The sequence below is a fragment of the Kaistia sp. UC242_56 genome (assembly GCF_044452255.1).
Taxonomy (GTDB): domain Bacteria; phylum Pseudomonadota; class Alphaproteobacteria; order Rhizobiales; family Kaistiaceae; genus Kaistia; species Kaistia defluvii_A.
This window is the reverse complement of sequence record NZ_JBIOAN010000002.1, coordinates 246325-302740: the sequence shown is the minus strand read 5'-3', so window position 1 is coordinate 302740 and position 56416 is coordinate 246325. Positions and strand designations below refer to the sequence as shown.

51 protein-coding genes and 1 pseudogene (2 of these 52 running past the window's edge) are annotated in these 56416 nt (G+C 67.5%); 23 read left to right on the top strand and 29 right to left on the bottom strand.

The genetic code is table 11. The features are described 5' to 3' along the window. The 7 genes from deoA to ACHMWQ_RS04140 form a co-directional block, all read right to left on the bottom strand. Positions 1–1143, bottom strand: the 5' portion of a protein-coding gene (deoA, locus tag ACHMWQ_RS04170) for a thymidine phosphorylase (RefSeq protein ID WP_396306493.1). Its footprint begins 168 nt before the window's first position; the window shows 1143 of its 1311 coding nt (coding positions 1–1143); it begins with the start codon at positions 1141–1143; its stop codon lies beyond the left edge, outside the window. A gap of 305 nt (positions 1144–1448) precedes the next feature. Next, positions 1449–2267, bottom strand: a complete 819-nt coding sequence (locus ACHMWQ_RS04165; RefSeq protein ID WP_396306492.1) for a purine-nucleoside phosphorylase — start codon at positions 2265–2267, stop codon at positions 1449–1451. Beyond that, positions 2267–2692: a cytidine deaminase gene (cdd, locus tag ACHMWQ_RS04160; RefSeq protein ID WP_396306491.1), complete on the bottom strand. Its 426-nt coding sequence runs from the start codon at positions 2690–2692 to the stop codon at positions 2267–2269. The genes ACHMWQ_RS04165 and cdd overlap by 1 nt, the downstream gene beginning before the upstream one ends. Before the next feature lies 1 nt (position 2693). Beyond that, positions 2694–3662 (bottom strand): ABC transporter permease, encoded by a 969-nt coding sequence (locus tag ACHMWQ_RS04155; RefSeq protein WP_396306490.1) that lies wholly within the window; start codon positions 3660–3662, stop codon positions 2694–2696. Between the two features lie 9 nt (positions 3663–3671). After that, a complete protein-coding gene (locus ACHMWQ_RS04150; protein WP_354553266.1) occupies positions 3672–4802 on the bottom strand; it encodes an ABC transporter permease in 1131 nt (376 codons plus the stop codon). Positions 4803–5058: 256 nt separating this feature from the next. Continuing rightward, the gene (locus ACHMWQ_RS04145) at positions 5059–6591 is read right to left on the bottom strand and encodes an ABC transporter ATP-binding protein (RefSeq protein WP_354553606.1); all 1533 of its coding nucleotides are present in this window, start codon (positions 6589–6591) and stop codon (positions 5059–5061) included. 220 nt (positions 6592–6811) lie between these two features. Next, positions 6812–7804, bottom strand: coding sequence for a BMP family ABC transporter substrate-binding protein (locus ACHMWQ_RS04140; RefSeq protein ID WP_354553264.1), 993 nt, complete (start codon positions 7802–7804; stop codon positions 6812–6814). A 346-nt stretch (positions 7805–8150) separates the two neighbouring features. Here ACHMWQ_RS04140 and ACHMWQ_RS04135 point away from each other — a divergent pair, with 346 nt between their 5' ends. Next, positions 8151–8561 (top strand): methylglyoxal synthase, encoded by a 411-nt coding sequence (locus ACHMWQ_RS04135; protein WP_354553262.1) that lies wholly within the window; start codon positions 8151–8153, stop codon positions 8559–8561. A gap of 53 nt (positions 8562–8614) precedes the next feature. Beyond that, positions 8615–9652, top strand: a complete 1038-nt coding sequence (gene glk, locus ACHMWQ_RS04130; RefSeq protein ID WP_396306489.1) for a glucokinase — start codon at positions 8615–8617, stop codon at positions 9650–9652. Positions 9653–10055: 403 nt separating this feature from the next. Here the strand turns inward: glk and ACHMWQ_RS04125 are convergent, their stop codons facing one another. From ACHMWQ_RS04125 to fabA, 5 genes are all read right to left on the bottom strand, one after another. Continuing rightward, positions 10056–10283 (bottom strand): DUF2442 domain-containing protein, encoded by a 228-nt coding sequence (locus ACHMWQ_RS04125; RefSeq protein WP_354553259.1) that lies wholly within the window; start codon positions 10281–10283, stop codon positions 10056–10058. Positions 10284–10368: 85 nt separating this feature from the next. Next, on the bottom strand, positions 10369–12822 hold the full coding sequence (gene hrpB / locus ACHMWQ_RS04120) for an ATP-dependent helicase HrpB (RefSeq protein WP_396306488.1): 2454 nt from the start codon (positions 12820–12822) through the stop codon (positions 10369–10371). A gap of 324 nt (positions 12823–13146) precedes the next feature. Next, positions 13147–13992, bottom strand: coding sequence for an enoyl-ACP reductase FabI (fabI, locus tag ACHMWQ_RS04115; protein WP_396306487.1), 846 nt, complete (start codon positions 13990–13992; stop codon positions 13147–13149). A gap of 26 nt (positions 13993–14018) precedes the next feature. Next, positions 14019–15242 (bottom strand): beta-ketoacyl-ACP synthase I, encoded by a 1224-nt coding sequence (gene fabB, locus ACHMWQ_RS04110; protein WP_396306486.1) that lies wholly within the window; start codon positions 15240–15242, stop codon positions 14019–14021. Between the two features lie 68 nt (positions 15243–15310). Beyond that, positions 15311–15838, bottom strand: coding sequence for a 3-hydroxyacyl-[acyl-carrier-protein] dehydratase FabA (gene fabA / locus ACHMWQ_RS04105; RefSeq protein ID WP_266334424.1), 528 nt, complete (start codon positions 15836–15838; stop codon positions 15311–15313). A 219-nt stretch (positions 15839–16057) separates the two neighbouring features. Here fabA and ACHMWQ_RS04100 point away from each other — a divergent pair, with 219 nt between their 5' ends. Next, positions 16058–16396, top strand: coding sequence for a hypothetical protein (locus ACHMWQ_RS04100; RefSeq protein ID WP_396306485.1), 339 nt, complete (start codon positions 16058–16060; stop codon positions 16394–16396). Positions 16397–16471: 75 nt separating this feature from the next. Here the strand turns inward: ACHMWQ_RS04100 and ACHMWQ_RS04095 are convergent, their stop codons facing one another. Together ACHMWQ_RS04095 and ACHMWQ_RS04090 are read right to left on the bottom strand one after the other, a co-directional pair. Further along, complete coding sequence (locus ACHMWQ_RS04095; protein WP_354553248.1) at positions 16472–17029, bottom strand: ActR/PrrA/RegA family redox response regulator transcription factor; 558 nt, start codon at positions 17027–17029, stop codon at positions 16472–16474. Positions 17030–17163: 134 nt separating this feature from the next. Next, positions 17164–18531, bottom strand: a complete 1368-nt coding sequence (locus ACHMWQ_RS04090) for an ActS/PrrB/RegB family redox-sensitive histidine kinase (RefSeq protein ID WP_396306484.1) — start codon at positions 18529–18531, stop codon at positions 17164–17166. Between the two features lie 221 nt (positions 18532–18752). Here ACHMWQ_RS04090 and phaZ point away from each other — a divergent pair, with 221 nt between their 5' ends. The 6 genes from phaZ to ACHMWQ_RS04060 all read left to right on the top strand — a co-directional run bounded on the left by phaZ (position 18753) and on the right by ACHMWQ_RS04060 (position 24736). Then, positions 18753–20447, top strand: coding sequence for a polyhydroxyalkanoate depolymerase (gene phaZ / locus ACHMWQ_RS04085; RefSeq protein ID WP_396309382.1), 1695 nt, complete (start codon positions 18753–18755; stop codon positions 20445–20447). A gap of 67 nt (positions 20448–20514) precedes the next feature. Beyond that, positions 20515–20988, top strand: a complete 474-nt coding sequence (locus ACHMWQ_RS04080; RefSeq protein WP_396306483.1) for a DUF2852 domain-containing protein — start codon at positions 20515–20517, stop codon at positions 20986–20988. Positions 20989–21140: 152 nt separating this feature from the next. Beyond that, positions 21141–21641 carry a DUF3597 domain-containing protein gene (locus tag ACHMWQ_RS04075; protein WP_396306482.1) on the top strand — a complete coding sequence of 167 codons (501 nt, stop codon included), beginning with the start codon at positions 21141–21143 and terminating at the stop codon, positions 21639–21641. A 118-nt stretch (positions 21642–21759) separates the two neighbouring features. Further along, positions 21760–22521, top strand: coding sequence for a M48 family metallopeptidase (locus tag ACHMWQ_RS04070; RefSeq protein ID WP_396306481.1), 762 nt, complete (start codon positions 21760–21762; stop codon positions 22519–22521). Between the two features lie 91 nt (positions 22522–22612). Beyond that, entirely contained in the window at positions 22613–23467 is an 855-nt protein-coding gene (locus ACHMWQ_RS04065) for a sugar phosphate isomerase/epimerase family protein (protein ID WP_396306480.1), read from the top strand. A 339-nt stretch (positions 23468–23806) separates the two neighbouring features. Further along, the gene (locus tag ACHMWQ_RS04060; RefSeq protein ID WP_396306466.1) at positions 23807–24736 is read left to right on the top strand and encodes an IS110 family transposase; all 930 of its coding nucleotides are present in this window, start codon (positions 23807–23809) and stop codon (positions 24734–24736) included. A 126-nt stretch (positions 24737–24862) separates the two neighbouring features. Here ACHMWQ_RS04060 and ACHMWQ_RS04055 read toward each other — a convergent pair whose 3' ends face one another. Beyond that, entirely contained in the window at positions 24863–25606 is a 744-nt protein-coding gene (locus ACHMWQ_RS04055; RefSeq protein WP_396306479.1) for a DnaJ domain-containing protein, read from the bottom strand. A 152-nt stretch (positions 25607–25758) separates the two neighbouring features. Further along, entirely contained in the window at positions 25759–28566 is a 2808-nt protein-coding gene (locus ACHMWQ_RS04050) for a PBP1A family penicillin-binding protein (RefSeq protein ID WP_396306478.1), read from the bottom strand. Between the two features lie 235 nt (positions 28567–28801). Between ACHMWQ_RS04050 and ACHMWQ_RS04045 the strand changes: the two genes are divergently transcribed. Together ACHMWQ_RS04045 and polA are read left to right on the top strand one after the other, a co-directional pair. After that, a complete protein-coding gene (locus tag ACHMWQ_RS04045; protein ID WP_396306477.1) occupies positions 28802–29338 on the top strand; it encodes a hypothetical protein in 537 nt (178 codons plus the stop codon). A gap of 93 nt (positions 29339–29431) precedes the next feature. Beyond that, positions 29432–32389, top strand: a complete 2958-nt coding sequence (gene polA, locus ACHMWQ_RS04040; protein ID WP_396306476.1) for a DNA polymerase I — start codon at positions 29432–29434, stop codon at positions 32387–32389. Positions 32390–32467: 78 nt separating this feature from the next. Here polA and ACHMWQ_RS04035 read toward each other — a convergent pair whose 3' ends face one another. Both ACHMWQ_RS04035 and ACHMWQ_RS04030 read right to left on the bottom strand, forming a co-directional pair. After that, positions 32468–32779, bottom strand: a complete 312-nt coding sequence (locus ACHMWQ_RS04035) for an antibiotic biosynthesis monooxygenase (RefSeq protein WP_354553230.1) — start codon at positions 32777–32779, stop codon at positions 32468–32470. A gap of 152 nt (positions 32780–32931) precedes the next feature. After that, positions 32932–35037, bottom strand: coding sequence for a TonB-dependent receptor domain-containing protein (locus ACHMWQ_RS04030; RefSeq protein WP_396306475.1), 2106 nt, complete (start codon positions 35035–35037; stop codon positions 32932–32934). A 281-nt stretch (positions 35038–35318) separates the two neighbouring features. Here ACHMWQ_RS04030 and hemP point away from each other — a divergent pair, with 281 nt between their 5' ends. From hemP to ACHMWQ_RS03975, 11 genes and pseudogenes are all read left to right on the top strand, one after another. After that, positions 35319–35495, top strand: coding sequence for a hemin uptake protein HemP (gene hemP, locus ACHMWQ_RS04025; RefSeq protein WP_354553226.1), 177 nt, complete (start codon positions 35319–35321; stop codon positions 35493–35495). A gap of 8 nt (positions 35496–35503) precedes the next feature. After that, positions 35504–36502 carry a hemin ABC transporter substrate-binding protein gene (locus ACHMWQ_RS04020; RefSeq protein ID WP_396306474.1) on the top strand — a complete coding sequence of 333 codons (999 nt, stop codon included), beginning with the start codon at positions 35504–35506 and terminating at the stop codon, positions 36500–36502. Next, positions 36484–37581 (top strand): FecCD family ABC transporter permease, encoded by a 1098-nt coding sequence (locus ACHMWQ_RS04015; RefSeq protein WP_396306473.1) that lies wholly within the window; start codon positions 36484–36486, stop codon positions 37579–37581. The genes ACHMWQ_RS04020 and ACHMWQ_RS04015 overlap by 19 nt, the downstream gene beginning before the upstream one ends. Before the next feature lie 83 nt (positions 37582–37664). Further along, positions 37665–38450, top strand: a complete 786-nt coding sequence (locus ACHMWQ_RS04010) for a heme ABC transporter ATP-binding protein (protein WP_396306472.1) — start codon at positions 37665–37667, stop codon at positions 38448–38450. Between the two features lie 106 nt (positions 38451–38556). Further along, positions 38557–39309, top strand: a pseudogene (locus tag ACHMWQ_RS04005) (FGGY family carbohydrate kinase); the annotation flags it as partial. Positions 39310–39631: 322 nt separating this feature from the next. Beyond that, positions 39632–40108, top strand: a complete 477-nt coding sequence (locus tag ACHMWQ_RS04000) for an FGGY-family carbohydrate kinase (RefSeq protein WP_396306471.1) — start codon at positions 39632–39634, stop codon at positions 40106–40108. 65 nt (positions 40109–40173) lie between these two features. Beyond that, entirely contained in the window at positions 40174–41088 is a 915-nt protein-coding gene (locus ACHMWQ_RS03995; RefSeq protein WP_396306470.1) for a sugar ABC transporter substrate-binding protein, read from the top strand. After that, positions 41085–42737 (top strand): sugar ABC transporter ATP-binding protein, encoded by a 1653-nt coding sequence (locus ACHMWQ_RS03990; protein ID WP_396306469.1) that lies wholly within the window; start codon positions 41085–41087, stop codon positions 42735–42737. Before ACHMWQ_RS03995 ends, ACHMWQ_RS03990 begins: the two co-directional genes overlap by 4 nt. Continuing rightward, positions 42734–43663, top strand: a complete 930-nt coding sequence (locus tag ACHMWQ_RS03985; protein ID WP_396306468.1) for an ABC transporter permease — start codon at positions 42734–42736, stop codon at positions 43661–43663. The genes ACHMWQ_RS03990 and ACHMWQ_RS03985 overlap by 4 nt, the downstream gene beginning before the upstream one ends. A 55-nt stretch (positions 43664–43718) precedes the next feature. Beyond that, positions 43719–44450 carry a dienelactone hydrolase family protein gene (locus tag ACHMWQ_RS03980; RefSeq protein ID WP_396306467.1) on the top strand — a complete coding sequence of 244 codons (732 nt, stop codon included), beginning with the start codon at positions 43719–43721 and terminating at the stop codon, positions 44448–44450. Between the two features lie 309 nt (positions 44451–44759). Then, on the top strand, positions 44760–45689 hold the full coding sequence (locus ACHMWQ_RS03975; RefSeq protein ID WP_396306466.1) for an IS110 family transposase: 930 nt from the start codon (positions 44760–44762) through the stop codon (positions 45687–45689). Between the two features lie 344 nt (positions 45690–46033). Here ACHMWQ_RS03975 and mtnC read toward each other — a convergent pair whose 3' ends face one another. Next, on the bottom strand, positions 46034–46744 hold the full coding sequence (gene mtnC, locus ACHMWQ_RS03970) for an acireductone synthase (RefSeq protein WP_396306465.1): 711 nt from the start codon (positions 46742–46744) through the stop codon (positions 46034–46036). A gap of 87 nt (positions 46745–46831) precedes the next feature. Between mtnC and mtnA the strand changes: the two genes are divergently transcribed. Continuing rightward, positions 46832–47926, top strand: a complete 1095-nt coding sequence (mtnA, locus tag ACHMWQ_RS03965; protein WP_266334471.1) for an S-methyl-5-thioribose-1-phosphate isomerase — start codon at positions 46832–46834, stop codon at positions 47924–47926. A 79-nt stretch (positions 47927–48005) separates the two neighbouring features. Here the strand turns inward: mtnA and ACHMWQ_RS03960 are convergent, their stop codons facing one another. The 10 genes from ACHMWQ_RS03960 to ACHMWQ_RS03915 form a co-directional block, all read right to left on the bottom strand. Continuing rightward, the gene (locus tag ACHMWQ_RS03960; RefSeq protein ID WP_396306464.1) at positions 48006–48356 is read right to left on the bottom strand and encodes a RidA family protein; all 351 of its coding nucleotides are present in this window, start codon (positions 48354–48356) and stop codon (positions 48006–48008) included. 81 nt (positions 48357–48437) lie between these two features. Next, a complete protein-coding gene (locus ACHMWQ_RS03955) occupies positions 48438–48920 on the bottom strand; it encodes an MmcB family DNA repair protein (protein WP_396306463.1) in 483 nt (160 codons plus the stop codon). Between the two features lie 335 nt (positions 48921–49255). Continuing rightward, positions 49256–50191, bottom strand: coding sequence for a lipid A biosynthesis lauroyl acyltransferase (locus ACHMWQ_RS03950; protein WP_354553206.1), 936 nt, complete (start codon positions 50189–50191; stop codon positions 49256–49258). Positions 50192–50196: 5 nt separating this feature from the next. Next, positions 50197–51222, bottom strand: coding sequence for a zinc-binding dehydrogenase (locus tag ACHMWQ_RS03945; protein ID WP_354553204.1), 1026 nt, complete (start codon positions 51220–51222; stop codon positions 50197–50199). Positions 51223–51311: 89 nt separating this feature from the next. Continuing rightward, positions 51312–52598, bottom strand: coding sequence for a beta-ketoacyl-ACP synthase (locus ACHMWQ_RS03940; RefSeq protein WP_396306462.1), 1287 nt, complete (start codon positions 52596–52598; stop codon positions 51312–51314). A gap of 14 nt (positions 52599–52612) precedes the next feature. Next, positions 52613–53848, bottom strand: coding sequence for a beta-ketoacyl-ACP synthase (locus tag ACHMWQ_RS03935; protein WP_396306461.1), 1236 nt, complete (start codon positions 53846–53848; stop codon positions 52613–52615). Then, positions 53845–54312, bottom strand: coding sequence for a 3-hydroxyacyl-ACP dehydratase FabZ family protein (locus tag ACHMWQ_RS03930; protein ID WP_396306460.1), 468 nt, complete (start codon positions 54310–54312; stop codon positions 53845–53847). Before ACHMWQ_RS03930 ends, ACHMWQ_RS03935 begins: the two co-directional genes overlap by 4 nt. A 22-nt stretch (positions 54313–54334) precedes the next feature. Further along, complete coding sequence (locus ACHMWQ_RS03925) at positions 54335–54616, bottom strand: acyl carrier protein (RefSeq protein ID WP_354553198.1); 282 nt, start codon at positions 54614–54616, stop codon at positions 54335–54337. A 205-nt stretch (positions 54617–54821) separates the two neighbouring features. Next, positions 54822–55715 (bottom strand): transglutaminase N-terminal domain-containing protein, encoded by an 894-nt coding sequence (locus ACHMWQ_RS03920; RefSeq protein ID WP_396309381.1) that lies wholly within the window; start codon positions 55713–55715, stop codon positions 54822–54824. Between the two features lie 2 nt (positions 55716–55717). Beyond that, positions 55718–56416: the 3' portion of a circularly permuted type 2 ATP-grasp protein gene (locus tag ACHMWQ_RS03915; protein WP_396306459.1), read on the bottom strand. 1818 nt of this gene lie beyond the right edge of the window; the window shows 699 of its 2517 coding nt (coding positions 1819–2517); its start codon lies off the right edge, out of view; the stop codon is at positions 55718–55720.

The following is a 56416-nucleotide window of genomic DNA, read 5'->3' as shown; positions in this document are numbered from 1 at the left end:
GGAAAAGCCGACGGAGAGGTCGATCGGGTCGCTCGCCATGCGGCGGCCACCACCGAGCTCGATCACGGCGACGCCGACGGCGCGGGTGTCGATGCCGGCGACATGGCCGTCATCCCCGGCCAGCACGTCGCGGACGATCTCGGCGCCGGGCAGGTAGTCGTCGACGCGCTCGACGAAATCGGCGGGGCCGCCCAGCCCCGCCACCATGCGTCCGAATATCTCCGCCGCGCGGCCGGAGGCGAGCGCCGTCTCGATGCGCTCGCGCGCGGCGGAGACGCCATCGGCGCGGCCGGCGGTGATCAGCATCTCGGCGCCGAGCGCCACGGTGATCTCGTGCAGCCGCGCGTCACGGGCCGCCCCCGTCAGGTAGTGCACCGCGTTGCGCATCTCGAGCGCGTTGCCGGCGGCCGATGCCAGGGGCTCGTTCATGTCGGTGATCAGCGCGGTGGTGGGGACTCCGGCGCCGTTCGCCACCTCGACCAGGCTTGTCGCCAGCGCGCGGGCATCGGCATGGCTCGCCATGAAGGCGCCGGTGCCGGTCTTGACGTCGAGCACGAGCCCCTGCAGCCCCGCGGCGAGCTTCTTCGACAGGATCGAGGCGGTGATCAGCGGGATGGATTCGACCGTCGCGGTGACGTCGCGGATGGCGTAGAGGCGCTTGTCGGCCGGCGCGAGATCGGCCGTCTGGCCGATCACGGCGGTGCCACAGTCCTTCACCACCTGGCGGAACAGGGCGAGGTCGGGCTGGCTCTGGTAGCCGGGGATGGAATCAAATTTGTCGAGCGTGCCGCCGGTATGGCCGAGGCCACGGCCGGAGATCATCGGCACATAGGCGCCGCAGGCCGCGACCATCGGGGCCAGCATCAGCGAGACATTGTCGCCGACGCCGCCGGTCGAGTGCTTGTCGACCACGGGGCCGTCGAGATGCGACCAGTCGAGCACCGAACCGGAATCGCGCATGGCGAGCGTCAGCGCCACCGCCTCGTCGCGCGTCATGCCGCGGAAGAAGATCGCCATGGCGAAGGCAGCGACCTGGCCTTCGGAGACGGCGCCGGAAGTCAGGCCCTCAACCATGAAGCGGATCGCCTCGGGGGCGAGCGCCTCGCCCTCGCGCTTGGCGCGGATGATTTCCTGCGGCAGCATTTCTTTGGCACGCCTCCCATGCGTCTTGTCCGAGTTCGGCCCGGCTTCTTCCAACCGGATCGCACTATACCGCACCTCTCCCGGAAGGAGAGACTCGCGGATCCCACCTCAACATGCTGAGGAGGCCCGGAGGGCCGTCTCGAAGCACGCAGAGCGGCGTCGGGTGTTAGATTTGCCCCCGGATCCTGCGTCCTTCGAGGCTTCGCTGCGCGAAGCGCCTCAGGATGTTGGAGATCGAGGCCTGCCCAACACGGATTTTTGGATCGCGGACGTCTCCGTTGGAGGTGAAGGTTAGCGCCCCGACCCTAGTCCTCCAGATCCCGCAGGAATCGGCGGAGGATCTTTTCGAGCTTCTTCGCACCGAGGGGCGCCATTTCCTTGGTCTCCTCATGCGACAGCTCGCCCGCCGCCATGCCGGCGCCGAGATTGGTGATGTTGGAGATGGCGGCGACCTTCAGCCCGAAGAACCGCGCCAGAATGGTTTCCGGCACGGTCGACATGCCCACCGCATCGGCGCCGAGGATGCGCGCCATGCGGATTTCGGCCGGCGTCTCGAAGGACGGGCCGGAGAACCACATATAGACGCCGCTTTCGAGATCGACGCCCTCGCGCTTGGCGGCGCGCTCCAGGCTGGCGCGCCAGACCAGGTCATAGGCGACCGAAAGCCCGACGAAGCGCGCATCGGTCTCCTCGCCGATCAGCGGATTGGCGCCCGAGAGATTGATGTGGTCTTCCAGCATCATCAGCGAGCCGGGCCCCATTTCGGGGCGGAGCGAGCCGGCGGCGTTGGTGAGGACGACGCCCTCGCAGCCCATCTCCTTCAGCAGGCCGATGGCGTTGCGCATCACCGAGGCGTCGCCGGATTCGTAGAAATGCGAGCGGCCGGAGAAGACGAGGACCTCGACGCCCTCCAGCCGGCCCGCCACCAGCGCCCCGGCATGGGCCGAGACCTTCGACACCGGCATGCCCGGCAGCTCGGCATAAGGGATGCGGACGGCGTCGGTGACGGCGTCGGCCAGCGGACCGAGGCCGGAGCCGAGCACGAGGCCGATGCGATAGGGCGCGTCGCGCCGGTCGCGCAGCACGGCGGCCGCGGCGCGGCCGTCGTCCCGAAGCGCCGACATCAGAACCGCTCGTCCATGGAGAAGCCGGCTGGCAGCAGCTGCGCCATGGTGAAATCCTGGCCCTCGCCGGTCGGATCCGAGCAATGGATCAGCGTGGCCGGGTGCGAGAATTCCTTCAGCCGCTGGCGGCAGCCGCCGCAGGGCGTGCAGACGATGCCGCCATCGACCCGGTCGGCCACGACGACCACGGCGGCGATGCGGCGGCCGTCGCCGGGAATGCCGGCGGCGATCATCTGGCCGATCGCCGAGGTCTCGGCGCACCAGCCTTCGGGATAGGCGGCGTTCTCGACATTGGCGCCGACATAGACCTCGCCATCCTCGGTCAGCACCGCGGCGCCGACCAGGAATTTCGAATAGGGCGCGTGCGCATTGAGGCGGACTTCCTGCGCCCGCTGCAGCAGTTCCGCCTTGAGCTGGTCGTCCATCTTAGCGTTCCTTCACATAGGGCACGCCGCCAGCCTTGGGCGGGATCGCCTTGCCGATGAAGCCGGCAAGCAGGATCACGGTCAGGATGTAGGGCAGTGCCTGGATCAATTGCACCGGAACCTCGCCGATGCCGGGCAGGATGATGCCCTGCAGACGGATCGAGGCGGCGTCGAGGAAGCCGAACAGCAGGCAGGTGAGAAGCACGTTGAGCGGCTTCCACTTGGCGAAGACCAGCGCTGCCAGCGCGATATAGCCCTTGCCGGCCGACATCTCGCGGATGAAGCCGGCGGACTGGGCGATCGACAGATAGGTGCCGGCGAAACCGGCAAGGATGCCGCAGCAGATCAGCGCGCGGTAGCGCAGCCAGGCGACGGAAATGCCGGCTGTATCCACCGCGCCGGGGTTCTCGCCCACCGCGCGGACGCGCAGGCCGAAGCGCGTGCGATAGAGCACCCACCAGGTGAAGGGGACCGCCAGGAAGGCGAGATAGACCAGGATGTTCTGGCCGGAAACCAGCCCCGAATAGAGCGGGCCGAGGATGGGGATCGGCGCGATATCGGCGGCGAAGGGCAGCGTGATCTCGGTGAAGCGCGCCGTGTTCGGCAATTGCGGCGTGCGGCCGCCCTGGCCGAACCAGGCATTGCCGAGCAGGATCGTCAGGCCGGAGGCGATGAAGTTGATCGCCACGCCCGAGATGATCTGGTTGCCGCGCTGGGTGATCGAGGCGAAGCCGTGCAGCAGGCTGAGCAGCACGCCCGTCAGGATACCGGCGAAGAGCCCGAGCCAGGGCGAACCGGTGACGGTGGCGACCGAGGCGGCCGAGAAGGCCGAGAACAGCATCTTGCCTTCCAGGCCGATGTCGAAGATGCCCGACCGCTCGGCATAGAGGCCGGCGAGCGCGGTGAAGATCAGCGGCACGGACAGGCGGACCGTTGCGGCGAGGATCTGGATCAGATCGGCGAAGTCCATGATCGCTCCTCAGGCCGCGCCGGCGGGCGAAGCCGCGACGGATTTGGGTTTCGGGGCGAACAACACGATCAGCGCCGGACGGAACATGTGCTCGAGCGCGCCCGCGAACAGGATGACCAGGCCCTGGATCAGGATGATCACCTCGCGCGAGATGTTGGGCATGTCGAAGGCGAGCGCCGCGCCGCCCTGATAGAGCACGCCGAACAGGATCGAGGCGATGATGATGCCGACCGGATGGGAGCGGCCCATCAGCGCCACCGCGATGCCGACAAAGCCGGCGCCGGCGGGGAAATCGATCTGCAGCTTGCCGGCGTCGCCCATCACCGGGTTCAGCGCCATCATGCCGGAGAGGCCACCCGAGATCAGCATGGTGATGACGACGGTCTTCACATAGGGAATGCCGGCATAGACGGCCGCCGTCGCATTGGTCCCCATGGTGCGGATCTCGTAGCCGAAGCGGGTGCGCCAGATCAGCAGCCACACTGCCACCGCCGCGACCAGCGCGATCAGGAACGAGACGTTGAAGGGCGCGGCGCCGATATCGAGGCCGAAGACCTGCATCAGCCAGCCGAGCTTCGGCAGCTGGCCGCCTTCCTCGAACAGGCGGGTCTGCGGCGACATGTTGCCGGGCTGCTTGATGACGTTGACCAGCAGATAGACCATCAGCGCGGCGGCGATGAAGTTGAACATGATCGTCGTGATGACGATGTGGCTGCCGCGCTTGGCCTGTAGCCAGGCGGGGATGAACGCCCAGGCGGCGCCGAAGGCGAAGGCCGCCGCCGTGGCGAACACGGCCGTGACGTACCAGGGCATGTAGCGGTCGAGCGTCAGCGCCGCGAAGGCGACGCCGAGACCGCCCAGATAGACCTGGCCCTCGCCGCCGATGTTGAACAGGCCGCCATGAAAGGCGACCGCGACCGCGAGGCCGGTGAAGATGAAATTGGTGGCGTAGTAGAGCGTGAAGGCGATGCCCTCGCCATCGCCGAGCGCGCCCTGGACGAGGTATTTCACCGCCTCGATCGGGTTCTCGCCGATGAACAGCACGACGAGGCCGGAAAGCGCGAAGGCCACGGCGACGTTGATCAGCGGCAGCAGGCCGAAATTGACCCAGCGCGGCAGGGTTCCGAGTGGGACGCTCATGGGTGTGCTTCCGGGTGGCTGTGGGAACCGCGGTTCAACGCGTTGGCAAGGCTGGCGGGATGGCGGCTTTTGGCCCCTCCCCGAAAACGCCACGGCGTTTTCGACCCTCCCTCAAGGGGAGGGTTCAAGCGGAGCTCGCTGCCGCGAAAAGATCCTTGCTGAACCTCCCCCTTGAGGGGAGGTCGAAGGTGCCGAGCGAAGCGAAAGCAGCTTCGGGAGGGGGGGACCGCATCAGCGCTTGCTTGGGCGTCGATCGTCATTCCGCCGCCTCCCGGCCGATGCCGGCCATCATCAGGCCGATCTCCTGCTCGTCGGCATGGGAATCCGGCTCGCCGACGATGGTGCCGGCGAACATCACCAGGATGCGGTCCGACAGCGAGCGGATCTCGTCCAGCTCGACCGAGACCAGCAGGATCGCCTTGCCCTGGTCGCGCAGCGCGACCAGGCGCTTGTGGATGAACTCGATGGCGCCGATATCGACGCCGCGCGTCGGCTGGCCGACCAGCAGGCAGGCCGGATCCCGCTCGATCTCGCGCGCCAGAACGATCTTCTGCTGGTTGCCGCCGGAGAAATTCGCCGTCTTCAGACGCGGATCGGCCGGGCGGATGTCGTATTTCTCGATCTTCTCCACCGCGTCCTTGCGGATCGCGTCGATGTTGAGGAACGGGCCCTTCAGATATTTCGGATCGTCCTGGTAGCCGAGGATCGAATTCTCGTTTTCCTCGAAGGAGAGCACCAGGCCCATGTGGTGCCGGTCCTCCGGCACATGGGCGAGGCCCTTCTTGCGCAGGAGCGCGGGGTCGATGCGGCCATTCCTGTCGACCGGCTCGCCATTCATGATGATCCGCCCGGACGAGGCCTTGCGGATGCCGGCGATCGCCTCGAGCAGTTCCGACTGGCCGTTGCCAGCGACGCCGGCGATGCCGACGATCTCGCCGGCCCGGACCTCGAAGGAGACGTTGTCGACCATGGTGACGCCGCGGCCGTCCTTGACGGTCAGGTTCTCGACCGAGAGCACGACGGGGCCGGGCTTGGCCTCGCCCTTCTCAACGCGCAGCAGCACGCGGCGGCCAACCATCAGCTCGGCCAGTTCCGGCATAGTGGTCTCGGAGGTCTTGCGGGTGGCAACGATCTCGCCGCGCCGCATGACCGAGACGGTGTCGGTGATCGCCATGATCTCGCGCAGCTTGTGAGTGATCAGGATGACGGTTTTGCCCTGCGCCTTCAGCTGCGCCAGCATCTTGAACAGATGGTCGGCCTCGGCCGGCGTCAGCACGCCGGTCGGCTCGTCGAGGATCAGCACCTCGGCGCCGCGATAGAGCGCCTTGAGGATCTCGACCCGCTGCTGCTTGCCGACGGGGAGTTCCTCGATGATCGCGTCCGGGTCGACGTCGAGCCCGTATTCGCGCTCGATCTGCTGCAGCGCCAGGCGAACGGCGGTCTCGCCGCCCTTCAGCAGCGCGCCGCCCTCGACGCCGAGCATGACGTTTTCGAGGACGGAGAAATTCTCGACCAGCATGAAGTGCTGGTGGACCATGCCGATGCCGGCCTGGATCGCCGTCTGGCTGTCGGTGATGCGGATCTCCTTGCCGTCGACCAGGATCTGGCCGCTGTCGGCATGATAAAATCCGTACAGGATCGACATCAGCGTCGACTTGCCGGCGCCGTTCTCGCCGATGATGCCATGGATCGAGCCCTTGGCGACGGCGAGGTGGATGTTCTTATTGGCGTGGACCGGCCCGAAGCGCTTGTCGATGCCGACAAGCTCGATGGCGGGCGTGGAATCCAAGGTCGAAGCTGTCATTCAGGGGCCCCGAAACGGCTGCACCTTCGCAAGGAAGGTGGCCGGACTGTTCATCGCCATGACCGGGAAAGGGGCCGGACCTCCGAACCCGTCACGAAGCGCTCGCTCCGCCGGGATGCCCCTCGCCGGCGCCGCCGGCCGCATCGGATCCGTCGCGACGCCGAGAAAATCCGGCATCGCGACGGGTTTCAGAAACGGACCGCGATCAGCTCGGGCACTTCTCGTCGGTCATGTAGTCATGAACCTTGACGGTGCCGGAGATGATGTCGGCCTTGGCCTTTTCGACGGCAGCCTTCATCTCGTCGGTGACGAGCGGCTTGTTGTTGTCGTCGAGCGCCCAGTCCACGCCGCCTTCCTTGAGGCCGAGCGCCTGGGTGCCGGCGGTGAACTTGCCGTCCTTGACGTCGGAATAGGCGTTGTGCACGGCGACGTCGACGCGCTTGACCATCGAGGTCAGGATCTTGCCGGGGTGCAGGTGGTTCTGGTTGGAATCGACGCCGATGCCGAGCTTGCCGGCGTCGACGGCGGTCTGCAGCACGCCGAGGCCGGTGGCGCCGGCTGCCGCGTAGATCACGTCCGCGCCCTGGTCGATCTGCGACTTGGCGAGCTCACCGCCGCGAACCGGATCGTTCCAGGCAGCGCCCGTCGTGCCGGTCATGTTCTGGAAGACGTCCGTCGCGCCGGCCGCCTTGGCGCCCTGGACGTAGCCGCAACCGAACTTGCGGATCAGCGGGATGTCCATGCCGCCGACGAAGCCGACCTTCTTGGTTTCCGACTTCAGGCCGGCGAGCACGCCGACGAGATAGGAGCCCTCGTCCTCGGCGAAGACGACCGAACGGACGTTCGGAGCCTCGACGACGGAATCGACCAGCACGAACTGCGTATCGGGGAATTCCTTCGCGACCTTGGCGACCGCATCGGTCCAGGCAAAGGAGAGCGCGACGACGGGGTTGAACCCGCGCTTGGCGAAATTGCGGATTGCCTGTTCGCCCTGCGTGTCGTTCTGCGGCTCGAAATCCTTGTAGTCGATGCCGGTCTCGGACTTGAACTTCTCCGAGCCGTTGAAGCCGGCCTCGTTGAAGGATTTGTCGAACTTGCCGCCGGTGCCATAGACGATGGCCGGCTTGACGTCGGCAGCCCAGGCCGAACCCGTGGCCATAAGCGCCACGAAGGCTACCCCGATAAACTTGCGGATCATGATGGTGACTCTCTCCTCTTGAAGGCGTCTTCGTCGGGCGTTGATCGCCAGACCGAAAGTTCCCCTGACGTTACCGACGAGCGGCCGTTCTTTTCCATTTTGCATGGAGCCCGGCAAATTTCATGCGCTTTCTTTATTCAGGCCCCCGCGCAACCCTGCCCTTCACAAGCAAGGCGGATCGTGGCTGGCAGATTATGCGGCGACATTTTTTTATACAACTGATCAAAGAAACGCCGGTGCGGGCCTGCCATCAAATTGTCGTCCTGCCTCACTTTCGGCTTTTCCTCGGACCCCGATTTTTCTATCACTGGCAAGCCGGTCCGGGAGACCGCTTGGAGAACTGACAATGACGATCGACCCGGCCCCGATCCGCCCGGCCCTAGCCCTGGTTGCGCATGACCAGAAGAAGGACGCGCTCGTCGCCTTTGCCGTCTCGCACCAGGCCAAGCTTGGGGATTTCGACCTGTTCGCCACCGGCACGACCGGCAGCCGGATCCTCGCCGCCGTGCCGACGCTGCCGGTGACGCGGCTGAAGAGCGGCCCGCTCGGCGGCGACCAGCAGATCGGCGCGCTGATCGCCGAAGGCCGCATCAAGGGCCTGATCTTTTTCGTCGACCCGCTGACGCCGATGCCGCATGACGTAGACGTCAAGGCCCTGATGCGGCTCGCCGCGCTCTACGACATTCCGATGGCTCTGAACCAGGCGACCGCCAATCTCCTGATCGCCCATCCCGACGCCTTCCTGCAGACATCGTGATGCGCTCCGGATCGCCCCGCTTGCCAACGTCCGCTCAGCCAACCCAAGGCACCATGACCACCACCACCCCGCCCCGCGCCTTCGTACCGTTCCCGACGCTGATCGGCGATATCGGCGGCACCAATGCCCGCTTCGCGCTGGTGCCGGACGAGACCGGCCGGGTCATCCGGTTCCCGACCGTGCTGACGGCCGATTTCGCCACCATCGACGACGCGATCGCCGCCGTGCTGCCGAAAGGCGCGGCGCCGCATTCGGCCGTGCTGGCGCTGGCCGGGCCGATCCAGGGCGACCAGGTGCCGCTCACCAATTGCCACTGGGTGGTCGAGCCCAAGCGGATGATCGCGCGCTTCGGTCTGGACGAGGTGATCCTGCTCAACGATTTCGAGGCGCTGTCGCTGTCGCTGCCGGCCCTGGCCGGCGAGGATCTGGTGACGATCGGCAGCGGCACGCCGCTCGCCAATGCCGCGCAAGTGGTGGTCGGCCCCGGCACCGGCCTCGGCGCCGCGGCGCTGATCCATGCCAATGGCGCCTGGCTGCCGGTGCCCGGCGAGGGCGGCCATATCGACCTGGCGCCGGTCAGCGCGCGCGATTTCGAGATCTGGCCGCATATCGAGCGGCCGCACCAGCAGACCGATCCGTTCGCGCGCATCGAGGGCGAGACGCTGCTCTGCGGCAGCGGCCTGCTACGGCTCTACCGTGCGGTCGCCAGCGCCCGGGGCGAGGCGGCGCGCTTCGACAACCCGTCCGAGATCACCGCCGCGGCGATGGATCGCTCCGACGCGGCGGCGGAAGAAGCGCTCGAGCTGTTCTGCGTGCATCTCGGCCGGCTCGCCGGCAATCTGGCGCTGATCTTCATGGCCAATGGCGGCGTGTTCCTGGCCGGCGGCATCGCCGCCAAAATCGCGCCCTTCCTGAAGGAGAGCGGTTTTCGCGCCGCCTTCATCGACAAGGTGCCGCATGGCGCGATGATGGACCGGATGCCGACCTCGGTCGTGGTCCATCCCGAACCGGCGCTGGCCGGCATCACCGCCTATGCCCGCCACCCAGACTTGTTCGGCATCGTCACCGAAGGCCGCCGCTGGCATAAGTGAGGGTAAGCCCTTCCTTCACCTCTCCCTGAGGAAGAGGTCGGAGCCAAGCTCCGAGTGAGGGTTTAGGGAACCCCAGGGGTCAGGCTTTGAAACGTCGAGAGGGCAATCGCGGAGGCCGTAAACCCTCACCCGCCGGCCTTCGGCCGTCGACCTCTCCCTCAGGGAGAGGTGAAGGAGTGCTGACTCCGTTCGCCCGCTGCGGGCTTGAGCCGCGATGTCCAGGCGCCCACGCAAACATTCACAACGCCGCTATCCTCGCGAAAGCGAGGATCCATGCAGCCGAGGCGTCGGCAGCTAGATCTCTGATCTTGCGTCAAAGAACGGGGATGAATGGGTCGCCGCCTGCACGGGGATGACGGCGAGCGGGTGGCCGCGTCCTGCGACCACCCGGCATGGCCGAACGTCAACTCGTGCGTAGCAGGCTGGCGATCTCGATGTCCTCGCCGAGGTCGGGCCAGTGGATCGCCTCGCCGCGGCCGGTCAGGTGCCAGTTCTCGCGCTCGGCGCGGGTGGCGCCGAGAAGGCGCGGAAACCAGTCGATCGGGGTCGCGAGTTCGCGGCCATCGGCGAGGCTGACCAGGAGCGCCTCCTTGGTCACGGCCGCATCGATGGCGACGGGATCAATTTTCATGGTCGTTCCTTTCCGCGACGGCCGGATGATTCGATTTTCCCAGAATGCCCACAGCAGGATGGCAATTCCGAGTCACGATTCCGCCTCAGCTGCCGCGCGGCTTGGCCCGCGCCGTCGCCTGCGCGGCGAGCGGATCGTCGGGCCAGACATGCTTGGGATAGCGGCCGCGCATGTCGGAGCGCACATCCTTCCACGAGCCTCGCCAGAAGCCGGGCAGGTCCCGGGTGATCTGGATCGGCCGATGGCCCGGCGACAGCAGCGTCACCGTCACCGGCACCGCGCCATCGGCCACCGCCGGGTGGCGATCGAGCCCGAATAGTTCCTGGACGCGGATTTCCAGAACCGGGCCATTCTCGTCCGAATAGTCGATCGGCACGCGCGATCCCGAAGGCGCATCGAAATGCGTCGGCGCCAGGCGGTCCATCAGCGCACGCTTGTCCCACGGGACGAGGCTCGCGAGCCCCTCATGCAACAGCCCCGGCGTCACCGCATCGAGCCGACGCTTGCCACTCAGGAACGGCCCGAGCCAGTCCGGCAGGGTTTCAGCCAGCGTCGCATCGGAAACATCCGGCCAGTCGCCGCCAAGCCGCGCATGCAGGAAGGCGATACGGGCACGAAACTGCTCGGCCGATTTTTCCCACGGCAATTCGGCCACGCCGCGCCGGCGGATTTCCGCCAGCAGGGCCGCCTGCACCGCTCCATCCGAGACCTTGGCAATCGCCCGGTCGCCCAGGACCAGACGGCCGAGCCGGCGCACGGCGCGACCGCGCACCGAGCCGGTCTGCGGATCGAAGGCGACGCTCTCCTCGTCGGTGATCAGGCCGGAAAAATGGGCCTCGATCTCGGCCAGCGTGATCGGCGCCGCGGTCAGGATGCGGGCCTTTTCGGCCGCGCCCTGCAGGCTCGCGATGGCGAGATACGGCTCGCGCGACAGGGCGTCGGACGCATCGAGCACGCCGCCCCTGCCATTCGCCATGACGAAAGCGCCGGGCGCGCCGCGCGCCATGGCGATGCGATCGGGGAAGGCGAAGGCCGTGAGCAGCCCCGCTTCCTCCGGCGCTTGTCGGCCGTCGTCCGGCCGTGCCCCGACATCACGGGCCCAGCGGGCGGCGAGGCCGAGTGAATCGCGGGATCTGGGATCGCGGGCTGCAAAGAGCCGGCGCACGCGCTCGCGCAGATCGGTGTCGTTGCCGCCGAGGCCGATCTCGGAAAGCACGGCGGCGACCGCGCCGGCGAGGCCGCCAAGACCGAGTTCCGCGCCCTTGCGCAGCATGTGGCCGAGGCGGGGGCTGAGCGGCAGGCGGGCGAGGGCCGCGCCTTCTTTCGTCAGGCGGCGATCGGCGTCGAGCGCGTCGAGCCGGGTCAGCAGCGCGACGGCTTCCTCCCAGGCGGGCTTGGGCGGCGGATCGAGGAAGGCGAGCTGACCCGGATCGGCGACGCCCCAATTGGCGAGGTCTAGCACCAGCGGCGCGAGATCGGCTTCCAGAATCTCCGGCCGGTCGAAGGGGGCGAGGGCTGCCGTCTGGCCTTCTTCCCAGAGCCGGTAACAGATGCCGGGTTCGGTACGGCCGGCGCGGCCGCGGCGCTGGTCGGCGGCGGCGCGCGAAACGCGGCGCGTCTCAAGCCGGGTCAGCCCGGTCGCCGGCTCGTAGATCGGCGCGCGGGCAAGGCCGGAATCAATGACGACGCGCACGCCCTCGATGGTCAGCGAGGTTTCGGCGATCGAGGTCGCCAGCACCACCTTGCGTTTTCCCGGCGCGGCCGGCCGGATGGCGCGGTCCTGCACGGCGAAATCGAGCGCGCCATAGAGCGGCGCGATCTCGACCTCGGGCCCGACGCGCCCCTCCAGCCGCTCGGCGACGCGGCGGATTTCCGCCTGTCCCGGCAGGAAGACGAGCAGGCTGCCGCTATCGGCGGCGAGCGAGCGCCGCACCGCGTCGGCGACATCGTCCTCCATCCGCCGGGCGGGGTCGCGGCCGCCATGCCGGGTCTCGATCGGGAACATCCGGCCGAGGCTCTCGACCACCGGCGCATCGCCGAGCAGCCGCGCCACGCGCGCACCGTCGATGGTGGCCGACATGACGAGGACGCGCAGATCGTCCCGCAGCGCGCCTTGCGCATCGAGGGCGAGCGCCAGGCCGAGATCGCCGTCGAGGCTGCGCTCGTGGAACTCGTCGAAGATCACCGCCGCGACGCCATCGAGGGACGGATCGTCGAGGATCATGCGGGTGAAGACGCCTTCGGTGATGATCTCGATGCGCGTCTTTGCCGAGACCTTCTTTTCGAGCCGGACGCGGTAGCCGACGGTCTGGCCGACCTCTTCGCCGAGCGTCTCGGCCATGCGCCGCGCCGCGGCGCGGGCAGCGAGCCGGCGCGGCTCCAGCATCAGGATGCGGCGATCGCCCCGCCAGGGTGCGTCGAGCAGCGCCAGGGGCACGCGCGTCGTCTTGCCGGCGCCGGGCGGCGCGACCAGCACGGCGCTGGTGCCGCGTTCGAGCACGGATTTCAGCTTTGGGAGGACGTCATCAACGGGCAGCATGCCGCCGTCATAGAGGGGGACGGGCCTTCGTGCCAGTGGGGGGCAGTTTGCGCTGTCAGGCGGCACCGGCTGTGTGGGGACTATCGGTCCCCCAACCGCCCAAGCTCACCCAGCCTCCGTCATCCTCGCGCAGGCGAGGATCCATCCAGCCGGGTTCTCACCCGGACAGGTCTCGGATGCATGGGTCCTCGCCTGCGCGAGGATGACGTCGAGCGTGGGGTGGCGGTGGTGCGAGGATGACGGCGGAGGGTGACAGGCGGGGTGCGAGCCACAAAAAAGGGCGCCACCTGGGCGCCCTTCGAACTCATCCAAACCCCGAAAGAATCAATCCGCCTGCGGGTTGCCGGCCTCGGCGTTGGCCTCGTGGACCTTCAGCTCTTCCAGGCGCGGCATCGAGACGATGTTGTAGCCGGAATCGACGAAATGCACGTCTCCGGTGACGCCGGCGCCCAGTTCCGACAGCAGATACAGTGCCGAGCCGCCGATCTCGTCGAGCGAGACCGTGCGGCGCAGCGGGGCGTTCTTCTTCTGGTAGTTGTACATGATGCGCGCATCGGCGACGCCGGAGCCGGCCAGCGTGCGGACGGGGCCGGCCGAGATCGCGTTGACGCGGATGTTGTCGCCGCCGAAATCCATGGCGAGGTAGCGCACCGAGGATTCCAGCGCCGCCTTGGCCACGCCCATGACGTTATAGTTGGGCATGACGCGGGTCGAGCCGCCATAGGTCAGCGTCAGGATCGAGCCGCCATCGGTCATCAGCGCCGCGGCGCGCTTGGCGATCTCCGTGAAGGAGAAGCAGGAGATCACCATCGTCTTCACGAAATTGTCGCGCGTCGTGTCGGCGTAGCGGCCCTTCAGCTCGTTCTTGTCGGAGAAGCCGATGGCGTGGACGATGAAATCGATCTTGCCCCATTCGGCCTTGAGCGCCGCGAAGACGCTGTCGACGGAAGCCACATCCTCGACGTCGCAGGGCAGCAGCAGCTTGGCGCCGATGCTGTCGGCCAGCGGCTTCACGCGGCGGCCGAAGGCATCGCCCTGATAGGTGAAGGCGAGTTCGGCGCCGTGGGCCGCCAGCGTGCGGGCGATGCCCCAGGCGATCGAATGATCGTTGGCGACACCCATGATGAGCCCGCGCTTGCCGCTCATCAGGTTGCTGGTTGGTGCCGTCATTCGATCGTCCTTGTTTTTGTTATGTCTCAGGCGACGTAGCGCTGGAAAACCAGCGAGGCGTTGGTGCCGCCGAAGCCGAAGCTGTTGGAGAGTACGGTGTCGATCTTCGCGTCGTCGATGCGCTTGCGCACGATCGGCATGTCGGCGAAGGCCGGATCCAGTTCCTCGATATTGGCCGATTCGGCGATGAACCGGTTGTTCATCATCAAGAGGCTGTAGATCGCTTCCTGCACACCGGTGGCGCCCAGCGAGTGGCCGGTCAGCGCCTTGGTCGCCGAGATCGGCGGGCACTTGTCGCCCGAGCCGAACACGGTGCGGATCGCCTCGATTTCCGGTGCGTCGCCGGCCGGCGTCGAGGTGGCGTGCGGGTTGATGTAGTCGATCGGACCCTTCACAGTCGCAATCGCCTGCCGCATGCAGCGGATGGCGCCCTCGCCCGACGGCGCGACCATGTCGTAGCCGTCCGAGGTGGCGCCGTAGCCGACGATTTCGCCATAGATGCGCGCGCCGCGCGCCTTGGCATGCTCGAGCTCTTCCAAGACCAGCACGCCGGCGCCGCCGGCGATGACGAAGCCGTCGCGGTTCTTGTCATAGGGGCGCGAGGCGACGGCCGGGCGATCGTTGTACTTCGACGACATGGCGCCCATGGCGTCGAACAGCACGGACAGCGTCCAGTCGAGTTCCTCGCAGCCGCCGGCGAACATCACGTCCTGCTTGCCGTACTGGATCATCTCATAGGCGTTGCCGATGCAATGATTGGATGTCGCGCAGGCCGACGAGATCGAATAGTTGACGCCCTTGATCTTGAACCAGGTCGCAAGCGTGGCAGAAGCCGTCGACGACATCGCCTTCGGCACCGCGAACGGGCCGACGCGCTTGGGACCCTTGGAGCGGGTGATGTCGGCGGCCTCGACGATGGCGCGCGTCGATGGGCCGCCCGAGCCCATGATGATGCCGGTGCGCTCGTTGGAAACTTCGTTTTCCTCGAGGCCCGAATCGCGGATCGCCTGTTCCATGGCGACATGGTTCCAGGCGGTGCCGCCGCCGTGGAAGCGCATGGCGCGACGGTCGACGACCTCGGCCGGGTCGAGCGTCGGCATGCCCTGAACCTGGCAACGGAAGCCCAGCTCTGCGAAGGACTGGGCGGATGTGATTCCGCTCTTCGCTTCGTGCAGGCTCGCCAGGACTTCCTGGGTATTGTTGCCGATGGAGGAGACGATCCCCGTCCCGGTCACTACGACCCGCTTCATCGCTCAGTCCTTCCTGAATTCAAAACGTTCGGCCATGACCGACCGGCCCGCGAGGGCCGGCCCCGCCATCAACCGACGGCAGGTGTCGCTTCGCCCTGGAACAGGCCGACGCGAAGGTCCTTGGCCCGGTAGATGGTGACGCCATCGGCCTTCAACCAGCCGTCGCCGATGCCGAGCACCAGCTTCGAGCGCAGGACGCGCTTCAGGTCGACGCCATATTCGACGTGCTTGACGCTGGGAACGACCATGCCGGAGAACTTGATCTCGCCCGTCGACAGCGCGCGGCCGCGACCCGGCGACCCGCTCCAGCCGAGGAAGAAGCCCAGCATCTGCCACATGGCGTCGAGGCCGAGGCAGCCCGGCATCACCGGATCGCCCTTGAAGTGGCACTGGAAGAACCAGAGATCCGGATTGACGTCGAGCTCGGCGCGGATATGGCCCTTGCCGAATTCACCGCCCTCTTCGCTGATCGACGTAATGCGGTCGAACATCAACATGGGCGGCAGCGGCAATTGCGCGTTGCCTTCGCCAAACAATTCCCCTCGCCCGCAGGCGAGCAGAGCCTCATAGTCGAAGCTCGACGGGCGATCTGCCATGCCGTCAATCTACCTCTGTTTGGCGCGGACACTCGAAAATCGAGGCGCGCGCACTATCCTGTCGCGTGGAGATATTCGACCCCCAGCGCTGATCGTGTGCTTCCTAACATAGCCGCCCAGCGTTCGAAAGCCCGCCGGGATCTGTGCGATCGTCGCGCGATGCCGGGGCTGATAGCATGGCCGGACCGTGGCGCCCCTGCGCCGCATGGAGAGTTTTTGATGCAGAGATCCCTCGGCCGGCGCCTGGCTTTCAGCGCAGCGGCGCTGATTTTAGGCCTGGCGCCCCTGCCCACGCTTGCCGGCAGCGGCATCGACACGCCCAGCCTTTTCGAGCAGCCGAACCTGTTTGCCCAGCCCAAGCTCTTCACGGCGCCGCAGCCCCGCGTGCGCACGCCGTCCGGCCCGCGGATCCGTCCGATGGTCGGCAGCGAGTGCCGCACCCTGCTCGGCACCTGCACGCTCGGCCGGCTGGAGCAGGTGGGCGACCGCTGCTTCTGCCGCACGCCGAAGGGCGCGGTGCAGCAGGGAACGACGGAAATCCGCCGCCGGGGGCGATAGAATCGAGCCCGCGGGGTTCCGGACATGCAAACGGGCGCCTCGGCGCCCGTTATCGTTTCGCGAGGCTGGCTCGCTTCAGCGCGGCGCGCGCTTCGCCAGGATGCGCTGCAAGGTACGGCGATGCATGTTGAGGCGGCGGGCCGTCTCCGAAACATTGCGCTCGCACAGTTCATACACGCGCTGGATATGCTCCCAGCGGACGCGATCGGCCGACATCGGATTGTCCGGCGGCAGAGCCCGCTCGGTCGGATCGCGGGTTAGCGCCGAGAAGACCTCGTCGGCATCGGCGGGCTTGGCGAGATAATCGACGGCGCCCAGCTTCACGGCGGTCACGGCGGTCGCGATGTTGCCATAGCCGGTCAGGACGACGGTGCGCGATTCCGGCCGGCGCTTGCGGATCAGTTCGATCACGTCGAGGCCGTTGCCGTCTTCCAGGCGCATGTCAACGACGGCATAGGCCGGCGGCTTCTGGTCGACCTTGCGCATGCCTTCGGCGACCGAATCGGCCGTTTCCACCAGAAAGCCGCGTGCTTCCATCGCCCGGGCAAGTCGCTGCAGGAAAGCCTTGTCGTCATCCACGATGATGAGCGAGGTATCAGTGCCGGCGAGACCGGCGGATTCCAGATCTGTCATAGACGTTTAACTCCGCGCCTCCCCGAATTTTCTTTTCCTTCCAGACCGGGTTATAGGCATCCGAAGCCCCCGCGCCAAGGCCACCATGCAACCGGAAAGGCCGAAACAGGGCCGCGCGGACGCTATGCTGGGCATCAACTGTGCGCCGAAGGGCCGTCATGGCCCTCGCCGCCGTCCGATTTGCCGGAAATGCCGAGCCGGTCCATCGCCTCGCGCGACCAGACGATGCGCACGATCGCGCCATGCGCCGGGGCCTCGCGATTGGAGAGATCCAGCCGGGCGCCGGTACGTTCCAGCAGCGTCTTGGCGATGAAGAAACCGAGGCCGAGACCGCCGGCCTCGTGATCCTCGACACCTTCGATGGCGCGGGAGCGGGTCGTCACATAGGGCTCGCCAATATGGTCGATCACCTCGGAGGCGAAGCCCGGGCCGTCATCGGCAATGGTCAGCGACACATTGTCCGCGTTCCACTTCGCGGCGATCTCGACCGTGGTTTCGGCGAAATCGACCGCGTTCTCGACCAGATTGCCGATGCCGTAGAGGATCGACGGGTTGCGGCGGCCGACCGGCTCGCTGCCGGCCTCGCCGCTGAACTTGACCTGGATGTCGATGCCGGTATCGGCATGCGGCTCGACCACTTCGGCCAGCATGTGGCTGAGCGGCAGGCGGTCGACATGCTGGCCCGGATCGGTCGACAGCGAGGTCAGCTTGCCCAGGATATCGCGGCAGCGCTGCGACTGGCTGCGCAGCAGGGCGACGTCCTCGGCATAGGGGCTGCCCGGCGGCAGTTCGCGCTCCAGCTCCTTGCTGACCAGCGCGATGGTGGCGAGCGGGGTGCCGAGCTCATGCGCGGCGGCGGCGGCAAGCCCGTCCAGCGCCCAGAGATGCTGCTCGCGCGCCAGCACCAGTTCGGTCGCCGTCAGCGCATCGGCAAGCTGGCGCGCCTCCTCGGCAACGCGGAAGGCGTACACGCCCATGAAGAAGACGGCGGAAACCAGCGCAACCCAGACGCCCAGCACATAGAGATAAGGCATGGTCAGCGCCTCGCCGGCCGGCCAGGGCAGCGGCATGTGCCAGAGGCCGAGTGCCGTCACGGCGACGATCACCAGCCCGCCCAGCATCACGGTCAGGCGCGGCGCCAGCGTGGTGGCGGAAACAATAACCGGCACGATAATCAGGACGGCGAAGGGATTTTGCAGACCGCCGGTCAGCGACAGCAGCACCGAGAGCTGCAGCACGTCATAGGCGAGCAGCAGCGCGGCGGTGCGGCCCTGCAGGCGCAGGCTGGAGGGATAGCGGATCTTGATGAACAGGTTGAGCCAGGCCGACAGCGCGATCGCCGCCAGGCAGAGCCCGATCGGCATCGGGTATTCCAGCCAGAATCGCACGAAGACGACAGTGGCCGTCTGGCCGATGACCGCCAGCCAGCGCAGCCGGACCAGCGTGTCGAGCTTCAGCCGCCGCGCGCCGAAATCGTGCGAGGGGGGAGCTTGCTCGGGCATGGCGGCGTCACCTGACGTTGAAAGTTGCGCAATAGCGCCGGCTTATAGCACGAGCCGAACGATCTCAGGCGACTCCGGGGCACCCGGTTCCGCATGGCTCTTGCATCAGGGCTATAATCGTTCTTACATATTGCAATGCACAAGGCTGGCCGCCGCCCTTACTGCCCGACGGAATACCCGGCCGGTCCGATCCCTTCGCGGAGCGGCAGGTGGACGGCATGATGGGTCCCTTATCCTACTATCAGCTCTACGAGCTGAACCATGCGGCGATGTCGCCGATGCGGGCGGCCGCTGACATGTTCGGCCTGCTCCTGAAGAACCCGCTGAACCCGATGAGCCAGACGCCGCTGGGCCGCAACTGGCAGGCCGGCCTGGAGCTGTTCGAACGGACGACCCGCCGCTACGCCAAGCCCAGCTTCGACTTGCCGACGACGCTGGTCGGCGGCATGCGCGTGCCCGTCACCGAGCATGTCGTCTGGCATAAGCCCTTCTGCGACCTCATTCATTTCGAACGCCAGCTCGAGCGGCCGCGCCGCGATCCCAAGCTGCTGATCGTAGCGCCGATGTCGGGCCATTACGCCACGCTGCTGCGCGGCACGGTCGAGGCGATGATGCCGCGCCACGACGTCTACATCACCGACTGGATCGACGCCCGCATGGTGCCGCTGGCCGATGGCAGCTTCGATCTCGACGATTACATCGACTATCTGGTCGAGATGCTGCATTTCCTCGGCGACGACGTGCATGTGGTCGCGGTCTGCCAGCCGGCCGTGCCGGTGCTGGCCGCCGTGGCGCTGATGGAAGCCGCGGGCGACCGATTCGCGCCGCGCTCCATGACGTTGATGGGCGGCCCGATCGACACGCGAATCAATCCGACCGCCGTCAACGAGATGGCCCAGGGCAAGAGCCTCGACTGGTTCGCCGAGAATGTCGTGATGAAGGTGCCGTTCCCGCATGCCGGCTGCATGCGCGACGTCTATCCGGGCTTCCTTCAGCTTTCCGGGTTCATGAGCATGAACCTCGACCGCCATGTCACGGCGCATCAGGACCTGTTCAAGCATCTGGTCGCGGGGGACGGCGACAGCGCCACCAAGCATCGCGACTTCTACGACGAATATCTCGCGGTCATGGACCTGACGGCGGAGTTCTACCTGCAGACGGTCGAGACAGTGTTCATCACCCACGCGCTGCCGAAGGGGACGATGACCCATCGCGGCGTGCCCGTCGACCTGACCGCCGTCCGCAATGTCGCGCTGCTCACCGTCGAAGGCGAGAATGACGACATTTCCGGCGTCGGCCAGACCGAGGCGGCGCAGCATCTGTGTGTCAACATCCCCGACGACATGCGGGCGCATTACATGCAACCCAAGGTCGGCCATTACGGCGTCTTCAACGGCTCGCGCTTCCGCGCCGAGATCGCGCCGCGCATCAGCGATTTTGTGCTGACGCATGATCGCGACCGCGCCGCCAATGGCGCGAGCGCCAAGGCCCCGGCTGCCAAGGCCCCCGCTGCCAAGGCCCCCGCCGCCAAGGCGGAGCCCGAGGCCAAGCCGGCGGTCACGCCGGCCGCGCGCAAATCCGACGCCGCGAAGCCGGCCGCAGCGCGGCCAGCCAAGGCCAAGCCAGCCGCTCCGGTCAAGCCGACCGCCGCCAAGCCGGCCGAGCCGGCCGATGATCTCAAGCGCATCGCCGGCATCGGCCCGAAGCTGGAGGCGAGCCTCAACGCGGCCGGATTCACGCGCTTCGCCCAGATCGCCCGGCTGACCGTGAAGCAGCAGACCGCGCTCGATGCGCGGCTTGGACTGCGCGGCCGGGTGGCGCGCGAAAAGTGGATCGAGCAGGCCAAGGCCCTGGTGCAGGAAGCGACGGCACAGGCGTCGCCGACCCCGGAACCTGCCCCAGCGTCCGCAGACTAGATTCTTCTTGAATCGCGATCGGCCTCTTCCCACTTCCGATGCTGGGGGTGCGAGAGAGGAAGGTTCAATGTCTCATACTCAGGCCTTGCGTCCGGGATGGACGCCGCTCACCATCGCGTTGATGGTCCTCGGCTTCTTCGTGTTCTGGCCGCTCGGCCTCGCCATGCTCGCCTACATCATCTGGGGCGACCGGCTACCCGAGTTCCGCCGCAACGCCGAGGGAGTGCGCAACGACTTCAAGCGCTCCTTTTCCGGCTGCGGCTGGCAGAGCCGGCGTGAGACGTCATGGGGCGCACATCGCAGCGAGAGCGGAAATTCCGCCTTCGACGCCTATCGCGCAGCCGAACTGAAGCGGCTCGACGAAGAGCGTCGCAAGCTCGATGAAGAACGCGCCGAATTCGAAACCTTCGTCCAGAACCTGCGTCGCGCCCGCGACCAGGAAGAGTTCGATCGCTTCGCCGCCGAGCGCGCCGCCGCTCGCCGCAACCAGACCCCGCCCGCGACGGGCGACAAGGGTCCCGGCCCGGTGATCGATCTCTAATCGACGGCGGATACTAACGACGAGGGCCGTGCCGCAAGGCGCGGCCCTTTTTCATTGCGGCCTCGCCCCCCCATGGCCGCCGCGCCGGCGGAACCGTCTTGTCCCTCCGGGACTTGATGCTTCAGGTCCATCAAAAACGGGAGATGCGAAGCATGAGCCGACTCAGCTTGATTCTGAACAAGATCTTCAAGGGCGGCGAAGCACAGGCTTCGGAGCGCGCGCCGCAGACGAGCGCGCCCACGTCACAGCCCTCCCCCGCCGCGCCGGTCCCCGGCGGCACGAGCCCGGCACCGGCCGGTACGACCACTACCGCCAGCCCCACGACGTCGACGCCGCAGAGCGTCAACCCGGCGCCCGCAGCCGGCGGTGGTGCGCAGGCGTCCGCGCCGCAGGCGAATGTCGATGTCGGCGCCGTGCTGTCAGCGATGGCCGCCAAGTCGCCGGACAGGCTCGACTGGAAGAAGTCGATCGTCGACCTGCTCAAGCTGCTCGATCTCGACAGCAGCATCGCGGCGCGCAAGGAACTGGCCAAGGAACTGCACTACACCGGCGACCCCAACGACTCCGCCACCATGAACATGTGGCTGCACAAGGCGGTGATGAAGAAGCTGGCCGAGAATGGCGGCAAGGTGCCGGACGATCTCAAGGATTGAGCGCCCCAACGCTCGAAGAGGCCGCGCCCCCGCGCGGCCTTTTTGCGTTCGCGCCGCTTTCCGGGCGGCGGCGGTTTCGTGCCATCATAATGCCGACGAATCATCCGACTGACAGTCCATGGGCTTTTTCCAGCGCCTCACCGGCACTCCTGCACGCGCCAGCGTCGCCAAGCCGGACCATTTTCATGTCGAGATCGACGGCGAGATGGTCCGCGTCACGCTGCTGTGGAACGAACGCGCCCGCCGCTACACGCTGCGCCTGCGCGGATCCGTGCGCGAGCCCGTGGTGACGATCCCGGCCCGCGGCCGGCTTTCGGAAGCGCGCGCCTTTCTCGACCGCAATCGCGGCTGGCTGCAGGCGCGGCTCGCCGCCCTCCCCGCGCCCACTCCGCTCGCCGACGGCGCCTCGATCCCGCTGCGCGGCGTGCCGGTGCGCATCCTGCACAGGCCGGGGCGCGGCATCGTGCGCCTGCAGGAGAGCGACGGCGAGATGCAGCTTCTCGTGCCGGGCGAAATCGACCACCTGCCCCGCCGGGTCACGGATTTCCTGAAGCGCGAGGCGCGGCGCGACCTCGAGGCGGCGACGGCGCGGCATGCCGCCTCGCTCGGCGTCACGGTCAAGAACATCCGGCTCGGCGACCCGACCAGCCGCTGGGGCTCGTGTTCCTCCTCCGGCACGATCGCCTATTCCTGGCGGATGATCCTGGCGCCGCCGGCGGTGCTCGACTATCTCGCCGCGCATGAAGTGGCGCATATGCGCGAGATGAACCATTCGGCGCGCTTCTGGCGCCATGTCGCCTCGATCTGCCCCGGCATGGACGAGGCGAAAGCCTGGCTGGTCCGCCACGGCGCATCGCTGCACGCCGTCGGCGCGGAATGAAACGCCCGGCCTGACCGGCGGGACGCCCGGTCATTCCCGGACACGCCGCCACCCGCTATGATCACAGCGAAAAATGGGACGGAGAGAGCGTATGTCTGCCGAAAAGTCACCGGCGCTGGCCGTATCGAGCTGGAGCCTGCACCGGGCGCTTGGCCTCACCTATCCGAACCGTCCCGATCACGACGTCGCGCTGGCGCCCGAGCCGACCTTCGGCCCCGGTCGGCTCGACCTGCTCGACCTGCCGGCCGCCGTCGCCGCGCTCGATATCGGCCGCATCGAGCTGTGCTCGTTCCACCTGCCCAGCCGCGACGCCGACTATGCCGACCAGTTCAAGGCGGCGCTCGAAAAGGCCGGCGTCGTGCTGCAGACCCTGCTGATAGAATATGGCGACATCACCCATCCCACGACCCGAGAGCGCGATCTCGCCTGGATCGAAAGCTGGATCGACACGGCGGCGCTGTTCGGCGCCGAACAGGCCCGCGTCATCGCCGGCCGGGCGCCGCCGACCCGCGACGCGCTCGATCTCAGCGCCGCTGGGCTGACCCGTCTCGGCCATTATGGCGAGGCGCGCGGCGTGCGGATCGTCACGGAAAACTGGTACGAGCTGCTGCCCGGACCGCGCGAGCTGCGCTATCTGTTCGACCGGCTCGACGAGACGGTGACGCTCAACGGCGATTTCGGAAACTGGTCCGGCCCGACCAAATATGCCGATCTCGAAGCGATCTTCGATCTCGCCACCTGCTGCCACGCCAAGGCGGATTTCAGCAACGGCATCCTGCATGCCGAGGATTACCGGCGCTGTCTGGATGCGGCCGACGCGGCCGGCTTTCGCGGTCCCTACACGCTGATCTATGACGGCCCGGACGAGGACGAGTTCGCCAATCTTCTGCTCGAGCGCGACTTCATCCGCCGCCACTACGAGAACGTCCGCGCCAGCGTCAGCTGAGAGGCCGTTGGGGGCGCAGCTCTTCCTCGAGACAACGCCTTGGCCAACCTAGACGATGGCCGATTTCTGTAGGTGAAACCCTGCGTCGTCCCGGCGAAGGCCGGGACCCATGAACACCGGCCAGGCAAGCCCTGGACAGCCTCTCTCCGACAAACCTCGAGCGTATGGATCCCTGTGTGTTGAAGCTGTGCGATGATGGGGTGGCGGACGAGAGATCGTTGGATCCCTGGTCTTCGAGACCGTGAGCCGGCCCGGTCCTCGTCCGCCTGCTTCGATACCCAAGCCTGAACAGTTGATCGAGGCCGTGGTGACGGACCTCGCAGCACAGGGATAGGCATCATGAAGATACACCCTGGCTTTGTCGGTTGCGACATCTCCAAAGCCCATCTGGATCTGTTCGACGGCGCCGTGGGCGTGGCCGAACGCATCGCCAATCAAGCCGAGGCGATCGCGCAAAGGCTCGAACCTTGGCGGCATGGCGATATCCTCGTCGTGTTCGAGGCGACCGGTCCGTACGACCGGGTCCTCGCTCAGGCCCTGACAGAGGCCGGCATCGCTTTCGTTCGCGTCAATCCGGCCCGGGCGCGTGACTTCGCCCGCGCCACCGGCGTTCTCGCCAAGACCGACCGGATCGATGCGCGCATGCTCGCCGCCATGGCCCAGACGCTTCGTCCCGCGCCCCGCCAGCCGCGCTCCCCGGAGCGCAACCGTCTGGCGGAGTTGCACAAGCGTCGCGACCAGCTCGTCGCCATGCGCAAGCAGGAACGCACCCGACGGCAGGGATGCAGCGACGAGATCGCCGACGACATCCGCGAGACCCTGGCCTGGCTCGACATCCGCATCGCGGCGCTGGAGCGCACCATTCAGGCCTGCATCAAGGCCTCGGCCGATCTCGCCGGTGCTGAGGCGCGGCTGCGCTCAATCCCCGGCGTCGGCCCCGTCGCCAGCGCCACGCTGATCGCCCTGCTGCCCGAACTCGGCCAGCGCTCTCCCAAGACCATCGCCGCGCTGGCTGGCCTGGCACCCTACAATGTCGACAGTGGTCAGTTCCGCGGCAGTCGCCGCATCCACGGCGGACGACGGCGCGTCCGCGAGGCCCTCTACATGGCAGCCGTCTGCGCCGCCCGGATCGAGCAACGCTTCGCAGACGCCTACCGACGCATGATCAACGCCGGAAAGCCACCCAAGGTCGCCCTCATCGCTATCGCCAGAAAGATCCTAGTCATCGCCAACGCCATGCTCCGACAACACCTCTCATTCAACCCGTGACCACACAGTTGCCGGGTCTTCGCCCGGGATGACGACCGAGCACACCCGGCCGGGCGCGTTTACCATGGCGCGCGAAGGGGCGCGTTGGAGAGCCCGAAGAGAGCTTCCCCGGAAAATCCCTGCCCCTTAACGAACCAGGTTCAGCGTCCTGGGCTTGGTGGCGCCGGGCTTGGGCGGTTCGGGGCGGGCGGCGGCTTCCGCGTGCTTGACCGGCTCGGCCGGCTTCGCGACTTCGGCGGGCCTGGCGACCGGCGCCGGCCGGGCGGGCTCGAGCGGCTTTTCGGCCTTGGGCGGCGCCGGCGGCTCGAAATCGAACGAATAATCGGCGAGCAATTCGATCGCCTTGGCGAAGATCGTCTCCTCGCGCCGGGTCTTTTCCGCCTGCTCGCGCGTATCGGCGGCGCGGCGCTCCAGCACCTTGCGGATGATGTTGTCGCCCTCGCGCTTGCGGAAGCGGGCGGCCATCGCCTCGGCGCGCTTCGCCTGGCGCTCGAGCTTGCGGATGCCGACGCCGATATCGGCCTTCTGCTTGGTCAGGGTGTCGCGGATCGGCGCGATCAGGTCGACCGCCTCGAAGGGCAGGTCGCTTTCCAGCACCGAGGCGACCAGCGCGTGAATGCGCTCCATCGCCCGGCCGACGATATCGTCGACGGCGAGTTCGCCCTCATAGCCGGTCTCGTCATAGGCCTTGCGGCGGTCGGGATCGGAAAGGATCGCATAGGCGTGGCTCAGCGCATGGAACGCCTCGGCGGTGCCGCCGGCGTCCGGATGCGCGGCGCGGGCGCGCTGGCGATAGGCCTTGTCGATCTCGGCGGGCGTGGCGTCCGGTTCGACGGCCAGCTCGCGGTATAGTTTGCGCCTGTCGGCCATGGCCGGAGAACTCCCTGGGCAGGGTGCCCGGCCTCTCCCGATCGGGAGCGGCGAGCCGTGAACGAAGCAACGCCAACCGGCGCGTCGCCACTATCCACGCCTGACGGGCAATGTCCACCGCCGCCATGGGCGGCCGGGGACGATCGAGGGGATCAGCCGCCGAACAGGCGATCGAGCAGATTGCGGCGGTGCGGGCGCGCTTGGTAGACGCCGGCCTGGCCATCCTCGCCGACGCCGGCCGGCGGAACCGGCCCGCCACGCTCGACGCCATAGGACGGATCACCATCGCGGTAGATGCGGGCGCCGGGCGGCGGCGCCTGATAATCGCCGCCATCGTTCCAACCGCCATCGGGCGATTCCGGGTCGCTATAGCCGCCATAATCGGGCTGGCTCGGCTGCGGGTCGCGATATTGCGGCGCCGGCTGGCCATTGGCCGGCGGCTGCTCATAGGCCGGCTGCCGCTGCGGCGGCGCGCCGCTGCCGACGACCTGGCCATATTCATCGACCAGCCCGCCCTGCTCGGGGCCGACATACTGGCCGTTCTGGTAGAGGTCCTGCGCCGTCTCGGCGGGATCGCGGTAAGCGTAGTTGCCCGGCAGCGCCGCGACGGTGACGCCCTTGTGCGCCTCGGTCATGAAGCGGTTCCAGATCTGCGCCGGCAGGCTGCCGCCGGTCATCCGCTTGGTCGGCTTGGAATCGTCATTGCCGAGCCAGACGCCGGTGGTGAGATTGGCGGTATAGCCGACGAACCAGGCGTCCTTGGAATCATTGGTGGTGCCGGTCTTGCCCGCCGCCTGCCAGCCGGCGATCGCCGCCTTGCGGCCGGTGCCGCGCGCCAGCGTGTCGGTCATCATGCTGTTCATCATGCCCACATAGAGCGGGTCGATGATCTGCGTCGCCTTGACCGACGGGTGCTCGTACAGCGTCTTGCCGGCGACGTTCTTCACCCGCGCAATGACATGCGGCTTGGCGCTGTAGCCACCATTGGCGAAGGGCACATAGGCGTCGGTCAGCTCGAGCAGGCTCACTTCCGAGGTGCCGAGCGCGATGGAGGGATTGGGCTGCAGCGGCGAGGTGATGCCGAGCCGCTCGGCGGTCTTGATGACGCGGTCCGGGCCGACTTCATTGGCGAGCTGCACGGCGACGGTGTTGATCGAAAGCGCCAGCGCGGTCTGCAGCGAGACCGGGCCCTTGTACATCTTCTCGTAGTTCTTCGGCTCCCAATTGCCGATCCGGGTCGGTTCGTCGACGCGGACGGTTTCGGGGACCATGCCGTATTCGAGCGCCGAGAGGTAGACGAAGGGCTTGAAGGCGGAGCCGGGCTGGCGCTTGGCGTCGACGGCCCGGTTGAACTGGCTCTGCTTGTAGTCGCGGCCGCCGACCATGGCGCGCACCGCGCCAGTGCCGTCCACCGCCACCAGCGCGCCCTGCGACACGCCGAACGACTTGCCGCTCTTGTCGAGCGCCTCGGTCAGCGCCTTGCCGGCCATGTCCTCCAGGCGCGGATCGATCGTCGTCTCGACGATCACGTCCTGGTCCAGCGCGCCGACGACTTCCGGCACCAGATCGGCAACCCAGTCGGCGACGTAGCGGCCGGCCCCGCCCTCGCCCTCGGACTGCGCCTTGATGGTGATCGAAGCGGCCTGCTTGGCCTGGTCGGCGGTGATGAAGCCGGCCTCGCGCATGGCGCCGAGCACGACATTGGCGCGCGAATTGGCGGCGGCCGGGTCGGAGGTCGGGGCATAGGTCGACGGCGCCTTGAGCAGGCCGGCGAGCATCGCGGCCTCCTTCAGCGAGATGTCGCGCGCCGACTTGCCGAAATAGCGCCGCGACGCCGCGTCGACGCCATAGGCGCCGGCGCCCAGATAGACGCGGTTCAGGTAGGATTCCATGATCTGGGCCTTGGAGTATTTCGTCTCCAGCCAAATCGCCATGATCGCTTCCTGGATCTTGCGATCCATGGTGCGCTCGGGCTTCAGGAACAGGTTCTTGGCCAGCTGCTGCGTGACGGTCGAGCCGCCCTGCACGACATAGCCGGACCGGAAATTGACATAGGCCGCGCGCAGCAGGCCGAGCGGATCGACGCCGAAATGGCTTTGGAAGCGCCGGTCCTCGATCGCCATCACGGCCTGGCTGAGATAGGGCGGCAATTCCTCGATGCGCACCGACTCGCCGCCGGTATCGCCGCGATTGGCGATCAGCGTGCCGTCATTGGCGAGAACCTTGATGTTGGGCGGGCGCTTGGGAACCGACCAGTTGGCGGTCGAGGGCAATTGCGTCGCATACCAGGCGATGCCGCCGGCCAGCGCGATCGTGCCCCAGAACATCAGGATCACGGTCCACTTGATGCCGCGGCGGACCCATTTGCCGATGCCGGAACCGCCGGAAGACCGCTTGCGGCCGCCGGAACGCGCCTTCTTGCGGGCGGGCGCCTTGCTACGGCGCGATTTGGAGCGTCGGGAATCGGCCATGGGGTCATCTTCACCGAGATCGATGAATTCCGCATCCTCTATGTCGTCTTCGAAAGGCTCGGGCTCGGGCGGGCGGCCGCGTCGATCGGCGGCGCCGAGTTCCGGCTCCCGCCGCTCCCGCGCAGCGCGCGGCGCGGCTTCCGGTTCCGGCTCGGGCGCCTCGCGCCGGCGGCCGGTGCGCTCCAGCGCCAGGCCCGGCTCGCGCCGTTCGGTGGCACCGGCTTTGCGGGAACCGGGTTCGCTGCGGGCGGGGCCAAATCCGGGCTCCTGCCGCTCGGCGCCAAACTCCGGCTCGCCACGGACGGCGCCGAAACCCGGCTCGCTGCGCGTTTCGGCATCGCGGTCGCCCCGCTCGCGCGGCGCACGGGGCGCGAAACCCCCGGCCGGACGGTCGTCGGCGCCCAGGCGAATGTCGAATTCGCCTTCGTCCGGGTCCTGCGGCTTGTCGAGCACCGGTTCGATCCGTTCGCTCCGCGGCGGTCTCGCCATGCCTGTTTCGTCTTCCAGTCCAAAGGGCCGATAGGGTGCGCGGGGGCGCATGTTTAGCGGCCCGAATGCTCCATGAATACGGCGATTTCAGGGGAATCGGCAGTTGCCAACCGGGATCGTCGCCGCGAGAGGGCCGAGCGGCCGGCCGCGGCATGCGTGTGACCCCCGTAACAGCGCCCGGGAACGAAGATGGATAATGCTTCGTTAAGTGACGGATCGAGCGAGGGAGACGGCAATGGCACAGTGGATCGAACAGACGGCGCAGCAGGCGACGATGCAGATCGCCGCGACGCTCGCAGCCTCTACCACGCTCGTCCTCTTCATCGGCAGCAAGACGCCGCTGGAGCCGGCAGCGACGTTGGCGGCGCTGACGCCGATCGCGCTCTGCGCCCTGCTCTATCTGTGCGGCGCGCTCGCCGCCACAACCGTCACCACCCTGTCGCGCCGCCCCATCCTCGGCGTCGCCGCGCTGACCGGCTTCGCGCCCTTCGGCCCGCTGCTGCCGCCTTCCGAGGATTGGGCGCTCTACGCTGCCTTCGTCATTTTCGGCCTGCTCACCGCCGGCAGCCTGCGCGCCGTCGTCGCCGCCTTTGGCCGCGAGCGGCTCGGCAGCCTGTGCGGCGCCTGCGGCCTCGCTCTGATCGCCGCCATCGCGGCGACCGCCGGCATGGCGGACGGCCCGCTGATGCAGATGGTGCTGGCGCTCACCGGCATCACGGCCTGCCTCGCCGTCGCCACCGTCGTCGCAACCAGCCCGGCCAAGGCCCGCTGACCCGGTTACGGCCGACAGCCCGATGGCAATTGAAGCGTTGTCATCGTGTCGCCGGCTGTAGCCAAACCGGATGCTCGCGGGCATAGTCCGCGCATGTCAGACACGCTCGCTCCCGCCATCGTTTCCCGCCCCGTCCAGAAGGGCGATCACGTCTTTCTGGTCGATGGATCGTCCTATATTTTCCGCGCCTACCACGCGCTGCCGCCCTTGACGCGCAAATCCGACGGCCTGCCCGTCGGCGCCGTCGCCGGCTTCTGCAACATGCTGTGGCGGCTGCTCAAGGAAGCGAACGAGGCCGGCGTCAAGCCGACCCATCTGGCGGTCATCTTCGACCATTCCGCGACCACCTTCCGCAATGCGCTCTACGACAAGTACAAGGCGCAGCGCCCCGAGCCGCCGGAAGATCTGCGGCCGCAATTCGGGCTGATCCGCCAGGCGGTCGGCGCCTTCAACGTGCCGTCGATCGAGATGGAAGGCTTCGAGGCCGACGATCTCATCGCCACCTACACCAAGCAGGCGGTGGCCGCCGGCGCCGACGTCACCATCGTCGCCTCCGACAAGGACCTGATGCAGCTGATCGAGCCGGGCGTGATCATGCTCGACACGATGAAGGGCAAGACAATCGGCCGCGACGAGGTGATCGAGAAATTCGGCGTACCGCCGGAAAAGGTCGTCGACGTGCAGGCGCTGGCCGGCGATTCCGTCGACAACATCCCCGGCGTCCCCGGCATCGGCGTCAAGACGGCGGCGCAGCTGATCGAGACCTATGGCGATCTGGAAACGCTGCTCGCCCGCGCCGAGGAGATCAAGCAGCCGAAGCGGCGTGAGGCGCTGATCGCCCACGCCGAAATGGCGCGGATCTCGATGCAGCTGGTGACGCTCGACCGCGACGTGCCGCTGGCCGAGCCGATCGACCGGCTGGGCGTGCGGCCGATCATCGGCGAGCAGCTGATTTCCTTCCTGAAGGCAATGGAATTCACCACGCTGACCGGCCGCGTGGCGGCCGCGACCGGCGTCGAATCCGGTGGCGTCGAGGCGGATGGGGCGCTGACCGCCAGGGCCCGCGAGGCCGGCCGCGCCGCGACCGCCGCCTCGCTGTTCGGCTCGCAGGCCACGCCGCCGCAGCCGGGCTTCGAAGACATTGGCGGGCTGACGCCTTCCGGCCTCGCCGCCGCCCGGGCGAGCGCGATCAAGGCGATCCCCTTCTCGCATTCCGGCTATGAGACGATCCGGACGGAGGAGAGGCTCTGGGCCTGGATCGCGCGGGCAACCGAGCTCGGCGTCGTCGCCATCGATACCGAGACCACCTCGCTCGACCCGATGCAGGCCGAACTGGTCGGCATCTCGCTCGCCGTGGCGCCGAACGAGGCCTGCTATATCCCGCTCGCGCATCGCGGCGAAGGCGACGGCCTGTTCACGGAAGGGCTCCTGCCCGACCAGCTCGACATCCGCGTGGCGATTGCGCTGCTGAAGCCCATGCTGGAAGACCGCGCCGTGCTCAAGGTGGCGCAGAACCTCAAATATGACTGGCTGATGCTCGCCCGCCACGGCATCGACACGGCGCCGTTCGACGACACCATGCTGATCTCCTACGTGCTCGACGCCGGCCGCGGCGTGCACGCCATGGATCCGCTGTCGGAGCGATGGCTCGGCCACAAGCCGATCTCGTTCGACGACGTCACCGGCAAGGGCAAGGCGCGCGTCACCTTCGACCGCGTGCCGATCGAGCGTGCCAGCGAATATGCAGCCGAAGATGCCGACGTCACGCTGCGCCTCTGGCAGGTGCTGAAGCCGCGGCTCGCCGCCGAGGGCATGTCCACCGTCTACGAGACGCTGGAGCGGCCGATGATTCCGGTGCTGGCCTCGATGGAGCGGCGCGGCATCTCGATCGACCGCGCCATCCTCTCGCGCCTCTCCGGCGAATTCGCCCAGAAGGCGGGCGCGCTGGAAGCCGAGATCCAGGAAATCGCCGGTCAGCCCTTCAATGTCGGCTCGCCGAAGCAGCTTGGCGACATCCTGTTCGGCGTGATGGGCATGCCAGGCGGCAGCCGGACCGCGACCGGCGCCTGGGCAACCGGCGCCAGCATCCTGGAGGACCTGGCCGAGCAGGGCTACGAACTGCCGCAGAAGATCCTCGACTGGCGCCAGCTCTCGAAACTGCGCTCGACCTATACCGACGCGCTGCCGGGCTACGTGCATCCCGAGACGAAGCGCGTCCACACCTCCTACGCGCTCGCCGCGACGACGACGGGGCGCCTGTCCTCGTCCGAGCCGAACCTGCAGAACATCCCGGTCCGCACCGAGGCGGGGCGCAAGATCCGCGCTGCCTTCATTGCCGATCCCGGCCACAAGCTGGTCTCGGCCGACTATTCGCAGATCGAACTGCGGCTGCTCGCCGAGATCGCCGACATTCCACAATTGAAGCACGCCTTCGCCGAAGGCATCGACATTCATGCGCTGACGGCGTCGGAAATGTTCGGCGTGCCGGTCGAGGGGATGCCTTCGGAAGTGCGCCGCCGCGCCAAGGCTATCAATTTCGGCATCATCTACGGCATTTCGGCCTTCGGCCTCGCCAACCAGCTGTCGATCGCCCGCGAGGAGGCCGGCGCCTATATCAAGCGCTATTTCGAGCGCTTCCCGGGCATTCGCGACTACATGGAAGAGACCAAGCGGATCTGCCGCGACCTCGGCTATGTCACGACGCTGTTCGGCCGCCGCTGCCACTATCCCGAGATCGCCTCGAAGAACGCCTCGATCCGCGCCTTCAACGAACGCGCCGCCATCAATGCCCGCCTGCAGGGCACGGCGGCCGACATCATCCGCCGCGCCATGGTGCGCGTCGAGCCGGCGCTGGAGGAAGCGGGCCTCAATGCGCGCATGCTGCTGCAGGTGCATGACGAACTGATCTTCGAGGTGCCCGAGGCGGAGATCGAGCCCACGCTGGCGCTGGTCACCCGCGTCATGGAGAACGCGCCGACGCCGGCCGTGTCGCTCAGCGTGCCGCTCAATGTCGACGCCCGCGCCGCCGACAACTGGGACGAGGCGCACTAACGGCGGGCCCTCCCCCAAACAAGAAGGGCGCGGCCTGACCGGCCGCGCCCAAAATTCTGCCTGGCAGGCAGCGTCGGATCAGACGACGCCTTCGACGGCCTGAAAACCTTCGAAATTCGGGTGGCCGAGGAACATCGGCTTGCGGTCACCGGCGCCGCGGTGCGAATCGCGGAACTGCTGCGACTTGGTCCAGGCGACGAAATGCTCTTCGCTCTGCCAGACCGTGTGCGACGAATAGAGGGTGTGATCCTCGGCGGTCGCGCCCTTCAGCAGGTTGAAGGAGATGTAGCCTTCGAGCTCGTGCAGGTTGCGCGGGCGCGTGCGCCAGACTTCCTCGAACTCGGCTTCCATGCCCTTGATGACTTTGAAGCGGTTCATGGCGATGTACATGGTCGTTCTTCCGTTTGCGTGCCGATGAGGTGCGTGTAGAGGGTGATTCTTCAAGATAGGCAAAAAATGAGGAGGGACGACCGTTTCCGGCCTTCCCCCCTCGCGCCTGCCCGTCGTCACCACACCGCCGGGCAGACGGTTTCGGAGCCGGCTTAGAACTGCATCTTCGCCGTCAGCAGGACGGTGCGGCCGCGGCCCGTGTCCATTGCCGGAGCGCTGGCGATGTTCGACAGAGCTGGCGTGTAGGCCTTGTCAAACAGGTTCGTGATATTGGCCGAGAGGTCCAGGCCGTTGTCGAACTTGTAGTTCGCGAACGCGTCGACCAGCGTATAGGCAGCCCAGTCGGCCTGCGGACCGAACAGCGCTTCGCCGCCCTGTGTCTCGCCCACATAGTTGACGCGGCCGCCGATGGTCAGGCGCTGCTCGAGGAAGCGCGCGCCGCCGGTGAGCGTGAAAACGTTGTCCGGCATGTAGCTGGAAGCGCCGAGGCCGTTGGTCTGCGAAGGCAAGTCTGTATCGGTGTAGGTGTAGGCGATGCTGCCGAATGCGAAGCCCGCATCATAGGCGGTCTCGAGTTCAAAGCCCTGAACCGTCGACGTACCCGGATTGTTGACGAACATCACAGAACCGCCCTGGCCCAGTCCGGCGGTGATGTAGTTTTCGATGTTCTGGTAGAAGTAGTTGGCCTTCACGCGGAAGACGTCGCTCTCGGTCAGCAACCCGTTCTTGCGGATGTTGGTGCCAACCTCCCAGCCCTTGAGGATCTCCGGGTCGAGGAATGGGTTGGGGCCCATGCCGATGCCGCCACCGGGATGGGAGCCACCCAGCATCGTCTCGTTGATGGTCGGGGCGCGGAACGTCTCGGCATAAGTGACATAGGGCTGCAGCCACTCATACGGGTTGAGGGCCACGGTAAGGCGCGGATTGACGCGACCTTCCGACTGGTCGAGTTCGTTAGTGCCCGCCGGCAGTCCGGCGCCATTGCCGGGCTGCGCGACGAAGGCGCCGTCGAGCGTATAGAAATCGTAGCGAAGGCCGGCGATCACATCGACGATGTTGTAGCTAAACGTCGTCTCCGAGAAGACACCGCCAATTCCGCTCTTGCCGCTCGGATTGACGCCACCGCCGATGGAGGGCTTGACCGTGTTGTAGGTGTCGACCGTGTCGTGGAAATACTCGAAGCCGTAGATCGCGCTCGCGCGAACTTCGCCTAGGTTGAAATTCGACGTGTTGGAGATGTCGAATCCGATGCCCTGATCGTCGATGTTGCGGCCAGCGTAGGAGCCCGTCGTGATCGGGCTGTCGTAAACCATCTTGACATCGTTGTAGTACAGGTGCGCCGAGGCGTTGACGAGTTCACTATCCGGATCCCAGTTGACGCCCGCCGTGTAGGTGTTCGACTTGACGTTCTGGTTGTAGCTGTTGGCCGAGAAATCATTGTCGTAGAGCACGGCACCGAGATTGACGGTCACGTCGTCGGTCGGCTTGAACTCGCCCTTGACCAGGCCGGAAAGCAGGTTCTGGCCTGTATAAGGGACCGTGACGCCGTCGCCGTTCTGGTAGTCGCCCGGGTTGCTGTAGCTGATCGCGCCGGCAATTGCCGCGCCGCCGCCGGTCGAGCGCAGCGCGCCGGCGGCCATCTCGGAGAAGCCGACATCGTTGCTGCCCCAGGTGAGCGTCGCCAGGGCACCCCAGTTCTTGCCGTCCTTCAGGATATCGTCAATGCCGATGGTGCGCATATTGGCGGTACCCGCCAGCGCGCCAGCACCGCCTGCGGTCGAAACCGCGCCGCGCTGGACGTCGACGCTCGCGACCAGCGCCGGGTCGATATAGGCAAAGCCCTGCGCCTCATGGCCGGTGAAACGGAAGTTTTGGCGAACGCCGTCGATCATCGTGTTGACGCGACCTGAACCTTCGAAGCCGCGGATGTTCACCGATAGGCCCGGATTCTGGATGCTGTCGCGTGAAAACGTGCCGGGCATGGCGCGCAGCACGTTGCCGAGGTTGCGCTGGCCGAACAGCTGGATCTCGTCCTCGCCGGCGGAGCTGATCGGCGCGGGGGTCGTGAACGGGTTCTTCCAGCCATCCCGGTCGCCCGTCACGGTGATCGGCGCCAGGAAGGCGGTCTCGCCCTTGGCAGCCTTCTTCTTCAGCTCCTCGTCGGTTTCCGAACTGTTGGCGGCCGGCGTCGGCGCGGTCTGCGCCTTGGCGGCGGTGGCCGCGAATGTGGCGAGGAGGGCTGCGGCCGTACCAGCCATCAGCCAAGTCTTGTGTCGAGCAACACGCATGCGAGCCCCATAGGCATTGGTTTGAATGGGCCTGGCTGGCTGTCCGGGCGCGCATGGCGGCCGGCACTGGCGTGCTTGGCAATCTGCCGTTCTCCGTGGCTCCCCCGAGCGCATCGAAACCGGCATCGACGATCTTTCGCTTGCGGAGATACGAAAAGGTGAGTACGTCAGTCAACTAAATTGTTGCGAATTATTCGCAAGTTTAGAACAACTCAAAATTGCCGCCACCCAGGCAATCCGGTGGAGCTGACATGCACGAGACACGACTGGCCGGGGATGCCCCGGAGACCCCTGCACCGGGTTCGGGACCGCGCGTGATTTCCAGCGACGAGCTCCTCAACGGGACGCGCGAAATCATCATTCGCCATGTCGGCGAAGACTACAGGCTGCGCCTCACGCGGGCCGGCAAGCTCATACTGAACAAGTAGACGGGATCATGATGAGGCTCTCGCATTCTCCTTCGCCATTCGGCGTCTTCCGCTCGGTCGAGCGCCTGTCGGGCCGCCGCTTCCCGTTCCTGTTCGGGCTCGCCTTTGCCATCGTCATTACCTGCGGCGCGATCGTGCAGTCGGTCGCGGCCGAGCGGGTGATCGAGGATGCAACCGGCCGCAAGGTCACGATCGGCTCGACCGACCGCATCGTCACCATCGGCGGCGACATCACCGAGATCGTCTATGCGCTGGGCGCCGGCGACCGGATCATCGCCCGCGACACCACCTCGTCCTATCCGCCCGAGGCCGCCGCCAAGCCGGATGTCGGCTACATGCGCGCGCTGTCGGCGGAGGGCGTGCTCTCGGTCAAGCCGGACCTGATCATCGCCGTCGAGGGCTCCGGCCCGAAGGACGCCATCACCCTGCTCGAATCCGCTTCCGTGCCGATCGTCATCGTGCCCGAGCGCCGGACCGGCGACAGCATCCTCGCCAAGGTACGCCTGATCGCGGACATTCTCGGCGAGACGGAAAAGGGCGACAAGCTCGCCGGCACCATGGCCACCAAGTTCAAGGCACTCGATACCGCGATCGCCAAGATTCCGGAGAACGAGCGCAAGAAGGCCGTTTTCCTGATGAGCCTGAACGGCGGCAAGCCGATGGCGGCCGGCCACAACACCGCCGCCGATTCGATGATCCAGATGGCCGGCGGCATCAATCCGATGGCGGCCGTCGAGGGCTACAAGCCGGCTTCCGACGAAGCGCTGATCGCAGCCGAGCCGGAAGTCGTCGTGATGATGATCGGCCAGAGCGGCCCGCCGAAGCCGGAAGTCGTGTTCGATTCGCCCGCTCTGCGCGCGACGCCGGCGGCCCGCGACAAGGCGCTCGTCACCATGGACGGCCTCTACCTGCTCGGCTTCGGGCCGCGCACGGCGGACGCGGCGCGCGATCTCGCGCACGCGCTTTATCCGAAGCTCGACCTTCCCGAATGGCCGGCAGCCGACTGATGAGCCTCGCCATGACAGCCCCGGTCGCCGGCGACCGCCGCGGACGGGCGCGGGTGGTGACCGCCAGCCTGGTCGTCCTGCTCGTTGCCGTCAGCGTGATCTCGCTCTGCGTCGGCCCCTCCGGCATGTCGACGGCGGAGGTCGCCGGCCTGCTTTCCGACGCGATCGCCGGCCGCTTCGATGCGATCAGCACCGTCAACCACGTCATCCTGTTCGACATCCGCGTGCCGCGCACCCTGCTGGGAGCGCTGGTCGGCGCGGCGCTGGCCTTGGCCGGCGCCATGATGCAGGGCCTGTTCCGTAACCCGCTGGCCGATCCCGGCCTGGTCGGCGTCTCGGCCGGCGCGGCGCTCGGCGCGGTGCTGGTCATCGTGCTCGGCGGCGCCTTCCTGGCGCCGGTGATGGATTTCCTGGGCATCGGCGCGCTGCCGATCGCCGCCTTCTTCGGCGGCCTCGGCACGACGCTGCTGCTCTATGCCATCGCGACGCGGCGCGGCCAGACCTCGGTCGGCACCATGCTGCTCGCCGGCATCGCGCTCGGCGCGATCGCCGGGGCGATCACCGCCTATCTCGTCTTCCGCAGCGACGACTTCCAGTTGCGCGAACTGACCTTCTGGTCCATGGGCGGCCTGGGCGGCGCGACCTGGCACAAGATCCTGCTCGCCACGCCGTTCATCATCGGCGTGTTCCTCGCCATGCCGTTTACCGCGAGAGGGCTGGACGCGCTGGTGCTGGGCGAGGCGGAAGCCCGCCATCTCGGCTTCAACACGCAGTTCCTGAAGAGCCTGATCATCCTCGTCGTGGCGCTGGCCGTCGGCGTCTCGGTCGCCTTTGCCGGCATCATCGGCTTCGTCGGAATCGTCGTGCCGCATGTGCTGCGGCTGGTGATCGGGCCGGAGCACCGGACTCTGCTGCCGGCCACCGCGCTGCTGGGCGCCACGCTACTGATCGTCGCCGACATGATCTGCCGCACCATCGTCGCCCCGGCCGAACTGCCGATCGGCATCGTCACCGCCACGATCGGCGCGCCCTTCTTCCTGTCGATCCTGCTCAGGAAGCGCGGCGTGATCGATCTCTAGGCGTCCATTCGGCCTGCGATGAAAGACGGAGACGCGGCGGCCCCCGGTGGGCCGGCCGCTCTCCCAGGAAACGGGAAGCAGAGATGCTGCAAGTTGAAGCCCTCACCGTCCGCGCCGGCCAGCGCGCCATTCTCGACAATGTCTCGCTCACCGTCGCGCCGGGCGAGCTTACGGCGGTGGTCGGGCCGAATGGCGCCGGCAAATCGACCATCCTGAAAACGGTCACCGGCGAACTGCGTGCGGCGACCGGCACGATCACGCTGGACGGCAAGAAGCTTGGCGCCTACCGGCCGTACGAGCTGGCGCAGCGCCGCGCCGTGCTGCCGCAGGCCTCCTCGCTCGCCTTCCCCTTCACCGTGCATGAGGTCGTCCGTCTCGGCACCAGCGGCGCGCTGAGCCCGGCCGACCGCGCAGCCCGCGTTGCCGCTGCGCTGATCCGGGTCGATCTGAACGGCTTTGGCGGCCGCTTCTTCCAGGAGCTTTCCGGCGGCGAGCAGCAGCGCGTGCATCTCGCCCGCGTGCTCTGCCAGGTCTGGGAGCCAATCGTCGACGGCGTGCCGCGCTATCTCTTCCTCGACGAGCCGACGGCGAGCCTCGACCTGCGCCACCAGCTTCTTACCCTCGACACGGCGCGCAACTTCGCCCGCGCCGGCGGCGGCGTCATCGCCATCCTGCACGATCTGAACCTCGCGGCGCTCTATGCCGACAAGATCATCGTCGTCAGCGCCGGCCGCATCGCCGCCAGTGGCACGCCACGCGAAGTGCTGACCGACGCGATGATGCGCGCCGTCTTCGGCGTCAGCGTGCATGTCGGCGGCGTTCCAACCGATGCGCCCTTCATCCTGCCGCACACCGCCCACGCCGCCTGACGCCAAGCTTTCGGCGGACAACCTGCCGGAACGGGAGGGGCGCGTCGCCATGTCGATTCCATCGCCACGGAACAGGCTCTAGATTGCGCCTCCCGAAACTGCGGACATGGATTCGAACATGGCAGCCAAGAAGCCGATGCCGGCGCGCACGGTACTGATCGTCGACGTCGGAACCTCGTCGGTGAAGGCGGCCCTGTTCGACGAGGCCGGCCGCACGCTGCGCTCCGCCGATGCGCCGATCACCACCCAGGCGCCGCATCCGGGCTGGGCCGAGCAGGACCCGACGCTATGGTGGAAGGCGACCATCGACGCGGTCAAGGCGCTCGCCATCGACGCTCAGCCGATCGCCATCACGCTGACCGGCTCGATGCAGAACGTGATCCTGCTCGGCCGCGATGGCTCCAGCGTGCGCCCCGCTTTGCTCTATAGCGACGCGCGGGTGACGGCGGCGGAGATCGCGGCGCTGAAGGCGCAGCTGCCGGGCGATTTCGAGACCCGCATCGGCAACCGGGCCGAGCCGGCGCTCTGCCTGTTCCGGCTCGACTGGCTGCTGAACCACGAGATCGACACCATGGGCAAGGTCGAGCGCGTGCTGTTCGGCGCCAAGGACGCGATGATCCATCGCATGACCGGCCGCGCCGTCGTCGATCCGACCTGCGCCACCACCACCGGCCTGCTGAACCTTGCCGCGCGCCATTGGGATGCGGCGATCCTGGGCGCCATCGGCCTGTCGCCGGCGATCCTGCCGGATATCCTCGATGCCGACGCGCTGGCCGGTCCGCTGCTGGCCGAGCCGGCGAGCGCGCTCGGCCTGAAGCCGGGCATTCCCGTCTATGTCGGCGCGGGCGATGGTGGCGCCACGGCCTGGGGCACGGCGAGCGAGCAGCACGACCGGCCGCACGCCTATCTCGGCACCACCGGCTGGATCGCGGCGACCATGCCCTATTCCGTCGCCAAGCCGCCGCGCGACGCCTACACGCTGGCGGCCCCCGTCGGCACCGACGTGATCGTCATCTCGCCCTTCCTGGCGGCGGGATTGGCGATCGACTGGTATGCGGCGATCGCCAACAAGCCGGTCGGCGAGCTCTATGCCGCCGCCAAGACGCAGGACGCCAATCCGCCCGGCGCGCTGTTCCTGCCCTACCTGATCGGCGAGCGGGGCCCCCTTCTCCGACCGCGCCGTGCGCGGCGCGTTCTTCGGCCTCGACCGCGAACATGCGCCGGAAGCGCTGGCTTATGCCGTGCTGGAAGGGCTTGCCCACGCCATCCGCGACAATCTCGACGCGCTGCCGATCCGCCCCGCGACCATCGCGCTCGCCGGCGGCGTCGCCGGCAGCCTGACGGTGGCGCAGCTGATCGCCGACGTGACCGGCGCCAAGGTGACGGTGCCGGCGGCGAGCCGCATCGTCACGGCCTATGGCGCCTTCCGCATCATCGCGCCGATCATCGGCCTGGCGGCAAAAGCCGCGCCGGCGGGCGAGGAAAAGAAGACCGCCGGACGCGCCAGGAAGACCGAAAAGACCGCCGGCATCCGCGATGAGACCGTCGTCAAGCCGCGCAAGGAGCGGGCCAAGCGGGCGGCCCGACGCTTCGCCGCCTATCGCATGGCGGCAAGCCATGCCCGGGCGCTGGCCACCGCGCTCGATCCGGCGCTCTGATCCGCTTGCGCCGACGCTAGCGGAAGCGATATCACTCTCCCCGCACCCAAGGGGAGAGTGATAAAATGCGGGCTGGAATTCTTGGCTTGGCCTTTGCCGGCCTGATGGCTTCGACGGTCGGATCGTTCGCCGCCGATGTGGCGGTGTTGACGCCGTATCAGAGCTCGGTCGCCACCAACCAGATGATCAACGTGTTCCAGGACAAGGCCAAGACGGCCGGCTGGAACGCGACCGTCGTCGACACGCGCGGCGACATGGGCCAGCTCGCCAGCCGCATCGAGGACGTCGTCGCCGCCAAGGTCGCGGCCATCGTGCTCGTCAGCGTCGACCCGACCCAGATCCAGGACCAGGTCAGCGCGGCCGCCGCCGCAGGCATCCCGGTGATCACCATCGACGGCGCCAAGGCGCCGGGCGTCGTGCTCAACGTCACCTCGGACAATTTCGAGCTCGGCACCAAGCTGTCCGACTTCCTGTTCGGCAAGCTCGGCGGCAAGGGCAACATCGTCAAGTTCTTCTATTCGGCCCATCCGGGCGTGCACCAGCGCGAGCTGGCGCTGGACGCGGCGCTGAAGAAATATCCCGATATCAAGGTGATCGCCGACCATTACGTCGTCGTGCCGGGCCCGATCGACGATGCCCGCAAGACCACGGAAAACTGGCTGAAGAGCCAGGGCGACCAGATCGACGCGGTGTGGGCGGCCTGGGACGAGCCGGCGATCGGCGCTCAGCTGGCGATCGAGGCCGACAAGCCGGATTCGAAGATCATCATCGCCGGCATTGACGGCAACCCGCAGGCGGTCGAGCTGATCAAGGCGTGCAGCCACATCAAGGGCACGGTCAGCCAGGACTTTGACGCCATGGCCGGCCTCGCCGCCGAAGGCCTGACGCAGATCCTCGCCGGCAAGACGCCGGAAAAGGCCGAGATCTACGCCCCGGCCAAGCTGATCACCCCGGAAACGCTGGGCGTCACCTGCCCGTGACATCGGATTCCTTTCTCGCGCTGGGCGGCCTCGTCAAGCATTTCGGCGCGACGAAAGCTCTCGACCATGCCGATCTCGCGCTCCGCGCGGGGTCGGTGCATGCGCTTGTCGGCGAAAACGGCGCCGGCAAGTCGACGCTGATCAAGACGCTGTCCGGCCTCTACCAGCCGGACGCCGGCACGATCCGCCTCGACGGCGCCGAGGTGACCATCGACGGCCCGCGCGCGGCGGAAGCGCTCGGCTTCCGCTTCATCCACCAGGAACTGAACCTGGTGCCGCATTTCGACGCCGTCGGCAATGCCTGGATCGGCCGCCGCCACCCCCGGCGCGGGCCCTTCATCGACCGCCGCGCCATGCGGGCCAAAGTCGCCGAAGTCGCGGCGCGCATCGCCCCCGACCTGCCGCTCGACAAGCCCGCCGCGCGGCTCACCCCCGGCCAGCGCCAGATGGCGGAAATCGTTCGCGCGCTGATGGAGCCAGCCCGCCTCGTCGTCATGGACGAGCCGACCTCCAGCCTTTCCGAGGGCGAGGCCGAGCGGCTGCACGCGATCGTGCGCCAGCTTTCCGCCGAGGGCTGCGCGGTGCTGTTCATCTCGCACCGGCTCGACGAGGTGCTCGATCTTTGCGACAGCTACACCGTGCTGCGCAACGGCCGCACGGTCGGCTCCGGCTCCGTCGCCGACACCAGCCGCGCCGGACTGGTGGCGATGATGTCGGGCGGCGCGGGCCGGGACGCAAGTACTTTACCTCTCCCTGAGGGAGAGGTCGGCCCGAAGGGCCGGGTGAGGGTTTACGGCGTTTTCGGAGAGGGCGTAAACCCTCACCCGCCGGCTGCGCCGTCGACCTCTCCCTCAGGGAGAGGTGAAAGAAATGGGGCGAGCGCGCAAAAGCCCGTCCTTGCCACCGACCTCGCCTTCGGGCCCGGCGACAGCCGCTTCACCTTTGCGGCGCGGCCGGGAGAGATCGTCGGGCTCTACGGCCTTGTCGGCTCCGGCCGCTCGTCGCTGCTGAAGACGATCTGGGGCGCGACGCCGGGGCGCGGGCTGATCGCCATCAACGGCCAGGTGCCCGGACATGGACCGGCCGGCCGGATCGCCGCGGGCTGCGCCTATGTGCCGGAAGACCGGCGCCGCGAGGGCCTCGCCAATGCGCTCTCGATCGAGAGCAATCTCTCGCTCGCCCACCTCTCCGATTTTCGCGCCTTCGACCGCCTCGCCGTGCCGGCGCGCGTCAAAATCCGCAACTTCGCCAAGGCGACCGGCGCGCGGCTGCGCCTCGTCGCCGGCGGCCTCGACCACTCCCCCGCCACGCTTTCCGGCGGCAACCAGCAGAAGCTGCTGTTCGGCCGCTGGCTCGGCCGCCCGATCCGCGTCCTGCTCGTCGACGAGCCGACGCGCGGCGTCGATGTCGGCGCCAAGGCCGAGATCCATGGCGAGATGCGCAGGATCGCCGCCGATGGCGCCGCCATAGTGATGGCGACCAGCGACATCGAGGAACTGCTCGCCCTTTCGACCCGCGTGCTCGTGCTCCATGCCGGACGGCTGGTGGCGGAACTCGACGGTCCTTCGCTCACCCGCGCGGCGGTCGTCGCCGCCGCCTTCGGCCATGCTCCCGACGAGCAGATGCCGCCCTCGGAACGCTCCGCATGATCCTTCTTCGCCGTTACGGCACGCTTCTGGCGCTGGCGCTGATCGTCCTCGTCTTCACCATCGCCTCGCCCAACGCATTCGGCTCGATGTCGAACCTCGTCAACATCACCCAGCAGATGGCGCTGCTCGCCATCGTCGCCATCGGCGCGACGCTGGTCATGGTGCTGGGCGAGTTCGACCTCTCCGTCTCGGCCGTCGTCTCCTGGGCCGGCATCGCCGCCGCCGCCCTGTTCGCGGCCGGCATCGCAGTCCCGGTGGTGATGATCGTGGTGCTGGTCTCGGCCGTGGCGATGGGGGCCATCTCCGGCTTCCTCGTCGCGCGATACAAGGTGCCGAGCTTCATCGCCACGCTCGCCTTCGGCACGGTCATCGGCGGCCTGACCTTCTGGGTCTCCAACGGCGCGACGATGTTTTCCGGCATTCCGGCCGGCTTTCGCGATCTCGGCCGCGGCACGCTCGCCGGCGTGCCGGTGCCGACGCTGTGGCTGATCGGCGTGGCGGTTGTCTTCTGGCTGCTGCTCGACCAGACCGAGTTCGGCCGCCGCCTCTATGCGATCGGCGGAAACCGCGAGGCAGCGCGCCTGGTCGGCCTGCCGGTGCGGCGCGACATGATCGTCGCCTTCGCGCTCTGCGCGGCGCTGGCGGGCCTCGCCGGCCTGCTGCTGACGGCACGCCTCGGGAGCGCGCATCCGACCGGCGGCGGCGGTTATTTGCTGCAGGCCTATGCGGCGGTCTTCCTGGGCATGACGGCGTTTCGCGAAGGCGAGCCGAGCATTCCGGGCACGCTGGTCGGCGCGGCGATCATCGCCGTCGTCTCCAACGGCCTCACCATCCTCGGCGTGCCGAGCTTCCTGCAGGACCTCCTGACCGGGGCGATCATCCTCGCCGCCGTCCTCGTCCGCAACTTTGGTCGCGACAGCGATTGAGAATGGCTTCTGCCGCCTTATCTTCATCGAACCTTTCCAAAAATCGAGAGCTGCGATGAGACAAGACGTCGAGATCCAGACGGCCGATGGCGTCGCCAAGGCCGGGCTTTTCGCGCCGACCGGGCCGAACGCCAGCAAGGCGGGCGTCATCCTCTATTGCGACGCCTTCGGGCCGCGGCCGGCGCTTTACGGCATGGCCGAGCGGCTGGCCGATGGCGGCTATTTCGTGCTGGTGCCGGACCTGTTCTATCGCGCCGCTCCCTATGGCCCGTTCGACACCAACGCCTTCAACAACGAGGCGACGCGAGGGGAACTACGGGCGCTGCTGCAGGCGACGACGCAGGCCATGACCGCCGCCGACACCGGCGCCTTCCTCGACACCCTGGAAGAGGCCGGCGCCACGGGCCGGATCGGCACGGTCGGCTACTGCTTCGGCGGCGGCCGGGCGCTGACGGCGGCCGCGACCTATCCCGACAGGATCGCGGCGGCGGCAAGCTTCCATGGCGGCAATCTCGCCAGCGACGCCCCCGACAGCCCGCACAGGAAGGCCGCCGACATCCGGGGCCGCGTCTATGTCGGCATGGCCGGCACCGACAGCAGCTTTCCGCCGGCGCAATCGGCCAAGCTCGCCGAGGCGCTGCGTGAGGCCGACGTCGACTACGTGCTCGAGAACTATGTCGGCATGCCGCATGGCTGGACGGTCAGCGACCACAGCGTCTACGACGCCCAGGGCGCCGAACGCCACTGGAAGCGGCTGCTGGCGTTTTTTGAGGAGACGCTGAGGTAAGGCGGCTCACGCTCGGCGCCTTTGCTGCTCGAGCCGCGCTCCAACGTTTGTCACCGCTCTCCGTCATCCTCGCGAAAGCGCGGATCCATGCAGCCGGAGCCTTGACCAAAACAGCTACCCGACACCACGGCTGAATGGATCCCTGTGTGTTGAAGCTGTGCGATGATGGGGTGGCGGACGAGAGATCGTTGGATCCCTGGTCTTCGAGACCGTGAGCCGGCCCGGTCCTCGTCCGCCTGCTTCGATACCCAAGCCTGAACAGTTGATCGAGGCCGTGGTGACGGACCTCGCAGCACAGGGATAGGCATCATGAAGATACACCCTGGCTTTGTCGGTTGCGACATCTCCAAAGCCCATCTGGATCTGTTCGACGGCGCCGTGGGCGTGGCCGAACGCATCGCCAATCAAGCCGAGGCGATCGCGCAAAGGCTCGAACCTTGGCGGCATGGCGATATCCTCGTCGTGTTCGAGGCGACCGGTCCGTACGACCGGGTCCTCGCTCAGGCCCTGACAGAGGCCGGCATCGCTTTCGTTCGCGTCAATCCGGCCCGGGCGCGTGACTTCGCCCGCGCCACCGGCGTTCTCGCCAAGACCGACCGGATCGATGCGCGCATGCTCGCCGCCATGGCCCAGACGCTTCGTCCCGCGCCCCGCCAGCCGCGCTCCCCGGAGCGCAACCGTCTGGCGGAGTTGCACAAGCGTCGCGACCAGCTCGTCGCCATGCGCAAGCAGGAACGCACCCGACGGCAGGGATGCAGCGACGAGATCGCCGACGACATCCGCGAGACCCTGGCCTGGCTCGACATCCGCATCGCGGCGCTGGAGCGCACCATTCAGGCCTGCATCAAGGCCTCGGCCGATCTCGCCGGTGCTGAGGCGCGGCTGCGCTCAATCCCCGGCGTCGGCCCCGTCGCCAGCGCCACGCTGATCGCCCTGCTGCCCGAACTCGGCCAGCGCTCTCCCAAGACCATCGCCGCGCTGGCTGGCCTGGCACCCTACAATGTCGACAGTGGTCAGTTCCGCGGCAGTCGCCGCATCCACGGCGGACGACGGCGCGTCCGCGAGGCCCTCTACATGGCAGCCGTCTGCGCCGCCCGGATCGAGCAACGCTTCGCAGACGCCTACCGACGCATGATCAACGCCGGAAAGCCACCCAAGGTCGCCCTCATCGCTATCGCCAGAAAGATCCTAGTCATCGCCAACGCCATGCTCCGACAACACCTCTCATTCAACCCGTGACCACACAGTTGCCGGGTCTTCGCCCGGGATGACGACGAGGGTAGGGTGACGGCGGAGGCAGGGTGGCGCTGCGGCCGGGCAGTGTCGGCAACGCTGGCCGGTCGGACCCTCACCCCAGCCCTCTCCCGCGCGCGGGAGAGGGGGCGCAACCCGCCCCGTCGCTCCGTGGCGACCACGCCGGCCGGCCGAAAGCTTGCGCGTGGGAGAGCGAACACAACCAGCCTGGCTCGTTGTCGCCGTCCGCACCGGCCAAAAAAGCCCTCGCCCGCTTGCGGGAGAGGGTTGGGTGAGGGTCTTGCTTTGCCTCCCAATCGCGTGAGGGGTTTGCTCACCCCCCCACCCGATCAGCGAACCGTGCCGGCCCTAGCGTCGATGGCGGCAAAATCCTTGGCGATGGCGTGCGTCGTTTCCGGCGGGATGACCACTTCGCCGCGATCGAGGCCGATGGCTTTCATGCCGGCGTCGCGGGCGGCGTCGAGCTCCTTCGTATTGTCCGACAGAAACAGGATTTCCGACGGCTGAAGGCCGATCTCGGCGGCGATCGCCTGGTAGGAGGCGACTTCCAGCTTCGAGCCGATGGCGGTGTCAAAATAGCCGGAGAACAGCGGCGTCAGGTCGCCGGAATGGGTGAAGCCGAAGATCAGCTTCTGCGCCAGCACCGAGCCGGACGAATAGACATAGAGCGAAAGCCCGGTTTCCTTCCATTCGGTCAGCTTCTCGACCACGTCGGGATAGACGTCGCCCTTCAGCGTGCCGGAACGGTAGCCGTCTTCCCAGATCATGCCCTGCAGCGTCTTCAGCGGCTTGGCCTTGCGGTCCTCGTCGATCCAGGCGGCGAGCAGTTCGATGGTCGACGCGGTGTCGAGATCCGGCCTCTTGGCGAGATCACGCGCCTCGGCCAGCGCCTCCGCGACGGCCGGATCAGCGGCGTGCTCGGTGACGAAGCCCTGCAGGCGGCTGCGCGCGAACGGGAACAGCACGTCCTTGACGAAGGAGATCGACGAGGTCGTTCCCTCGATATCGGTCAGGACGGCGCGGATTTGCGGGGTCGACATCACTGGAATCCTGATGGTTGACTGGTACTTCCGCCTCTACTCGATTACGTGAGAGCGGTCATCCCATTTTCGGTCGAGGAATTTTTGATGAAAGTCGACGGCGTAGCCTATCGTTCGATCTGGCGCGATCCCTCGGAGACGACGGTCACGGTCGTCGACCAGACGCTGCTGCCGCATCGCTTCGATACGCTGAAGCTGATGAACGTCGCCGACGCCATCGACGCGATCAAGCGCATGGTCGTGCGCGGCGCGCCGCTGATCGGCGTCACCGGCGCCTATGGCTATGCCATGGCGCTGCGCGACGACCCGTCCGACGCCAATGTCGACGCCGCCTTCGACGCGATCAACGCGGCGCGGCCGACCGCCGTCAATCTGCGCTGGGCGCTGGAGATCATGCGCCAAGAGGTCCGCGATCTCGCCCCGGACGACCGTGCCGTCGCCGCCTATGTCACGGCCGACCGGCTGCGCGCCGAGGATATCGAGACCAATGGCGCGATCGCCGAACAGGGCGCGAGGCTGGTGCGCGAGATCTACGAGGCCAATGGCCGCTCGCGCCCGGTCAACATCCTGACCCATTGCAACACCGGCTGGATCGCCTGCGTCGACTGGGGCACGGCGCTGGGCGTCGTCTACCGCGCGCATGACGACGGCATTCCCGTCCATGTCTGGGTCGACGAGACCCGGCCGCGCAACCAGGGCGCCAGCCTGACGACCTGGGAACTCGGCTCGCATGGCGTGCCGCACACGCTGATCGTCGACAATGCCGGAGGCCATCTGATGCAGCACGGCCAGGTCGACATCTGCCTGGTCGGCGCCGACCGCGTCACCGCCTCGGGCGACGCCTGCAACAAGATCGGCACCTATCTGAAGGCGCTCGCCGCCAAGGACAACCATGTCCCGTTCTATGTCGTCCTGCCCGGCTCGACCATCGACTGGGGCATGCAGGACGGCGTCGCCGAGATCGAGATCGAGGAGCGCGCCTCCGACGAGGTGACGCATATTTCCGGCGTCGCCGGCGATGGCTCGATCGTCAAGGTGCGGCTGGCGCCGAAGGGCACGAAGGTCGGCAACCCGGCCTTCGACGTGACCCCGGCGCGCCTGGTGACCGGCCTCGTCACCGAGCGCGGCGTCGCCCCGGCGAGCCGCGAGGGCCTGCGGGCGCTCTATCCCGAAAAGGGCTGAGCCAGCGTCGGCCGCCCCCAAACGAAAACGGCGACGGGAGGACCCGTCGCCGCTGAACGTCTTCGCACCTTGGCCGAACCTACGGCAGCGCGGCGACGATGATGATCTCGACCAGATGGGCCGGGGTGGCGAGCTTCGATTCGCCCGTGGCGCGTGCCGGCGGGTTGGCCTTGTCGACCCAGGCATCCCAGACGGTATTCATCGTGCCGAAATTGGCCATGTCGGCCAGCCAGATCTGCGCCGACAGGATGCGCGACTTGTCGGTGCCGGCCTCGGCCAGCAGGCGGTCGATGATGTCGAGCACGGTCTGCGTCTGGGCTGCGACATCGTCGCCCGGATTGCCGACCTGGCCAGCGAGATACACGGTGTTGCCGTGGACGACGCCTGCGCTCATGCGGGGGCCCGGCTCGATGCGACGAATGCTGCTCATGGGATTTTCCTTTTGCGAATTGGCCGATCCCGTCTAGCGGCATAGCGCCATGGCTTCAAGCCCGGCGCGCGAACTCGCGGGTCAGAGCATCTCGCGAAAGCCGGCCTCGGGGTCGAAGAGACCGTGCAGCCGGTGCGCGGCGGCCTGGGCGAAGCGGAGCGTCATCGCCTTGCGCCGGGCGGCGACCAGCGGCGCATGCGGCGCCTCGCGCAGGATTTCGGCGCCATAGGCATCGGCCAGGATCAGCCCGGCCTGTTCCGGGAAGATCTCCTGCGGCACGCCGGCATGGCTGGCGAAATAGAGACGGTCGCAATAGGGCGCGTAATCCGGCCATTTGCCGTCGGCGCGGAAATCGGCGATCGACGACTTGATCTCGACGATGGTGATTTCGCCGGACGGGCCGAGCGCGATGATGTCGGCGCGCCGACCCGTCGCCAGCACCAGTTCGGTGACGATGGCATGGCCGCGCGCCCGGAACAGCCGGCCGACGCCGCGCTGCAGGGCCAGCGCCATATCCGACTGGCGGCCGTCACGCGGCACCGCGAGGGCAGGAGAATGAACCATGAACAGAGTTTGCCACGCGGCGGCGGGGAATTAAAGGGCGGCGACTGGGACGTTCGGTCGCCTGCGCTTCATCCTGCCAGGGAACATCCCTTCGCGGACATCGGGCAATGCCGTCCTCCGCGTGGCTCCGTCGTCATCCCGGCGGAGGCCGGGATCCAGACACACCGCCCTCGCCGAACGAGAGATGTATCTAGCCTTGCCCGGCCGGAGTTTATGGGCCCCGGCCTTCGCCGGGGCGACGGTCCGTTTCCGCCCCCTGCAGTTTGCGCGGACTTCGTCGAGGTCGCTCCGACCTCTCCCTCAGGGAGAGGTGAAGGAAACGAGCGGACAGGTCCTTATCGCCAGCGATTGTGCAGCCAGAGCCATTGCTCGGGGTGTTCGCGGACCCAGCCCTCGACCACCGACATCACCTTGGCCGTGCCGGCGTCGACGTCGATCAGGCCCTCTTCGTCGCGCGGCATCTCGACCGGCGGCGTCAGCTCGACGCGAAAGCGGCCGTCGGGCAGGCGGATGGTGCGGGCGCCATGCACGGGGCAGTCATATTGCCGGGCCAGGCGGGCGACCAGCGGGTTGGCGTAGATCGGCCGGCCGAAGAACGGCACCTGCGGGCCGCGCCGGTGATGCTGGTCGGTGAGGATGCCCAGATGCTCGCCACGATCCAGCGCCGCGCCGACCTCGAAGGTGGCGCCGCGATTGGAGGCCACCAGCTTGCCCATCATCTGCTCGCGCTGCTGCAGCAGGTCCTCGCCGATGATGTTATTGGAGGGCGCGCGGAACAGCGACACGACCGGCAGGCCGAACCGCGCCGCGACCACGGCGAGGATTTCCCAATTGGCGAGATGGGCCGAGAAGATGATGCCGGGCTTGCCGTCGTCGCGCATCGCCAGGAACTGGTCGACGCCGACAACGTCGATGCGGCCTTCGCCCAGGCGCTCCGGATCGATATCGACCAGCTTGTCGAGGAAGACATATTCCGCGACCGTGCAGCCGAGATTGCTCCACACGCCCTGCAGGATCTTTTCCCGCTCGGCTTCGGATTTCTCCGGGAAGGCGGCGGCCAGATTGCGCCGCGCCAGCTTGGACTCCGGCACGAAGCGGCCGATGAAGCGGGCGACCGAGCCCGCCACGCGGCCGGCGCGCTGTTCGCCCAGGCTGCGCACGCCGACGGTCAGCCCGCGCACGACGAAGGCGATCGTCGCATGCGCCGCCCTGCTGCGCGTGATGCGCCGCATCAGCTTGACCGGCTTCTTCTTTTTGCTAGGCAGCGCCATGGGGATCAGAGCGTGACGATGATCTTGCCGAAGACCTGGCGCTGCTCGATCCGGTCCAGCGCATCGCCCATGTCGTCAAGCGGCACGACGCTGTCGATGACGGGCTTGACGACGCCGGCGGCGATCTTGGCCAGCGACTGCGAGATGTTCTCGATGCGGCAGCCGAACGAGCCGATCAGGCGCAGCTGCTGCTGGTAGAGCTGGAACAGGTTGATCTCGGTCGAGATGCCGGTGGTCGAGCCGCAGGTGACCAGCGTGCCGCCCCGGCGCAGCGAGAACATGCTGCCCGCCCAGGTATCGACGCCGACATGCTCGAACACGACATCGACGCCACGCTTCTTGGTGATCTTGCGGACGACGCCCTCGAAGCGGTCTTCGCGGTAGTTGATGACGTGATCGGCGCCGAGCGCCTTGGCCTTCTCGCCCTTTTCGTCGCTGCCGACGGTGGTGATGACCGTGGCGCCCACTGCCTTGGCAAGCTGGATCGCCGCCGTGCCGATGCCGCTGCCGCCAGCCTGGACGAGGATGGTCTGGCCGGCCTCGAGCTTGGCATTGTCGAACAGCATGTGCTGCACGGTGCCGAAGGTCACGGGGGTGCAGGCGATGTCGCGCAGGGCGACGCCATGGGGCGCGACGACGACGTGGCGCGCCTTCAGCGTCACATATTCACAGCAGAGGCCGTCAATGTGGAAGCCGCGCACGCCGGCGACGTTCTCGCAGAGATTGTCGCGGCCGGCATGGCAGGCCGGGCAGGTGCCGCAGGTTTCGGCGCCGTAGATGGCGACGCGGTCGCCGACCTTGATGCCTTCGACGTCCTCGCCGATCGACTCGATGGTGCCGGCGGCTTCCGCGCCGACGGTCAGCGGCAGCTTGCGCTTGGCGAAGGCCATGCCGCGCCAGCCCCAGACGTCGATGTGGTTGAGCGCCACGGCGCCCATTGCCACGCGGACCTCGCCCGGACCGGGCGCGGGGGCCATCGGGGCATCAACGATCGAAAGCTTGCGGTCGGCGAGCAGCTGCAGGGCGCGCATGAGTTATCCGTCTGTCGTTCTGAACAGGGCCTGCTTTACCGCCTCGGCGCGCAACATGCCAGAGGCACGCGCCGGACCCAGCGTCGCGGTCAGGCGGGGCTTGCCGCGATCACCAGGCAGGCATTCTGCCCGCCGAAGCCGAACGAGTTCGACAGCACCATCGAGACCGGGGCCTCGCGGGCGACGTTCGGCACCACGTCGAGCGACACCGAGGGGTCGGCCACGTCGTGGTTGATGGTCGGCGGGATGACGCCGCTGCGGATCGTCTGGATCGAGAAAACCGCCTCGATCGCGCCGGCCGCCGTCAGCGTATGTCCGATCATCGACTTGTTGGAGCTGATCGGGATCGACTTGACGTGCTCGCCGAACACGGCCTCGAGCGACAAGGCTTCCATCTTGTCGTTTTCGGGCGTGCTGGTGCCGTGCGCGTTGATGTAGTTGATCTCGTCCAGCCCGATGCCGGCATCGCCCAGCGCCTGGCGCATGGCGCCGATGACAGGCGAGCCGTCCGGCTTGGAGCGGGTGCGGTGGAAATCGTCGGCCTGCTCGCCGACGCCGCGGATGACGGCGAGGATCTCGGCGCCGCGCGCCACCGCCGCGTCGTAATCTTCCAGCACCAGCGCGCCGGCGCCCTCGGCCATGACGAAACCGTCGCGGTTCTTCGAGAACGGCCGCGAGGCGGTCGCCGGGTCTTCATTGTTGGTGGAAAGGGCGGAAAGCAGCGAGAAGCGGATCAGCGATTCCGCCTGCACCGAGCCGTCCGTGCCGATGCAGAGCGCCGCATCCGTATCGCCGCGGCGGATCGCCTCGACGCCGAGCTGGATCGCGGTCGCTCCCGAAGCACAGGCCGTCGACAGCGAAATGGGGGCGCCGCGCGTGCCAAACCGGTCGGCCGTCTTCTCGGCGACGCAGGCATAGAGCGCGTACTCATAGGCCTCGGGGCTGTTGAGCGACATCGCGCTGTCGATCATGCGGTCATAGGGATCAGCCGTCGTGGTGTCGCCACCCTCGAACAGCTCCCGCTTCACCGACCAGTCGAGCTCGACCGGCGGCACCGCCATGAACAGCATGCCCGGGAAATCGCCCGGCGTGCCGATCCTGGCGCGGGCAATGGCTTCCTCGGCAGCGAGTTCGGCCAGCTTTTGCGTCAGCACGGCCGAGCGCGGCGCCTCGTCGAACAGGAAGTCGACGGTGCCGGCGATCGTCGTGCGCAGGTGATCGACGGGGAAGCGGGTGATGCGGTGGATGCCGGACTTGCCCGAGGTCAGCGCCGACCAATTGTCGTCGATGCCCTGGCCGAGCGAGGTGACCACGCCCATGCCGGTGACGGCGACGACCGGACGCCCGAGATGATCCCGCGTCTTGCCTTTGCCCATGATCGTGACCTTTCTCAGTCGATCGCTTCGAGGAGCGCCATGCCCTCGCCGCGCCAGAAGCCCCAGCTCGTCGCCAGGATCTGGGTGGGGACGTCGGTCGCTTCAAGTTCCAATCCGGTGGGATCGGCCGGCCGATAGAAGCCTTTTCGCGACAGCGCCAGCGCGGCGAGCGCGACCTGGGCCGGGAAAGCGGCCTCCAGGCTGTTGCCGAGCAGGCTCTGCGTGGCGCGAATCGGACCGACCGTGCCTTCGGCGACCAGCGCCTCGAGCAGCGCCCGTTCCTCGAGCGTGGGGGCGGCGACGCCGCTCGCGCCCGACAGCAGGCCGACCGGCTTGTCGCCCAGTTCCGAACGCAGCGCCTCGATCTGGCCCCGGGCCACGGCCGTGGCCTGGCCGGGCTCGCGGCGGCTGCGGCCGGACAGCACGGGACCCAGCCGGGCATAGCCGGACTTGCCGCGCGCTTCGGCGCTTTCGCGCGATTCGAGCACCAGGAAGACGCCCAGCGAGCCGGTGACCATGCCGCCGCCGGCATTGGCCCGCTCCCAGACGGAATTGACCGCGCCCTGCCACAGCGTGTTGCCCAGCGCGAGGCTGAGCAGCATATCCTTGCGCTCGGCATTATAAGCGGCGCCGACTAGGAACTGTTCGCCCTGACCGCCGGCGCGGATGCGGCGCGCGGCGATCTCGACGGCGCTGATGCCGGCCAGTTCCTCGCCCATGAAGGTACGGGACGACCCGGTCACCTTGTGGACGATCGAGATGTTGCCGGCCAGAAGATTGGAAAGCTGCGCCAGGAACAGCGTCGGGCGGAGATCGTTGGCGAGGCGCTCGTTCAGGAAGGCGTCGGGATTTTCCGCGCTGCCGAGACCGGCCAGGATCTGGCCGTCGACGACGACGTCGCGTTCGCCGCCACCCGCCGCGACGATCATGTCCATATGGGCGAGCCGATCGAGGTCGCCGGCAAGGCCGGCATCGGCGAGCGCCAGGCCGGCGGCATAGGTGCCGAGGCGCTGCCACGGCTCCATCTGGCGCTGGTCGGCCTTGCGCGGAATCTGCTTGTCGAGCTGAAGCGGCACCATGGCGTGCACGGGGAACGGCGCGAAATGCTCGGTGTCGACGCTGCCGGCATGCGGCTCGTCGACCGCAAGCGCCTGCCAGTGGGCATCGAGGCCCTCGCCCAGCGAGGAGATCAGGCCGATGCCGGTGACCCAGACGTCGCGGGCGCTGTTGCCGCCGGAAGTGTCGCTCATACCATATCTCCGACCGGCGTCAGGCCGATCTGCCGCACCCGCTCGCGCATGTTCTCGACCAGTTCCGGGGCCGGGAAGTCCATGACGCGCAGCGTCAGTTCCGCATCGCAGACCGGGCCGCCCGACTCGATCTTCGCCTCGGTCACGGCGAAGCCGGAACCGTCATGCGTCAGGGTCGCATAGACGTCGAGCTCGGCGCCGGGCTCGATGAACTTGCGGAACTTGGCCTTCTTGCTGCCGGCGAAGAACGGCATGCGCGAGAGGCCGTTCAGGCCGAGGATCAGGAAGCCGGAAGCCTGCGCCATGGTCTCGATCAGCAGCACGCCCGGCAGGATCGGATAGCCGGGAAAGTGACCTTCGAACACCGGGCTCGTCTCGGGGACGAAAGCCTTGGCATGAATACGACCGGCCGCAGCGTCGAAATCGACGATGCGATCAATCATCTGAAAATATTCGAGACGCATGATGGCTTCGACGCCGATCCTGTCAGGCGTTCTTCTTGGCGACCAGGTCGTCGATATGCGCGCAGAGATTCTTCAGGAGGAAGTAATCCTCGACCGAAGCCTTGCCGGCATTGACTTCCTGGGTCCACTGCTCGAGCGGGATCTTGATCCCGAACTTCTTGTCGAGGGCGAACACGATGTCGAGGAAATCGAGGCTGTCGATGCCCAGATCGTCGATGGCGTGGGATTCAGGGGTGATCTTCTCGCGCGGAATTTCGCTGGTCTGGGCGATCACATCGGCGACGACGTCGAACGTGGAAGACATGACGGTCACGTAATCCTATCTAGAATGGCTCTCGCATATCGGAGCAAGCCTGCACATTTGCAACGACGTCGAAGCGTTTGCGGCAGACATGACAACCGATCCCGCAAGCCAAGGCGGCAGGGAATTGCATTCGTCCTGATACCGTGTGCCGTCGAGAAATACCAGCCTGTCCCGCTCGCCCGGCGAATTCGGTCCCGGAATGATGTTATCCGGCATCGGAGCCGGAGATGGCGAGCACGTCGACTTCGACATCCAGCTGGTGGTCGCCGGAGATGACGATGATGCCGTCGACCGGCGCCGCATCGGAATAATCGCGCCCCAGCGCCAGCACGACGTGATCCTCGGCCGCGACAACGCCATTGGTGGGATCGAGCCCGATCCAGCCGGCCTCGCGGCCGCACCAGACGGCGACCCAGGCATGGGTGGCATCCGCCCCTTCCAGCCGCGGCTGGCCGGGCGGCGGCAGCGTGCGCAGGAAGCCGCTGACATAGGCGGCCGGCAGCCCCAGCGTGCGCAGGCCGGCGATCATCACATGCGCAAAGTCCTGGCAGACGCCGGCCCGCTTGGCGAAGGCGTCGGCCGGCAGCGTCGTGACGTCCGTCGCCTCGGGGTCGTAGGCGAAATCCGCCTTGATCCGGCAGGTGAGATCGAACGCCGCAGCGAGAATTGGCCGGCCGGCGGGGAAGCTCGCCACCGCATAGGCGGCGATCGCGTCGTCGATGGCGATGATGCGGCTGGCGAACAGGAAATGCACCGGCGACAGCGGCCCGAGATCCGCTTCGGCGACGGCCTGGCGGCGGATCTGCTCCCAGCTTGGCGTCGCCTCGCCGTCGCGCCTGTCGCCGGCGTCGACCGCGACGCGGGCGCGCGTCTCCAGGGTCAGCTCCTCATGCGGAAAGGCGAAGGCGACGGTGGTGATACGATTGCCGAAGAAATCGAAGCCGTCCTGACGCTCGGTCGGCTCGGGCGTGATGACGAGGTCGGCGGCGACGACCCGCTGGCCCTTGCGGGCGACCGGCAGCAGGCGCAGCACCTGGCGCGAGAAGGGCACCGGCGAGGCATAGGTGTAACGGGTGGTCTGGCGGATGTCGTAGAGCATGGTCATTCCCCGCCATCGACCGGATCGGCGGCGCGCCGGTGGGTGAAATAGGCGAGCGCCACCTCGTCGGAGATCTTCATCAAGGTCTGCTCGAAGCCGATCAGGTCGTCGGCGTCGAGGACGGCGGCATCGGCCGTGCCAAGTTCCGCGGCGAGCCGGGTCGCCAGCCGGTCGGCAGGTCCCAGCAGCCCGGCCGGGGCATGCGCCGGCATGTCGGCCAGCAATTGCCGGATGCGTTCGGCCTGGAAGGCGAGCGCGCGCGGATTGCCGCCGTCGAGCAGCACGAGGTCGACCACCGGCACGCGCGCGGCCAGCATCACATAGCGGATGCGATAGGTGATCTGGCTGTCGGCGAGTTCGAGCAGCGCGTCGAGTTCGCCGGCCTTGCCCGAGAGGCCGCAGAAGCGCGCGGCCCGGGCAATGGCAAGTCCGCGCTCGATGCGGCGACCGGTCTCGAGGAAGCGCCAACCCTGCTGGCGCACCATGTTTTCCTGCACCAGGCCGGAGAAGGCCGCGATCAGCCGCAACGCCGCATTGGCGCGCTCCAGCATGTCGCTGTCGGTCTTAGCCTCCAGCGGCTGGTTCAGCAGCACTTCGAGATCCGCGACCGTGCGCCAGGCGTCGGGCGACAGGCGGTCGCGGATGACGGAAGCCGCCCGGCGCGAGGCCTGGGCGAGGCGCGGCACGGTGTTGAAGTCGCT

Bases quoted from the DNA above. Each gene is read 5' to 3' on its own strand.
- ACHMWQ_RS04165 (WP_396306492.1), bottom strand. From the start codon at position 2,267: ATGTCGGCGCTTCGGGACGACGGCCGCGCCGCGGCCGCCGTGCTGCGC.
- cdd (WP_396306491.1), bottom strand. From the start codon at position 2,692: ATGGACGACCAGCTCAAGGCGGAACTGCTGCAGCGGGCGCAGGAAGTC.
- ACHMWQ_RS04155 (WP_396306490.1), bottom strand. From the start codon at position 3,662: ATGGACTTCGCCGATCTGATCCAGATCCTCGCCGCAACGGTCCGCCTG.
- ACHMWQ_RS04150 (WP_354553266.1), bottom strand. From the start codon at position 4,802: ATGAGCGTCCCACTCGGAACCCTGCCGCGCTGGGTCAATTTCGGCCTG.
- ACHMWQ_RS04140 (WP_354553264.1), bottom strand. From the start codon at position 7,804: ATGATCCGCAAGTTTATCGGGGTAGCCTTCGTGGCGCTTATGGCCACG.
- ACHMWQ_RS04135 (WP_354553262.1), top strand. From the start codon at position 8,151: ATGACGATCGACCCGGCCCCGATCCGCCCGGCCCTAGCCCTGGTTGCG.
- glk (WP_396306489.1), top strand. From the start codon at position 8,615: ATGACCACCACCACCCCGCCCCGCGCCTTCGTACCGTTCCCGACGCTG.
- ACHMWQ_RS04125 (WP_354553259.1), bottom strand. From the start codon at position 10,283: ATGAAAATTGATCCCGTCGCCATCGATGCGGCCGTGACCAAGGAGGCG.
- hrpB (WP_396306488.1), bottom strand. From the start codon at position 12,822: ATGCTGCCCGTTGATGACGTCCTCCCAAAGCTGAAATCCGTGCTCGAA.
- fabI (WP_396306487.1), bottom strand. From the start codon at position 13,992: ATGACGGCACCAACCAGCAACCTGATGAGCGGCAAGCGCGGGCTCATC.
- fabB (WP_396306486.1), bottom strand. From the start codon at position 15,242: ATGAAGCGGGTCGTAGTGACCGGGACGGGGATCGTCTCCTCCATCGGC.
- fabA (WP_266334424.1), bottom strand. From the start codon at position 15,838: ATGGCAGATCGCCCGTCGAGCTTCGACTATGAGGCTCTGCTCGCCTGC.
- ACHMWQ_RS04100 (WP_396306485.1), top strand. From the start codon at position 16,058: ATGCAGAGATCCCTCGGCCGGCGCCTGGCTTTCAGCGCAGCGGCGCTG.
- ACHMWQ_RS04095 (WP_354553248.1), bottom strand. From the start codon at position 17,029: ATGACAGATCTGGAATCCGCCGGTCTCGCCGGCACTGATACCTCGCTC.
- ACHMWQ_RS04090 (WP_396306484.1), bottom strand. From the start codon at position 18,531: ATGCCCGAGCAAGCTCCCCCCTCGCACGATTTCGGCGCGCGGCGGCTG.
- phaZ (WP_396309382.1), top strand. From the start codon at position 18,753: ATGGGTCCCTTATCCTACTATCAGCTCTACGAGCTGAACCATGCGGCG.
- ACHMWQ_RS04080 (WP_396306483.1), top strand. From the start codon at position 20,515: ATGTCTCATACTCAGGCCTTGCGTCCGGGATGGACGCCGCTCACCATC.
- ACHMWQ_RS04075 (WP_396306482.1), top strand. From the start codon at position 21,141: ATGAGCCGACTCAGCTTGATTCTGAACAAGATCTTCAAGGGCGGCGAA.
- ACHMWQ_RS04070 (WP_396306481.1), top strand. From the start codon at position 21,760: ATGGGCTTTTTCCAGCGCCTCACCGGCACTCCTGCACGCGCCAGCGTC.
- ACHMWQ_RS04065 (WP_396306480.1), top strand. From the start codon at position 22,613: ATGTCTGCCGAAAAGTCACCGGCGCTGGCCGTATCGAGCTGGAGCCTG.
- ACHMWQ_RS04060 (WP_396306466.1), top strand. From the start codon at position 23,807: ATGAAGATACACCCTGGCTTTGTCGGTTGCGACATCTCCAAAGCCCAT.
- ACHMWQ_RS04055 (WP_396306479.1), bottom strand. From the start codon at position 25,606: ATGGCCGACAGGCGCAAACTATACCGCGAGCTGGCCGTCGAACCGGAC.
- ACHMWQ_RS04050 (WP_396306478.1), bottom strand. From the start codon at position 28,566: ATGGCGAGACCGCCGCGGAGCGAACGGATCGAACCGGTGCTCGACAAG.
- ACHMWQ_RS04045 (WP_396306477.1), top strand. From the start codon at position 28,802: ATGGCACAGTGGATCGAACAGACGGCGCAGCAGGCGACGATGCAGATC.
- polA (WP_396306476.1), top strand. From the start codon at position 29,432: ATGTCAGACACGCTCGCTCCCGCCATCGTTTCCCGCCCCGTCCAGAAG.
- ACHMWQ_RS04035 (WP_354553230.1), bottom strand. From the start codon at position 32,779: ATGTACATCGCCATGAACCGCTTCAAAGTCATCAAGGGCATGGAAGCC.
- ACHMWQ_RS04030 (WP_396306475.1), bottom strand. From the start codon at position 35,037: ATGGCTGGTACGGCCGCAGCCCTCCTCGCCACATTCGCGGCCACCGCC.
- hemP (WP_354553226.1), top strand. From the start codon at position 35,319: ATGCACGAGACACGACTGGCCGGGGATGCCCCGGAGACCCCTGCACCG.
- ACHMWQ_RS04020 (WP_396306474.1), top strand. From the start codon at position 35,504: ATGATGAGGCTCTCGCATTCTCCTTCGCCATTCGGCGTCTTCCGCTCG.
- ACHMWQ_RS04015 (WP_396306473.1), top strand. From the start codon at position 36,484: ATGGCCGGCAGCCGACTGATGAGCCTCGCCATGACAGCCCCGGTCGCC.
- ACHMWQ_RS04010 (WP_396306472.1), top strand. From the start codon at position 37,665: ATGCTGCAAGTTGAAGCCCTCACCGTCCGCGCCGGCCAGCGCGCCATT.
- ACHMWQ_RS03995 (WP_396306470.1), top strand. From the start codon at position 40,174: ATGCGGGCTGGAATTCTTGGCTTGGCCTTTGCCGGCCTGATGGCTTCG.
- ACHMWQ_RS03985 (WP_396306468.1), top strand. From the start codon at position 42,734: ATGATCCTTCTTCGCCGTTACGGCACGCTTCTGGCGCTGGCGCTGATC.
- ACHMWQ_RS03980 (WP_396306467.1), top strand. From the start codon at position 43,719: ATGAGACAAGACGTCGAGATCCAGACGGCCGATGGCGTCGCCAAGGCC.
- ACHMWQ_RS03975 (WP_396306466.1), top strand. From the start codon at position 44,760: ATGAAGATACACCCTGGCTTTGTCGGTTGCGACATCTCCAAAGCCCAT.
- mtnC (WP_396306465.1), bottom strand. From the start codon at position 46,744: ATGTCGACCCCGCAAATCCGCGCCGTCCTGACCGATATCGAGGGAACG.
- mtnA (WP_266334471.1), top strand. From the start codon at position 46,832: ATGAAAGTCGACGGCGTAGCCTATCGTTCGATCTGGCGCGATCCCTCG.
- ACHMWQ_RS03960 (WP_396306464.1), bottom strand. From the start codon at position 48,356: ATGAGCAGCATTCGTCGCATCGAGCCGGGCCCCCGCATGAGCGCAGGC.
- ACHMWQ_RS03955 (WP_396306463.1), bottom strand. From the start codon at position 48,920: ATGGTTCATTCTCCTGCCCTCGCGGTGCCGCGTGACGGCCGCCAGTCG.
- ACHMWQ_RS03950 (WP_354553206.1), bottom strand. From the start codon at position 50,191: ATGGCGCTGCCTAGCAAAAAGAAGAAGCCGGTCAAGCTGATGCGGCGC.
- ACHMWQ_RS03945 (WP_354553204.1), bottom strand. From the start codon at position 51,222: ATGCGCGCCCTGCAGCTGCTCGCCGACCGCAAGCTTTCGATCGTTGAT.
- ACHMWQ_RS03940 (WP_396306462.1), bottom strand. From the start codon at position 52,598: ATGGGCAAAGGCAAGACGCGGGATCATCTCGGGCGTCCGGTCGTCGCC.
- ACHMWQ_RS03935 (WP_396306461.1), bottom strand. From the start codon at position 53,848: ATGAGCGACACTTCCGGCGGCAACAGCGCCCGCGACGTCTGGGTCACC.
- ACHMWQ_RS03930 (WP_396306460.1), bottom strand. From the start codon at position 54,312: ATGCGTCTCGAATATTTTCAGATGATTGATCGCATCGTCGATTTCGAC.
- ACHMWQ_RS03925 (WP_354553198.1), bottom strand. From the start codon at position 54,616: ATGTCTTCCACGTTCGACGTCGTCGCCGATGTGATCGCCCAGACCAGC.
- ACHMWQ_RS03920 (WP_396309381.1), bottom strand. From the start codon at position 55,715: ATGCTCTACGACATCCGCCAGACCACCCGTTACACCTATGCCTCGCCG.